Genomic DNA, 55922 nt, shown 5'->3' with positions numbered 1-55922 from the left:
GCTGCCGGGGACTCGGGCACCATCGAATACCCGAGCTCCCTCGGACACCCGGGCACCCCCGAGCCCTTCGGCGCCATATACCCAGGCGCCCCCGGATACCCAGGTACCCCCGGACAACCCCCAGGGCCGGCCCACTACCCGAACGCCCCCGGACACCCGAGCGCCGACGCATACCCCGGCTACCCCGCCGCACCCCCAGCCTCCCGGGGAAGCCGGCTGCGGATCGGGATTGCCGTCGCGGCGGCCGTCGTTGTTCTCGCGAGCATCGGGGTCGGGGTGTACGCGCTGACCGACAACGGCGGCTCGGGCGGCGGTTCGGCCACCTCGCAGGGGCCTGGCGGACCGGGCGCACCCGGCGGCCAGGGCGGGCCGTTCGGCGGGCCGGGCGGGTCTGGGGGATCCGGAGGCAGTGGTGGCTCCGGAGGATCCGGCGGGTCCGGCGGGTCCGGCGGGTCCGGCGGGTCCGGCGGGTCCGGCGGTCAGAGTCCGTCTCCCGAGCAGTCCGAGCCGCCGAAGATCAGGAGCGGGTCGGTGACCGACGCGGTCAGCGGGATCAGCATGCCGATCCCGGAGGGCTGGTACGGCCAGGAGATCACGGTCGGCGCGCAGCTCACGTCCGACGACTCCTACAAGTGCCCCGGCGACACCTCCTCGACCTGCACGAAGGGCGGAGCCTACTCCGCACCGGCCCTGGCCCTCGGCACCAAGGGCAGCACCGCCGAGGAGATCGCCAAAGCGGACATCTCCGCCAACGCCGAGGAGTCCTACGGCGGCAAGTCCTACGGCGGGATCACCTCGCACGACGTACTGGCCGCCAAGGCGGTGACCGTGGCCGGACAGAAGGGCTACCTCGTCCGCTGGAAGGCCGTCACCACCAAGGGCGCCGACGGCATCGTGGAGTCACTCGCGTTCCCCTCCCCCTCGAACGCGAAGCAGATGGTCGTCGTCCGGTTCGGCGTGGACGCCGACCAGAAGGAGTCCGTCCTGGACGACATCACCAAGGGCATCAAGGTGTCGACGGGCAGCGGCAACGGCCAGGACGTCTGACCAGGAGCACAAGGGAACGACCGCCCGGCCCGTCACCGGTCGGCCGGGTGGGGCGCCCCCGCCGCTCACAGGGGAACCCCACCCGGCCGGGGGGTGCGCGCCGCCCCCGTCCCCACGGGTCGGCGCGGTCGGGTCGCCGTCCTGTCATCCGACGGACGGCGGCCCGGGTCTCATCTCAGGCCCAGGGCCGGCAGCACGGCGGCCTCCACGAACCGGACCAGGTAGTCCGGGTCCGCCCACTCGCCCTCCAGGACGGGCCGCACCCGCAGGACGCCGAACATCTGCGCCGGGATGTATTCCAGCGCCGGATGATCGGCGGGCACCTCTCCCCTCTCGACGCCGCGCCGGATGATCTCCTTCAGCGCGGCGATCTCCGGTTCGATCAGCGCCTCGCGCAACGCCCGCTGCAGCTCCGCGTCCTGGGGGGCCGCGTGGGCGAGCGCCTGGAGGAGCTGGGTGTCCCGGCCCGACAACTCCCCCGCCGCCCGGGCGGCCTCGCGCAGGTCGTCCGCGAGCGAGCCGGTGTCGATGCAGCGCGTCCGCCGGTGGGAGCGCAGCGCCGCCGCGACGAACTGGGGCTTGGTCTTCCACTGACGGTAGAGCGTGGACTTGCTGCAGCGGGTGCTGGCGGCGATCCCCTCCATGGTGACGGAGTCGTAGCCGCACTCGCGGAGCTGCTCCAGCACGGCGTCGAAGAACTCCTGCTCACGCTCCGGCGTGATCTTGGAGCGGCGTGTGGCACCGACCGGCTCGGGTCGGTCGTCCGCAGCCTGCGACGTCATGGCCGTGCTCCTGGCTTCCCTCGGGCGGCCGGAAAATTCCGGCCGGCAGTGTGTTCTACGTCTATCGATACGCCAGTGTACCGGAACGCGACCGTATCGGTACACTGGCGTATCGGTACGCACTCGTACCGATAACAGCACCACCGTCACCGAAGGGGCCGGGGGATGAATGCCCGCACCGAGCCTGCGCCGGCGGAGTCCGACGCGACAGCGCGACCGCCGCACGTCATAGCCCGACCGCCGCTCGTCCGGGAGCTCCTGCTCGTCGCGGGGCTCTTCCTCGTCTACAAGCTCGGCCGGCAGCTGGCCACGGGCCACACCGGCGAGGCCTTCCACAACGCACAGCGCGTGTGGGACTTCGAGCGAGCGGTCCAGCTGCCCGGCGAGGGCGCGGTGCAGTCCCTGCTGCTGCACGGCGACGGTCTGGCGCATGTCGCGAACACCTACTACGCGGCCGTCCACTTCCCGGCCACCGTCGCCTTCCTGGTCTGGCTCTATCTGCGCCGCCCGGCCCACTACGTCTGGGCCCGCCGGGTCCTGGCCGCCGTCACCGCCGCCGCGCTGGCGCTGCACCTGCTCTTCCCGCTCGCCCCGCCCCGGATGCTGGCCGCGACCGGCCTGGTGGACACGGCCCGCGTGTACGGCCCTTCGGTCTACGGCGATCCCGCAACCGACTCCCTGTCGAACCAGTTCGCCGCGATGCCGTCGCTGCACCTCGGCTGGGCCCTGATGGTGGCGATCGGCCTGATCGTCGCGACCCGGTCGCGGTGGCGCCTGCTCTGGCTGCTGCATCCGCTGCTGACGCTGCTGGTGATCGTCGGCACCGCGAACCACTACTGGCTGGACGCGATCGTGGCGACGGCCCTGCTCGGTCTCGCGCTCGCGGTGGTCCAGGCACCGCACCGCACGGCGACCACGGCGGGCCGCGCGCAGGGCAAGCTCGTTCCGGCGCAGGCTCGATCCGAGGAGCAGGCACTCGCGGGAGCCGGCCGATGAACGCCGTCGCCGTCGCCGTCGCCCTGTCCCTCGTCTCCGCCGTCGCCTACGCGGCAGCGGCCGTCGCCCAGGAGCGGCTCGCCTCCCGCTCCCCCGGCTCGGGCGTGCTGCGGCTGCTCGGCAGCGGCGCCTGGTGGTCGTCGGTCGGACTGAACGCGGCGGCCGCGCTGCTGCACGTCGTGGCCCTGAGGTACGGGCCGCTGACCGTGGTCCAGCCGCTCGGCGCGCTCACCCTGGTCGCGGCGGTGCCCATGGGGGCACGGCTCGCGGGGCGGCGGGTGAGCACGGTCGAGTGGAAGGGCACCGCGCTGACACTGCTCGGCCTGGGCGCGATCCTGGTCACGGCGTCCGGACCGGCGCCCGACGATGTGCTGAGCGTTCCCGAGGCGCTGGCGGTGGCCGGTGCCACCGCCGCCCTCATCGGGGTGCTGTCCCGGCCGGGCGCCCGCCCCGGGCTGCGGCACGCGACCGCGTCCGGCATCGCGTCGGGAGTCGCCTCGGCCCTCACCCAGACCGTGACGGTGGCCGCGACGGACCGGTCGGGGCCGCTGCTGAGCGTCCAGGTCGTCGGGGTGGCGCTGCTCGTGGCGGCCTTCGCGGCCGGCGGGCTGCTGCTGTCGCAAGTGGCGTACCGGGGCGGTCTGGGCGCCCCGCTCGCGATGGTGACCCTGGCCAACCCGCTGGCCGCCGCGGTGATCGGGCTGTCGCTGCTGGGCGAACGCCTCCAGGGCGGCCCGGCAGGGGTGCTGCTCGCCCTCGTCGGGGCCGGCCTGGCGTCTTGGGGCGTGGTGCTGCTCAGCAGGGCGGCGCCCGTTGACCCCGGCGTTCCGGTGGACGACGGCCATCCGGTGGACGACGACCACCCGGTGGCCGCCGTCCTGGCCCTGGAACCCGGCTCGGCCACGGCGGAACCGGCGTTGGTGCCCCGGCCGCACGATCCGGGGCACCTCTTCCCGGCTACCCGGTGATGATCGCCGGGTCGCTCACCCCCGGCCGGCCGTTCTCGACGTGCCCCGCGAACCGCCGCAGGAACGCCGCGTCGCCCTCGACGGTGACGGTCAGGTCGTACCAGCGGCGGCCGCGGTCGAGGTCGACGGTCCGCCGTACCGTCGCGCCCGGGCGGACGGTGACGGTCGAGGGCTTGGCGCCGTAACGGTCGGAGAGCTTCAGCCGTGCCGTGCCGGAGCCCTTGTTGGTGAAGGTCAGTTCCACGTCGTCACCGGTGTGGCGTGCGGTGACCTCGCAGCCGGCCTTCTTGTTCGACCCCTTGAAGACCCGCACAAAGCCGTTCGGGCCGTGCACGGTCAGGTCGTAGGAGCCCGCCGAGTACGCCGAGTTCCAGGTGTCCGAGAGCGTCTTGCCGGCCTCGGTGGTGTACATCCAGGGGCCGTCGGCGCGGTTGCCGGACGTGATATGGAAGGCGGCGCCGGCCTTCCGCCCGGAGGCGAAGGCCAGGGTGAGCTTCCCGGCAGCGGCGTCGACCGAGGCGTCCACGTGCGGGGCGTACTTCAGCGGCCGGGTACGGCGCAGTCCGCGTTCCTGCCGGGGCATGCGCGGGTCGGCGGGCGGGGCCGGCTTGTAGTCGGGGTGGCGTTCGCGGTCCTGCGGCTCGTACTCGTCGGTGCCGGGCAGCGGGACCGGCCGCGCGTCCTTGCGGGAGAAGTCGAACGCGGCCGTCAGATCACCGCAGACGGCTCGGCGCCAGGGCGAGATGTTGGGCTCGCGTACCTCGAAGCGGCGTTCCATGAACCGCAGGATCGAGGTGTGGTCGAGGGTCTCGGAGCAGACGTAGCCGCCCTTGCTCCACGGCGAGACGACCAGCATCGGGACCCGGGGGCCGAGGCCGTAGGGGCCGGCCGTCTTCTTGCTGTCACCCGGGAAGAGGTCGAGGGAGACGTCGACGGTGGACAGGCCGCGGGAGGCGTCCTTGGGCGGCAGCGGCGGCACCACGTGGTCGAAGAAGCCGTCGTTCTCGTCGTAGGTGATGAACAGGGCGGTCTTCGACCAGACCTCCGGGTTGGAGGTGAGGGCGTCCAGGACCTGGGCGATGTACCAGGCGCCGTAGTTCGAGGGCCAGTTGGAGTGCTCGGAGAAGGCCTCGGGGGCGGCGATCCAGGAGATCTGGGGCAGCTTGCCCGCCTTGACGTCCGCCTTCAGCACGTCGAAGTAGCCGTCGCCGGCCTTGGCGTTCGTGCCGGTGCGGGCCTTGTCGTACCAGGGGTCGCCGGGCTTGGCGTCACGGTACTTGTTGAAGTACAGCAGCGAGTTGTCACCGTAGTTGCCTCGGTAGGCGTCCTCGATCCAGCCCCAGGAGCCCGCGGCGTCCAGGCCGTCGCCGATGTCCTGGTAGATCTTCCAGGAGACGCCGGCCTGCTCCAGGCGCTCGGGATAGGTCGTCCAGCCGTAGCCGAGCTCGGCGTTGTCGAGGACCGGGCCGCCGCCGGTGCCGTCGTTGCCCGTGTAGCCGGACCACATGTAGTAGCGGTTCGGGTCGGTGGAGCCGATGAACGAGCAGTGGTAGGCGTCGCAGACGGTGAACGAGTCGGCGAGGGCGAAGTGGAAGGGGATGTCCTCGCGGGTCAGGTACGCCATGGTCGTGGTGCCCTTGGCGGGCACCCACCGGTCGTACTTACCGCCGCGGTAGGCCTGCTGGCCGTCGGGCCAGGAGTGCGGCAGGCCCTCCAGGAACTGCATGCCGAGGTCGTCGGCGTCCGGGTGGAACGGCAGGAGCTCCTTGCCGTCCTTCTCCTGGTGCCAGACCGGCTTGCCGTTGTCGAGGGTGACCGGACGCGGGTCGCCGAAGCCGCGGACGCCTCTCAGAGTCCCGAAGTAGTGGTCGAAGGAACGGTTCTCCTGCATCAGGACGACGATGTGCTCGACGTCCTCGATCGACCCGGTGCGGTGGTTCGCCGGAAGCGCGGCGGCGCGCTGGATGCTGGCGGACAGCGCACTGAAGGCCGTGGTGGCACCCGCGAGTTGAAGAAAGCGGCGCCGGTTTACTTCGGACATGAAGGACAGACCTCTCATCCTGAGGTGCTGGATGGCCGGAACATGACGGAATCTGCGCGGAAGGAGTGTTTCAGGGACACCAAACGCCAAGGAAGGGGCGCGTGACACTCGTGTGAAAGTCGCCGGTACGGAAGGTGTGCTTGGGCGTTGGCAGGGGAGGGTGAGGGGCGTGACAGAGACGCAGACGGTTTCCCCGCCGACGAAACGGCCCGTCCGCCAGCTCCTCGCCGCCTCCGTGGGCAACGCCGTGGAGTGGTACGACTGGTACGCCTACACGTTCCTGGCGACCTTCATCGCCGACCAGGTGTTCCCCAAGAGCGCGGACAACTCGCTGGTGCCGCTGCTGTCGACGTTCGCCGTGTTCGCGGTGGGCTTCTTCATGCGGCCGGTCGGCGGGCTGCTGATGGGCGCGGTCGCGGACCGGCACGGGCGGCGGGCCGCGCTCACGGTCACCATCCTGCTGATGGGCGGCAGCAGCCTGCTGGTCGGACTCACCCCGACCTACGCCTCGGTGGGCGTGCTGGCTCCGGTGGTCCTCGTCCTGGCCCGGCTGTTGCAGGGCCTGTCCGTGGGCGGCGAGTTCGCGGCCTCGACGACCTTCCTGGTGGAGTCGGCGGGCCCGGGTCGGCGGGGGCTGTTCTCCAGCTTCCAGTACGTGTCGACGACCGTGGGGCAGCTCGTCGCCTCCGGCATCGCCGCGCTGCTGGTGGGCACGCTGAGCGTCGGGCAGATGGACAGCTGGGGCTGGCGGGTCCCGTTCGTGCTCGGGGCCGTGCTGAGCCTGGTCGGCTTCTGGATCCGGCGGGGCGCGCAGGAGACCCGCAGCGCCGAGCAGCGAGAGGCTCCTCGCCCGGGCCTGTTCGAGGCGCTGCGCCGGCACCCGCGCGAGTCGCTCCTGATCTGCGGCATCACGGCGGGCGGCACCATCGCGTATTACACGTGGACGTCATACCTCCCGACGTACGCCGAACTCAACGCGGGTCTCTCGAAGTCGGACGCGCTGCTCGCGGGCACGATCTCACTGGCCTTCTTCGCCCTGCTCCAGCCGCTCGGCGGACTGCTCTCGGACCGCTTCGGCCGCCGCCCCCTGCTGCTCTTCTTCGGCCTGGGCTTCGCACTGCTCTCGGTGCCGCTGCTGCACAGCCTGCGCGACTCGTTCGCCGTGCTGCTGCTCGTGCAGTGCGCGGGCATGGTGCTGCTGACCGGGTTCACCTCGATCAGCGCGGCCGTGAACGCGGAGATCTTCCCGCCCCGGGTCCGGGCGGCCGGCATCGGCTTCCCCTACTCGCTGACGGTGGCCCTCTTCGGCGGCACGGCTCCGTACGTCGGCACCCTGTTCAAGGAGCTGGGGCACTCGGGGCTGTTCCCGTGGTACGTCGCCGTGCTCTGCCTGCTGTCGTCGCTGGTGTACCTGCGACTGCCGGAGACGGCTCACGCGCCGCTGCGGCGGTGAGCGGGCGGCCCGGTCAGGACCCGGGCCGCCGGCCGGGCTCCTCCGCCCGCTCCTCCTCGCGCGTCCCCTCCCTGGCGCCCTCGAGAGGCCCTTCGTACTCTCCGTTGCCGGACCGGTCGGCGGCCGGCGGTCCGAGGGCCGCGGGCTCTCCCTCCGCGACCATCTCCTTGACGGCCGCCCGCTCCGGGTCGGCAGCGGCGTCGGTCGGTCTGCCCACCTCCGCCAGGGTCATCTGGGCGCGGTCGTCGACGAGCCGGGTCACCAGGTGCTGGGCGGCACCGAAGGCCGCGGCCCAGCCGAGGACCTGCGCCCTGCTGTCGAGATCGCTCAACCCGGGGACGAAGGCGCCCCTGATCAGCAGCAGTCCGAGGAAGGCCGTCAGCGCGCCCGTGGGGAACTTCAGCACCGCGGACGCGAGGGGCAGCATGTAGGGGGCATCGGTGCCCCGGATGCGGCGCAGTGAGGCGATGACGGTGAGCGCGGCGCCGGCGAGCCCGGCGATCTCGACAGTGAGGATGTCCCTCGGCTGGGCCAGACCGCTGGCGTCGGTGCCCGCCGGGACGTTGTGGTGTTCCGCGGTGGGACAGACGACGGTGATCCGGTCCGAAGCGCCGGAACCGGTCTGCGGCGTGAAGCACAGGCTCAGCGAGCCGGGCGAGAACCAGCCGTAGAGGGCGAGCCCCGTCACGCCGAGCAGCACGAGGAACGTCGCGGTCCACAGGATGTTGCGCAGACTGCGCACCCGGGCCAGTTCGTCGTCCAGGGCGTTGTACGCGGCGTCGAGCGCACGGGTCATGAGATCCCGGTCGCCTGGCTTCATGTCGCCCGAGATGATGGGCCGGATCCGCTGGCCCAGTCTGACCCGCCGGGGGTCGTCGATGTCCAGATGCCGCTTGACGAGGGCCATGACCTCGCTGGCGCGTCCGGCGGCTTCCTCGTCGGAAACCAGCTGCAGGAGCATCACCTCCGCGCTGCGTATGTTCGACCAGACGCCCTCACGCGCGGCCGATCCGGACCAGGCACGCCGCCATCCGAAATCCTCGTCGGCAGCCGTGCCGGCCTTTTTCAGATGGCCCCGCATTCCCTCGACGAGCGTCTTGCGGTCTTCGGAGCACGGCTTGACACGTTCGCGTTCCAGCTGGGCTTCGAGATAGGCGATCCGGGTTTTCGCCCGTGCGCGCCAAGCGGTCCGCGGTGGCCTTCCCGGAGCGGTTCCGGTCACTCGTAGACGGCGGGTACGTGCAGCCTGTCCCACGACTTCTTGCCCGGTATGCCGTCAGCGTCCCGGCCCCTGAATCCGAGTTTCCACTGCCAATTCGCGTACGACTTCCGGTCCGCTTCGCTCCACCGCAAGTCGGGCCCGTCGGCGTACACCCCGCAGTCCTCGTCCATGAGCCGGTAGCCCATGGCCTCGATGACCGGGCTGCTCACCGAGGACTGGAAGAAGTCGCGTCCCGGATAGCGTTCGAACTCGCCCTCCGTTTCCGGGGGAGCCACACGGACCCGATGTCCGGGGTAAATGAGATCCGGATTCGTGATCTGGGGGTTCCACTCCAGAATCTGGTCCAGCGTCACGCGGTGCATCCGCGCGATCTTACTGAGCGTGTCGCCACGTTTCACTATGTAGAACTCTACTGTCTTTTCCATGTGTCCACACTAAGCGAATCACCCGCCATGGAAAAGTCGAGAGTTCCGTTTCAATTTCACCTTTTGATTCGGAAACAGCTTGCGCCGAAATCGCCTCACAGGCGGACGACGACCAGGGCGATGCCGTCCTGCCTCCGTCGGAGACACCCATGTGGTGCAGCAGTCCGTCGGCGAGTTCTTCCACCGGGAGAGTGCCGGACCGGGCCGGAGCGTCGGTCAGCCGGGCCAGGCCGATGTCGATGTCCTCGCCTCGGCGTTCGATGAGGCCGTCGGTGTAGAGCACGAGGGTGTCCCCCGGGAGGTGGGACAGACCGGCCTGGGGGCGGGGCACGTGTTCCGGCCGGGCACCAGGGGCGGGTCGGCGGCCTGGTCCAGCAGCCGGCAGTTGCCGTCCGGACTGAGCAGTATCGGCGGTGGGCGGCCGGCGTTGCTGTAGATGATCAGCCGGCTGTGCGGGTCGATGAGGACCTTGGCCACGGTGGTGGCCAGCGCGCCGTCGACCGCCCTGGCGTACCGGCCCAGTGCCTCCAGGGCCTGTGCGGGGCTGGGAACGGCCCGGATGGCGGCGCTCAGAGCGCTGCACAGCATGCCCATGGCAGCGGCGGCCTCCAAGCCATGGCCGAGGACGTCGCCGATGGCTATGGAGTAGCGGTCGGGCGGCAGATCGACCACGTCGTACCAGTGGCCGCACACGTTGAGCGTTCCGTAGGCCGGCTGGTAGCGCACGGCGATGTCCCGGTGCCTGTCCATCAGCTCAGCGATGTCGTCGGCCCGCGCGACGATCCATTTCACAGCGCCGTCCGTCCCCAGGGCAGGGCTGGACATCCCGCACCACCATCGCTCCTCGACCTCGCCCGGCCGGCCCTCGACGGGAATGCCGAAGCGCCGCGGGGCCACTACGTCGGGCTCGCGGGAGTTCAGCACGCGCTGGAGTGAGGCGCCGAGGTCCCGCGCCACCTGCGGCGCGCCAGGACTGCCAGGGAACGCCTCCATGATGTACCGCCCGGCCAGTTCTTCGCGGCTCCTGCCGGTGACCTGGAGGTAGGCGCGGTTGGCGCGGCAGACCACCAAGTCGGCGTCCAGCACCAGGTGGGGGTTCGATGCAGCATAGAACAGCTATTCGAAATCAATCTCGGGTGACGTCACGCGTGACCAGCCATTTTTACAGGCGCGACCTGCACCTCCGAGATAAACCCGGCATCCTCCACCCCAACGCCATTCACCTACCGAACCCCGCCTCCTTCGATGAGTGTCGCACTCTCTTCCGGGCGGGAACTGGCGCTTTCGTACTCGAGTTGCACTTCGAGACAGGCAACCCGCGCTTTCGCACACGCGCGAAACCCGACTGCGGCGGCCCGTTGCGCAGGCCTGTCATTCGGCTGCGCATACGGGCCGACCGGCTTTCTTTTCTTGGTCATTCGCTCTCGTACTCACCGCCCTCTCCGCCCGATTCCCGGGGCGGGGCCACACGAATCCGATCGCCGGGGTGGATGAGGTCCGGATCCTCGATCTGCGGGTTCCACTTCAGAATCTGATCCAGACTCACATGGTGCATCCGCGCGATCTTGGTGAGATTGTCACCGCGTTTCACTACGTAGAACTTCGTCCTTGTCTTTTCCATGCATCCAGCCTAAGGCAATTCTCCGCGAGTACAAAGTGCAGAATTCTGTTTCGATTTCACTTTTTGATTCGGAAACTGCTTTCCCCCGCAGCGACTTCGCGATCACCGACAACGGCCACACCAGACGGGGAACGCCATGGCCTCGACAGCGAGTCCCGGTCAGACCGCCGGCGGCCCCGCTTCGATGCGGCGCAGTACCGGAGGCAGACGGTCCAGGTCGGCGCCGGTCTGGATCTGCCGCTCGTCCCACCAGGTGACGCCGGCGTCACGCAGCGGACCGATCACATTCCTGGCCTTGGCCGGGTCCGAGGGCGTCGCACCGCCGAGCACAACGTCGAAGGGGCGCTCGACGCCGGCCATGCGATACTTACGCACACACTCGACCAGTTCCCGCACTTCGGCGACGTCCGGCACATGACCATGCCGGGCCGACTCGAACAGCGGCACCGCGCCGTCCCACCGCGCCGCCCGCCGCATGGGCGCACGACGTGGCCAGAATCCGCCGATCCACACCGGCGGGCAGGGCCGCTGTACGGTGGCGGGCACCAGCGTCACATCCCGTGCTTCGTAGTGTCGGCCGTGGTGGTTCACCGGCTCTCCTGACCAGAAGCGCGTCAACAGCTCCAGGCCCTCGTCCAGCCTCTCGGCGAGCTGACGTGGCTCGGCGGTGTCGCCGAAGCTGCGGTATTCGTCCTCGATCGGACCGCCCAGGCCGGCGGCGAAGATCACTCTGCCGTCGCTGAGGTGGTCCAGGGTGGCCACCTGGCGGGCGAGTTGCTGCGGACGGTATCGGGGGACCGGCGTCAGCAGGGTGCCCATTCGGATGCGGGAGGTGGCCAGCGCGGCTGCTGTCAGCAGCATCCAGGGGTCAGCGAAGGGACGCCCCTGGTGTTGTCGGTGCAGTACGTGATCCCAGACGAAGAGCCCGTCCCAGCCGGCCTGTTCGGCGGCAGCGGCCACAGTCGCGACATTACGGGGGTCAGCGAAGTCACCGAAGTTGGGGATGTTGATGGAGAAGCGCATCCCAGCAGAATGCGCAGTGGGCCACGGAGGAGCAATCCATTTCGGAACCTCCCTCCAGTCGGGCGAACAAGCGGCAAAGCAGGCAAAGAAACTCACACACATGGGGATCAATCGCACTGAGGGACGAATCGGGAGAGTGGCTGTCCGACATCGGCCGGTCCCGATATCCCGCCACTCCGACAGCGAAGGACGTGCACATGCCCCGTGTACTGGTGACAGGATTCGAGCCGTTCGGCCCGGACACCTACAACCCCTCCTGGGCCGCGGCCCAGCTCCTCCAGGAGAACCCTCCGGACGGCATGGAGGTGACGGCCGTCCAACTCCCCTGTGTCTTCGGCAAATCGCTGCAGGTGCTGCGCGAGGCCGTACTGGAAGCGGAACCGGCACTTGTCGTGTCGCTCGGCCTCTCCCCCCGGAACGGCATCTCCATCGAGCGCGTCGCCATCAACGTCAACGACTGCCCCATCCCCGACAACGCCGGCCGCAGGCCCGTGGACGAGCCCATCGTCCCCGACGCCCCCGCGGCCTACTTCTCCACCCTCCCGATCAAACGGTGTGTCACGGAGGTCCAGAAGCAGACCGGACTGAACTCCCAGGTCTCCCAGACCGCCGGGACGTTCGTGTGCAACCACGTCTTCTACGGCCTGATGCATCTGCTGGCCACCGAGGGCAAGCAGCGGCGCGGCGGCTTCGTGCACATCCCGCACACCCCGGAGATGCCCGCCGCCGCCAACCACTTCGTCCCCTCACTGCCGGTGGAGGACACGGCCAAGGGCCTGCGCGTCGTGCTGTCGACCGCGCTGGCCCACGACACGGACGTCGCCGTCGCCGCCGGCGCGACCCACTGACCTCACCGCGGTTGACGAGCAGCCCCGCCCGAAGACGCGTCGGGCGGGGCTGCTCGCCGAGGTGAGCGGTCGAGAGGCCTACAGGCCGTCGATGGACCACCAGACCTTCTCGGCGTTGCTGTCCGGCTCGAGAACGACGACTTCCCCGAGGCCGTTGCCGTAGTACGGGGTCATGATCTGGCGGGCGGAGAGACTGTAGATCTTGTACGCGCCGTCGAAAGCCCGCGGAATGACCTGCCACTGGAACTCCAGGCCGGTTCCGCAGGTGCCCTCAGTGACCCGCGGCTTGTTGGCCCAGGGGGCACCCGGCTTGAGACACATGCCGGTCTTGGTGTTGCGGATGATGTAGACGGAGCCGGTGACGGGCTCGAACTCCCACTGGTCGGCTCCGAGGGTCTGGCCGCGGTCCCAGACGTAGTGCACCCACCCGTCCTGGAAACCGTCGCCCCAGTTGTGCGGCAGCAGACTGCCGCCGGTCTTGATGTTGACGATGTGGGTCGTGAGCAGGGGGCGCGCGTGCGCGGTGGTGGCGGTTACGGCTGAACCGAGCAGCGCACCGAGCATGCCGAGGACGAGGAACAGCCGGGTCAGGAGGCGTTGCATGGATTGTCCTTCCTGTGGTGCGGTCCGATGCCGGGCGGCCGCACATATACCGCCCGGACACGCGAGGAACGCTTCGTAGCGCAGCGCACTCGACCGAACACCGAAAGTTAGGATCGGACGGGTCCGGCCAATCCGGCGCGGCAGGTTTGAGCGCGCTTTCCCCCACCGCTCCACCGCGTTCCGCCGTCGGTACATCTCCGCGGCCACACACGCGCTCCTCGGCGTCACCCGGCCCTCCGGTCGTGACCGAAAGCGTCCCGCCGCACAGCCCCCGTTCACCCACCTCAAGAGTGAACCCATGGGCGTGATGTTGACGCCTCGCAACGCTCTTCCGTGGGACGGAAGTCGCGTTGTGCCCCCGTGACGCCCTCCCGGACGATGCGACCACCACCCAGAGACGGGAGCCGCATCCATGCCTCACACCACCGCCTTCGCCAGGAACCAGTGGTACGTCGCCGCCTACAGTCACGAGGTCGGGCGGGAGTTGCTCGGCCGGACGATCCTCGGTGAGACGCTCGTGCTGTACCGGACCGAGGAGGACGGCACGCCGGTCGTGCTGCACGACCGGTGCGTGCACCGCCGGTACCCGCTGTCCGAGGCCCCGACCCGCCTCGACGGCGACCGGATCGTGTGCGGCTACCACGGGTTCACCTACGACACGACCGGTACGTGCGTGTACGTGCCGGGGCAGAAACGGGTGCCGCGCACCGCCCGGCTCGCCTCGTACCCCGTCGTCGAGCAGGACTCGCTGATCTGGGTGTGGATCGGCGACCCGGCGCTCGCAGACCCGGGGGCCATTCCCCGGGCCAGGCACCTGGACTCCCCCGGCTGGGTCACCGTGCGCGGCATGGAGCCCATCGACTGCGACTACGGTCTGCTCGTCGACAACCTCCTCGACCTCTCCCACGAGACGTATCTGCACGGCGGTTACATCGGCACCCCCGAGGTCGCCGAGACACCGATCACCACGGAGGTCGACGAGGGCGCCGGGATCGTCCGGGTCAGCCGGCACATGGACGACGCCGAGTGCCCGCCGTTCTACGCCAAGTCCACCGGCATCGAGGGCCGGATCACCCGCTGGCAGGACATCGAGTACCACGCTCCCTGCCTGTATCTGCTGCACAGCCGCATAGCCCCCGTCGGGGTGGTGCCCGAGCCGGACGGCAGCGACCCGAACGGCTTCCACACGGAGATCACCTACGCGATCACTCCGTCCGGCGACGGCAAGGTGTACGACTTCTGGGCCGTCTCGCGCGACTGGGCGACGGACGACGCCGAGGTCACCGAGTTCCTGCGGGGCAACAACCACACGGTCGTGATGCAGGACGTCACCGCGCTCAACCTGCTGCAGAAGACGCTGGGCACCGAGCGCACCGGCTACCAGGAACTCAGCATCAACATCGACACCGGCGGCCTGGCCGCCCGCCGCATCCTCGCCCGGCTGGTCGAGCAGGGCGAGAAGCCCGTGGAGAAGGTCCAGTGACGAGTCCGACCGGCGAGATCTACCGCATCGACTGGCTGCCCGGCACCGACGTCCTGCACGGCACCTGCCACTGCGGCCGTGAGCACACCGCACAGGACCCGGTGGAGATGTGGGAGTGGATGCTCGCCCATCCGCAGGGGCACTCCACCGACGAGCCGCGAGGAAACAGCTCATGAGTCTGTACGAAGCCGAACTCGTCGTCGAGGGACGCGAGTTCGCCGCCGACGGGGTGCTGGCCCTCACCCTGCGCCACCCACTGGGCGAACCGCTCCCGGCGTGGGAGCCGGGCGCGCACATCGACGTCGTGCTCGGCCCGGAGCTGGAGCGGCAGTACTCGCTGTGCGGCGACCCCGCGGACCGGTCGGCCTGGCGGATCGCGGTGCTGCGCGAACCGGACGGGCGGGGCGGCTCGGCCCATGTGCACGAGCGGGTGGGGCCGGGCGACAAGGTCCGGGTGCGCGGCCCCCGCAACAACTTCGGCCTGGAGCCCGCCCCGCGTTACCGGTTCGTCGCGGGCGGGATCGGCATCACCCCGATCCTGCCGATGCTGGCGGCGGCCGAGGCGTCGGGCGCCGAGTGGACGCTGCTCTACGGCGGCCGCACCCGCCGGTCCATGGCGTTCGGCGAGGAACTCACCCGGTACGGCGACCGGGTGACGTTCGCGCCCGAGGACGAGACCGGGCTGCTGGACCTGCCCTCGGTGCTGGACGCGGTACCCGAGGGCACGCTGGTCTACTGCTGCGGTCCCGGGCCGCTGCTGGACGCGGTCGAGGAGCGCTGTCCGTCCGGAGTGCTGCGCGTGGAGCGGTTCCGGCCCAAGGAGCGGCCGGCCGGTGCGGACGGGGAGTTCGAGGTCGAGCTGGCGCGGAGTGGACTGACCCTCGCCGTGGCACCCGGCGTCACCGTGCTGGACACGGTGCGGTCGGCCGGTGTCGAGGTGCTCTTCTCCTGCACCGAGGGCACCTGCGGGACCTGTGAGACCGATGTCCTCGACGGCGCCCCGGAGCACCGTGACTCCGTGCTCACCCCTCAGGAGCGGGAGAGCGGCGAGACGATGATGATCTGCGTGTCCCGATGCCGGGGCCGGCGGCTGGTGCTGGACCTGTGATCCGCAGGTCGGCCTCGATGCGGGCGACGGTCGCCAGCAGGTGCGGCAGTAGATCGCGGCGCACCGAGTCGACGGAGTTGCGGCCCGCGTGCACCGCGATGTTGACGGCCGCGACCACGTCGCCTTCCCGGTCCCGCACCGGAGCGGCGACCGACCTCAGCCCCTCCTCCAGCTCCTGGTCGACGACGGCGTAGCCCTGCCTGCGGACGCGGCGCAGCTCCGCCCGCAGGGCCTCCGGCGTGGCGACGGTGCGCACGGTGAGTGGTTTCAACTCGGCCCGGACGAGCCGCCTTTCGACTTCCTCGTCCGGCAGATGGGCGAGGATCACCCGGCCCACGGACGTCACGTACGCCGGGAAACGGGTGCCGACCGTGATGGACGCGGTCATGATGCGGCGCGTGGGGACCCGGGCGACGTACACGATGTCGTCGCCGTCGAGGACGCACAGCGAGGACGACTCCCGTACCTGTGCGACGAGCAGCTCCAGATGCGGCTCCGCGATCTGGGGCAGTGTGTAGCTGGAGAGGTAGGAGTAACCGAGTTCCAGCACCCGCGGGGTGAGGCGGAAGCGGCGGCCGTCGGTGTGGACGTAGCCGAGGTCGGCGAGGGTGAGCAGGAAACGACGAGCGGCGGCGCGTGTCAGGTCGCAGGCACGCGCGACCTCGCTCAGGGTCAGGGCCTGATGCTCGGAGTCGAAGGCGCGGATCACGGCGAGGCCGCGCTCGAAGGACCGGACGAAGTGCGGTGCGCGGGCTTCAGCGGACATCCTGGGCCTCCGGCGGGGCGTACGACCGTGCGCTGTGCGCACGCTAGAAGTGCGGATCTCGTGATGTCAACGAGCCGTGCTTGCAAGGGCATTGACCATGAATCAGGCCCGGCTCTACGTTCTCGCTGAGCACAAACGTGCTGTCTGCGCACAGCCTGTCGGAGCACCAGAGCCGGTCCCACAGGAGGAGTCATGCGTCGTCGTCCCCTCATTCGTCTCGCGGCCGTGTCCGTTCTGTTCACCGCGGCGGCGTGCGGCTCGTCCGACGGCGGTGACTCCTCGGACGGGGGCACCTCGTCCGGCGGGGTGCGGACCGTCAAGGTCGGGCTCATCCCCATCGTCGATGTGGCACCGCTCTACCTCGGCCAGAAGCAGGGCTTCTTCGAGAAGCAGGGCCTGAAGCTGGAGTTCACCACGGCACAGGGCGGCGCGGCGATCGTGCCGGGGGTGGCGAGCGGTCAGTTCCAGTTCGGGTTCAGCAATGTGACCTCCCTGATGGTCGCTCAGACCAACGGCGTGCCCGTGGAAGCCGTCGCCAACGGCATCGCGTCGACCGGTATCGCGGGCAAGGACTTCAGCGCGTTGATGGTCAAGAAGGACAGCGCGATCAAGTCACCGAAGGAGCTCGAGGGCAAGAAGGTCGCCATCAACACTCTCAAGAACATCAACGAGACGGCCGTACGGGCCTCCGTGAGCAAGGCGGGCGGCGACCCGGACAAGGTCAGGTTCGTCGAGCTCGGCTTCGAGCAGATGCCCGCCGCTCTCGACAGCGGCGAGATCGACGCCGCCCAGGTGGTCGAGCCCGCTCAGGCCGCCGTCAAGAGCGGGGGCGGCCGGGTGATCGCCTCACCGCTGGTCGACGTCGCGCCGAAGCTCACGGTGGCGATGTACTTCACCTCCACGCGGTACGCGAAGCAGAACCCGGAGGTGGTGAAGAAGTTCCAGGACGCCACGGCCGAATCCCTGGCCTACGCCGACTCCCACCCGGACGAGGCACGCCGGATCGTGACGACGTACACGACGATCCCCGCGAACGTGCTGGCCCGGGTGACCCTGCCGAGATGGCCGGCGGAGGCCAACCGGTCCTCCATCGTGGACCTCATGAAGCTCGGCTACGAGGACGGCCTCTTCAAGTCGCCGCCGGACGTGGAAAAGCTGCTGCCGTGAGGGACGGAAACGGATGAGGAGCGTGAACGCGGCGCTGGGAGCGGCCGGGCTCGCGGCCTTCCTCTCCCTGGGCGAGGCGGTGCCACGGCTCGGCCTGGTCGAGGAGGCCTACTTCCCGACCACCGGCCGCATCGCCGGGGCCCTCGCGGAAGAGGTCGCCGACCCCGCCTTCTGGACGGCTCTCGGCGAGACGCTCACCGGCTGGGCGCTGGGCCTGGCGATCGCGTCCTGCGCGGGCGTCGTGATCGGCGTGGTCGTCTCGGTCGTGCCGCATCTGCGCCGGGTGACGGCCTCCACGATCGAGTTCCTGCGCCCGATCCCGTCCGTCGCGCTCATCCCCCTGGCGGTCCTGCTCTACGGCACCGAACTGCGCTCGGTGCTGCTGCTCGTCGTCTACGCGTCCTTCTGGCAGGTACTGATCCAGGTCCTGTACGGCGTGCAGGACGTGGACCCCGTCGCCGACGAGACGGCACGGTCGTACGGCCTCGGCACCTGGGCGCGGATCCGGCACGTGCTGTGGCCGACCGCGCTGCCGTACGTCATGACCGGTGTGCGCCTCGCGGCGGCCGTCGCGCTGATCCTCGCCGTCACCGCCGAACTCGTCATCGGCGCACCGGGGTTGGGCAAGCGCATCGGCGTGGCGCAGGCCTCTCAGGCAGTGCCGGAGATGTACGCGCTGATCGTGGTCACCGGGCTGCTGGGGCTGCTGATCAACGTGGGCGCGCGGACGGTGGAGCGGCGGGCGCTGGCCTGGCACCAGTCGGTGCGCGGGGAGGTGGCGGTGTGAGGCGGGTACTGTCGCGGCTGGTGTCCGTCGTCGCGCTGCCGACGGTGCTGGTCACGGTCTGGTGGGTGGCGTCGGCCGGCAGCACGGACGTGTACTGGCCTCCGCTGCGGACGATCCTGGAGACCTTCCCGGACGTCTGGACGACCGAGCGGCTGCGGGCGGACGTGCTGCCCAGCGTGCTGCGGCTGACCGGCGGATACCTGCTGGCGGCCGTCGTCGGGGTGCTGCTCGGCACGGTCATCGGCTCCTACCGGTGGGTGCGGGCGGTGTGCGAGCCGGTGCTGGAGTTCCTGCGGGCGGTGCCGCCGCCGGTGCTGGTGCCGGTCATCATGCTGTTCGCGGGCATCGGAGACACCATGAAGGTCACGGTGATCGCGAGCGGCTGCGTCTGGCCGGTCCTGCTGAACACGGTCGAGGGCGTGCGGGCGGTGGACCCGGTGATGACCGAGACGGCACGCTGCTACGGCATCACGGGCACCGCGCGCCTGAGGCATCTGGTCCTGCGCTCGGCGAGCCCGCAGATCTTCGCGGGCCTGCGCCAGGCCCTGTCGATCGGCATCATCCTCATGGTGATCAGTGAGATGTTCGCCGCGAGCAACGGGCTCGGCTTCACCATCGTGCAGTTCCAGCGCGGCTTCGCGATCCCGGACATGTGGACCGGCATCCTCGTGCTCGGTCTGCTCGGCTTCCTGCTGTCGGTGGTCTTCCGGCTGGTCGAGCGGCGAGTGCTCGGCTGGTACCACGGGCTGCGCGCCTCGACCCGGCGGTCTCCGTGAACCTCGAGAAAGGGCGGACCATGCTCGACGTACGGGGCCTGCGGAAGGTCTACGAAGGGTCGGGGCGGCGCGTGGAGGCGGTCCGCGACCTCACCTTCACCGTGGCCGCCGGGGAACTGGTCTGTCTCGTCGGCCCGTCGGGCTGCGGCAAGACGACTCTGCTGAAGTGCCTGGGCGGGCTGCTCACACCCACCGGCGGTGAGGTGCTCCTCGAGGGGCGGAAGCTAAGCGGCCCGCCGCCCGGGACGGCGTTCGTGTTCCAGGAGTACGGGCGCAGTCTGTTCCCCTGGATGCGGGTCGGTGAGAACGTCGAACTGCCGTTGAGGCAGAAGGACTTGGGCAAGGCACGGCGCCGGGAGCTGGTGCGGGACGCGCTGGGGTCCGTGGGGCTGGCGGACGCCGTGGAGGCGTACCCGTGGCAGCTGTCAGGCGGTATGCAGCAGCGGGTCGCCATCGCCCGGGCGCTGGCGTACGAGCCCCGTGTGCTGCTGATGGACGAGCCGTTCGCGGCGGTGGACGCGCAGACACGAGCGGATCTGGAGGATCTGGTACGGGGTCTGTGGCGGGAGCGCGGCATCACGATCCTGTTCGTCACCCACGACATCGACGAGGCCGTCTACCTGGGCGAGCGGGTCATCGTGCTGTCCGCCTCCCCCACCGTCGTGCGGGAGCAGCTCAAGGTCGATCTGCCCGCCGAGCGCGACCAGTTGCACACGCGCGTGGACCCACGCTTCGCCGAGCTGCGTACCCACGTGTACGAGCGGATACAGGCGGCGAAGCGCGGGGTTCCGCAGGACGCGGTCACGAAGTCGGATCCGTCTCCACCTCGCTGAGCAGAAGGTCAGGGCGCTGCCCACAGGCCCCGGACATGCCCGAGGTGCCGGGTCATCACCGCCCGTACGGCCTGCTCGTCGCGGGCGAGCAGCGCCTCCAGGATCTCCAGGTGCTCCTCCGCCGACGCCTCCAGCCGCCCCTGCCCGGCGAGCGCGGTCAGCCCGTACAGCCGGGAGCGGCGTCTGAGGTCCCGTACGACGTCGACGAGATGGTCGTTGCCGGCGAGGGCGAGCAGGCCGAGGTGGAAGCGCAGGTCGGCCTCGACGTAGGCGATGAGGTCGCCGGCCGCCGCGGAGGTGACGATCTCCTGGGCGACCGGGCGCAGGGCCTCCAGTGCCACGGGGTCGGCCGTGACCGCCAGGCCCGCCGTCGTGGGGATCTCGATCAGCGCCCGGATATGGGTGTACTCGTCGAGTTGCCGCTCGGAGACGGCGGTGACCCTGAAGCCCTTGTTGGGCACGGTGTCGACCAGGCCCTCCTTGGCGAGGTCGAGCATGGCCTCGCGCACGGGGGTCGCGGAGACGCCGAAGCGGGCGGCGAGGCCGGGGGCCGAGTAGACCTCGCCCGGGCGCAGTTCTCCGGCGATCAGGGCGGCCCGCAGCGCGTCCGCGACCCGCTCCCGGTGGCTGGGCTTCCTGCTGCCCAGCAGGGGCAGGGCGGGGGTGTGCCGCGGGGCAGCCATGAAAGGTCGCGGTTTCCTCTCGTGATCCGGGCCTAGAGGACGAATCCGGCCGGGAACGGGTCCTCGGGGTCCAGCAGGTACTGGGCGGTGCCGGTGATCCAGGCGCGTCCGGTGAAGCTGGGCAGGACGGCCGGGCGTCCTGCCACCTCGGTCGTGCCGAGCAGTCTGCCCGTGAACCGGGTGCCGATGAAGGACTCGTTCACGAACTCGGTGTGCAGCGGGAGTTCGCCGCGCGCGTGCAGTTGTGCCATCCGGGCGCTGGTGCCCGTGCCGCAGGGCGAGCGGTCGAACCAGCCGGGGTGGATGGCCATGGCGTGCCGGGAGTGGCGGGCGGTGGAGCCGGAGGCGGCCAGATAGACGTGGTGGAGCCCGTGGATGGACGGATCCTCGGGGTGGACGGGCGGTTCCTCGGCGTTGACTGCGGCCATGAGGGACAGGCCCGCCGCGAGGATCTCGTCCTTGCGTGACCGGTCGAAGGGCAGGCCGAACTGCTCCAGCGGCAGGATGGCGTAGAAGTTGCCGCCGAAGGCGAGGTCGTACGTCACCGTCCGCCCGTCGGCGAGGGTGGTCTTGCGGTCGAGGGCGACGGCGAAGGAGGGCACGTTCTGGAGGGTGACCGCCTTGGCGACACCGTCCTCGACGGCCACCTCGGCGACGACCGGGCCCGCCGGGGTGTCGAGCCGGATGGTGGTGACCGGCTCGACGACCTCGACCATGCCCGTCTCGACGAGCACGGTCGCCACACCGATCGTGCCGTGCCCGCACATCGGCAGATAGCCGGAGACCTCGATGTAGACGACGCCCCAGTCGCAGTCGGACCGGCTCGGCGGCTGGAGGATCGCGCCGCTCATGGCGGAGTGGCCGCGCGGCTCGTTCATCAGCAACTGCTTGATGTCGTCACGGCGTTCGCGGAAGTACAGCCGCCGCTCGTTCATGGTGGCGCCGGGCACGGTGCCGATACCGCCCGTGATCACACGGGTGGGCATGCCCTCGGTGTGCGAGTCGACGGCGTGCAGGACGAGTCTGCTGCGCATGGTCCCTATGCCAATCCGGCCGCTACGGCCTTCTCGGTGGCGGCCCGGACGGCGGCCTCCTGCTCGGGCAGCAGCGGCACGCGCGGCGGGCGGCAGGGGCCTCCATGGCGGCCGACGAGGTCCATGGAGAGCTTGATGGCCTGGACGAACTCCACCCGCGAGTCCCACCGCAGCAGCGGATGCAGCTGCCGGTACAGGTCCCGCGCGGTGTCGAGGTCGCCGTCGACGGCCGCGTGGTACAGCTCGACCGAGGCCTGGGGCAGCGCGTTCGGGTAGCCCGCGACCCAGCCCTTGGCACCCGCGACGGCCAGCTCCAGCAGGACGTCGTCCGCGCCGATCAACAGGTCCAGTTCGGGGGCGAGTTCGGCGATCCGGTAGGCCCGGCGGACATCTCCGGAGAACTCCTTCACGCCCCGGATGTGCCCCTCGCCGTGCAGCCGCGCGAGCAGCTCCGGCACCAGGTCGACCTTGGTGTCGATCGGGTTGTTGTACGCCACGACCGGCAGGCCGGACTTCGCGACCTCGGCGTAGTGGGCCACGACGGACCGCTCGTCGGCACGGTAGGCGTTCGGCGGCAGCAGCATCACCGCCCCGCACCCGGCCTCCCCGGCCTGTTCGGCCCAGCGCCGGGACTCGGCGGACCCGTACGCGGCGACACCGGGCATGACGCGCTGCCCGCCGATCGCGGAGACGGCCGTCTCGACGACCCGGGCGCGCTCCTCGGGGGTGAGCACCTGGTACTCGCCGAGGGAGCCGTTCGGCACGACGCCGTCGCAGCCGTTCTCGACGAGCCATGCGCAGTGCTCCGCGTAGCGGTCGTAGTTCACGGAGAGGTCGTCGTTCAGCGGGAGCGCGGTGGCGACGAGGACGCCGCGCCAGGGGCGGTGATCGGTCATGACTGTCCCTCCTGGGAGTGTTGCCGTGCGAGGACGCCGAGCGGTACGGGACGGGCGAACGGACGCTTGGCCGGGGTGGGTTCGCAGCCGGCGAGGCCGGCGACCGCGGTGCCGCACATCCGGCCCTGGCACCAGCCCATCCCGGCCCGGGTGAGCAGCTTCACGGTGCGTTGGTCGCCCGCCCCGAGTTCCAGCGCGTCGCGCACGGCACCGGCGGTGACCTCCTCGCAGCGGCAGACCACGGTGTCGTCGGTGACCTGCTCGGGCCAGTGCGCGGGCGGCGCGTAGGCGGCTTCGAGGGCGGCGGCGGATCTCCCGAGCCGCGTACGGGCCTTGAGGGCTGCCGGTGCCGGGGCGGGGGCGGTGCCGTGCAGATACGCGGCGGCGGAGCACCCGGCGATGTGTCCCTCGGCGAGGGCGAGGGCCGCGCCACCAATGCCGGTGGCCTCGCCGGCCGCCCACACGCCGGGCACGTCCGTGCGCTGCTCGGTGTCGACGGCCACGGTGCGCCCGTCGAGGCCGCAGCCGAGCCCCTCGGCCAGGTCGGTGTGCGGGAGCATGCCGTGGCCGACGGCGAGGGTGTCGCAGGGCAGGTGCCGCCCGGTGCCGGTCCTGACGCGTCCGTCGCTGTCGAGGGCTGTGACGGTGACGCCGGTCAGCCGGTCGTCGCCGTGGGCGCGGACGACGGTGTGCCGGGCGAGGAACGGCACGCGGTGGCGCAGCAGCCGGGCGGCATACCCGGCACCCTCCGGGAGCTTGCCGGCCAGAGCCCGGCCATGGCGGGCGAGGCGCTCGGGCCCGGTGGACTCGACGAGCGCGGCGACCTCCACCCCGGCCGCGGCGAGCCCGGTCGCCACGGGCAGCAGCAGCGGCCCGGTCCCGGTCACGACGACTCGGCGCCCCGGCACCACAAGGCCGCCCTTGAGCATGGCCTGGGCGCCCCCGGCGGTGACGACGCCCGGCAGGGTCCAGCCGGGGAAGGGCAGCACCTGCTCGTAGCCGCCGGTGGCCAGCAGCACGGCACCGGCGTGCACCTCTGCGGGCTCCTCCTGCTCCGGCCCGAGCAGCGCGTGCGCGACGAAGCCGCCGGACACCTTTTCGACGCACCACACATGATGATCGGTCAGCACCCGTACGGCACTGGCGGCGAGTCCGTCGCGCAGCCGCTCCCAGGTCCGCCACCGGTGGTGCAGCGCCTCGGGGCGCCCGGCGCCGAGCCCGGCGGCGGGCTGCCGGTAGAACTGCCCGCCCGGCTCCGTCGCCCCGTCGACGAGCGCGACCCGGGTGCCCCGCGCGGCCGCCGCGAGGGACGCGGCGAGACCGGCCGGTCCGGCCCCGATCACAACCAGGTCAGTCGGCATGCCGCACCCCCTCACAGCCCGTCCCCTCATGGCCCGTCCCCTCCTGCGTGCCGATCACGTCCCCCGGCCGTACCGGCACCAGACAGGCGCGTTGGTTGGGGCGGCCGTTGACGGTCACCAGGCAGTCGAAGCAGACGCCGATCCCGCAGAACACCCCGCGCGGACGGCCCTCGCCCCGGGTGGCGCGCCAGGAGGTGATGCCCGCCGTCCACAGCACGGCGGCGACCGTCTGCCCGGGCAGCACCTCGACCGGCCGCCCGTCGAACGTGACCGTGAAGGCGGGGCCGGGCCTGGCTCCCGCCAGCTCCAGCGGATTCACTCGGCCTCCTCGGTGAAGCGGTCGGGCCGGAACGGGCCGAGGTCCAGGTCGGGCGCCCGCCCGGTCAGCGCCTGGGCGATCAGGTGCCCGGTGCCGGTGGCGAGTCCGATGCCCGCGCCCTCGTGCCCGCAGGCGTGGAGCAGTCCGGGCGCCCGGGGATCGGGGCCGATCGCGGGCAGGTGGTCCGGCAGATACGGCCGGAAGCCCACGTACGTGCGCAGGGCCCGGACATCGGCGAGGAAGGGGAAGAGGCCCGTCGCTCCCGCCGCCAGCGCGCGCAGTGCCGGGAGCGACAACGACCGGTCGAAGCCGACCCGTTCGCGGCTGGCGCCGATCAGGACCGGTCCGGCGGGCGTGCCCTCCACCACGGGGGAGGTCTGCAGCGCCGCCGAGTCGCTCGCGACGTCGCCCACATAGTCGGCGGCGTACACCTTGTGCCGGATGCGGGGCGGCAGCGGCTCGGTGACCAGGACGAAGCCGCGCCGGGGCAGCACGGGCAGGGACACGCCCGCGCGGGCCGCGATCTCGCCGCCCCAGGTACCGGCCGCGTTGACGACGGCCGGGGCGTGGATGTCGCCCCGGTCGGTCCGCACCCCGCGCACCGCGCCGCCGGGGTCGCGCAGCACCGCGGTGACCTCCCGGCCGGTGAGCAGCCGGGCGTTCGAGGCGCGCAGCAGATGCGCGGCCGCGAGGGCGGGCATCACCTGGGCGTCCTGCGGGTAGTGCATGCCGCCCGCGAGCCCGGGAGCGAGGTACGGCTCCAGGTCGGGAAGCCGGTCGGGCGGCACGGGAACGGCCTCGACCCCGGCCGCGCGCTGCCCGGCGGCGAGTTCCTCGAGACCGGCCAGCGCCCCGTCGGTTCCGGCGACGACGACACCGCCCTTGGCCTCGTACTCGACCGCCTTCCCCAGTCCCTCCCGGGCCAGTCCGGCCCACAGCCGGGCGGACAGCAGGGCGAGGTCGAGTTCGGGTCCGGGCTCCTTGTCGGAGACGAGGAGGTTCCCCTCCCCCGCGCCGGTCGTGCCGCCGGCCACCGCGCCCCGGTCCACCACGACGGCGTCGAGGCCGGCGCGGGCCGTGTACAAGGCACATGCGGCGCCGACCACTCCGGCTCCGACCACCACGACATCGCAGGTCAGCGACTCGCTCACGCCAGTACTATGTCACACACCACATCGCCTGGGAATGGGGCGAACGCCGGTCGAGCGAGACCGGAGACGCTCAGTCGGCCGCCGGTACGACCCTCAGGTGGGAGGCCGCACGACGCGTCCCGCGCTCCCTTGACGGCGTGCGGCGGGCCTCGCGCAGCACGAACGTGAGCCGGGTGCAGCCCAGTTCCTCGAGCGTCCTGGACGTCTCGACCACGACCCGGCACTCGGTGGCACCCCGGCGGGGGTCCGGGTGGAGCAGCGGGCGTACGGCACCGTCGTGCTCCACGGCGTCCTCGCCGACCGAGCGGATCCAGTGCGGCAGGCCCTGCCGGTAGGCGGCCTCCATGATCGGGTCCTGGGCGATGTCACGGCGGACGGCCTGGAGCCCGTGGTCGGGGCCGTGGCTCTCCACGGTGCGCGCGAAGTGCGCGAGCATCGGCAGGCACCAGCTCGACTCGTGCTCGCCGAGCACCGTGGGGGCGTCGGGGTGGAACAGCACGAACCTGAGGAAGTTGTCGCCCGGCATGGCCGTCGGGTGCGGACCCACGCCGGCGAAAAGTGACCGGAACGCGCTATTGGTCAGCGCGACGTCCCAGCAGTGGTCGACGACGAGCGAGGGGGAGGAGACGGCCTCCAGAAGCCCGGCGTAGTCCTCCAGATAGGCCTGGGCCTCTGGAGTCTCGGCGACGGGCCGCGGTGCCGGCCGCTGCCCTCCTGCCTGAAATGCCATCGGGAGGTCACCCCTCTTGCCTGTGCGGCCTTGACGCGGCGCCCCGATCCTGCTGCCCGGAGCTGAGGCGTGTCAACTATCGTGGCATTTCGTGCCTGTTGACGGCTGAAATTGGCCACAGTTGTGGCGAGACCTGGATGTGAGTTCGAAGCACCGGCTACGCTCCGGGAAGTTCACGCCGGGGAAAGTCACGGCATCCACTTGTGAGAAGCCTGTGAGAGACGTAGGAGATCTGTCGGTGACGGGTGGCTTCGTCGAAAGTCCGGGCGCCACGTCGACGGCCGTGCTACCGGCCGTCGTCTCCCGTGTCACCGCGCTCGCCGACCGGCTCGGCGTGCCGCACGCCGAGGTCTTCGGCATCGGCCGGCTGTCCGTCGCCTCCGGGGTCCCGGAGCCGGTGGTGAAGGCCCTGCTCTGCGGCAGGCCCGCGGGCGAGCCCGATGTACAGGCCCGGTTCCTGCAGCGCCTGGACCTGCTGCGCCGGACCCGGCTCAAGCCCACCGGCCGCAAGTACACCCAGCAGGAGATCGCCGACGGCGCCGGCATGTCCCGGCAGCAGGCCGGCGCCCTCATCAACGGCGACCGGCGGCCGACCATGGAGCACTGCGACGCCCTCCAGCGGTTCTTCCGGGTGCACGCCGGTTTCCTCACGGCGGAGGACCCCGAGGCGCTCGTGAGCGCCCTCCAGCACATCGAGCAGGAGCTGCTGCAGAAGCTCGCCGACCGTGAGCGGGAGGCGGCCGCGGCGGCCGACGACCCGCTGGAGCGGCTGTTGCAGGACCACGGCGTGCGCGGCATCGCCTGGCGGGCCGCGCAGCTGCCCACCGACCAGCACCGTGACAAGGTCGCGGAGTGGCTGGACATGCTCCTGGAGAGCGTCAAGCGGCCCGATTCGTGACCGTGGGGAGAACTGTGAGCATCGGTAAGGAAATGCGCCGCCTGTGCGGCGAGCTGGTCGCGGAGCTGACCCTCCCCGCGCCGGCACGGCCCGACGAGCTGTACGCCGCGCTGTGCGACGCCATGAGCAGACGCCGCGGCCGGCCCGTGCACTTCCGTACGGCCGCCTTCCCGATCGGGACCGCCAGCGGGCTGTGGCTCGACATGGCCGAGCAGGACCTCGTCGTGATCGAGGAACGCACCGCGCCGGACCACCAGTTGGTGATCCTGGGCCACGAGCTGTGGCACATGAACGCCGGGCACTGCTCCCACCACGTCGAGGGCGCCGCTGTCGCGGCCCGGCTGCTCGACGACACCGCCGATCTCCAGGCGACGGTCCTGAAGGTCGCGGCCCGCACCCGCTTCGACCAGGACGACGAGAAGGAGGCCGAGAGCTTCGGTCTGCTGCTGGCCAGCAAGTGCCGTGCGTGGCTGGCCGGTTCGTCATCGCGGGGGCCGGTGCAGCGGGACCATCTGGCGGGGCGGATCGAGGCGTCGCTGGGGTACCGGGGTCCGCAGGGCTGACGGGCCGCCCGGGTTCTTCCGCCGAGCGGGCGAACCGGGGGGCTGCGGGACCGGATTGTCAGTGGTGGACGGCAAGCTGGAGGTGCGCCCCTTCTGTGCGGGGCGTGCGCGCCGAGCGGGCGCGGGACCGATGACGCCGACACGGGGAGAAGCCGACCGATGCAGACCGCCGTACTGACCGACCGTGAGCGCACCGCCGTCCAGGCCTATCTGCGACTGCTGCACACCGTCCGGGCCGCGTTCGATCTGGAGACCGGCAGCTGTCCCGCGATGGTGCCGCCCGCCGTTCTCGCCGAGGCGGAGGCGGCGCTCGAACGGGCCGGGCTGACCGGTAACGAAGAGGAGTTTTTCGGGTTGCTGCGGAGCTGGTGTCCTGAGTAGCGCCTGTGAGGGGGCGGAGTCGAGCTCGGGAGTGCGGGTGGTCTTCCGGGTGCGGGCCGTTCGGAGTTGTTCGCGCAGTTCCCCGCGCCCCTGAGAGGCGCGCGACGCCTCAGGGATGCGGTACCGCGACGGCCGTTGCGACCAAGCCGCGGGACGTCGTCCAGCGGCCCTCGAAACGGTCGAGGCGGCGGTCGCCGACCAGTGGCCCGGGGACGAGGAGCGCCGCGCTGAAGCCGCCGTCCACGGAGAGCTCGATGTCCGCCTCCATGAAGTCCAGCCACTTCCCGGTGAGGGGGAACCACGCCTTGTAGACGGACTCCTTGGCGCTGAACAGCAGCCGGTCCCAGTGGATGTCGGGGCGCTGTGCGGCCAGCCGGCGCAGGTGCTCCGCCTCGGACGGCAGGGACACCGAGGGCAGGACCCCCTCGGGCAGCGGCCCGTGGACCTCGGCGTCGATGCCGAGGGAGGCCAGGTCGGCGGCGCGGACCAGGGCGGCGGCACAGTAGCCGTCGCAGTGCGTCATGCTGCCGGCCAGCCCGGCCGGCCAGCCCGGGGCGCCGCGCTCCCCGGGCAGGATCGGCTGCGGCGGCACACCGAGCTTCTCCATGGCGCGCCGGGCGCAGGAGCGTACGACGGCGAACTCCCGCCGGCGCTTGGCGACCGCCCGGGTCATGAGCGCCGCCTCCTCGGGGTACAGCGGGGTGTCCGCGCCGTCCTGGCCGTAGGCCTCCACGGTGACCACGCTCGCGGGCAGCAGTTCCTCGATCACCTCTCCTCGCCCTCCCTCGGCAGGATGCGCCGCAGCCGCCCCGGCGGCTCGGACCGCTTGCGCCACTCGCGGGGATAGCCCACCGACACCTCCTCGAAGCGCACGCCCTCGTGCCAGGTGGTGCGGGGGATGTGCAGATGGCCGTAGACCATCGTGTGGACGCGGAACCTGCGGTGCCAGTCGGCGGTCAGCTCGGTGCCGCACCACATGGCGAACTCGGGGTGCCACAGGACGTCCATCGGATGCCGGTCCAGCGGATAGTGGTTGACGGGGATCACCGGCAGGTCCTCCGGCAGCTCGGCGAGTCTGCGCTCGGTCTCGGCGACCCGGTCCCGGCACCAGGCCTCCCGGCTCGGGTACGGGTCGGGGTGCAGCAGGTACTCGTCGGAGCACACGATCCCCGTGCCGTGGGCGTACTCCAGGCCCTGTTCCTTGGTCGTGCACCCGGCCGGCAGGAACGAGTAGTCGTAGAGCAGGAACAGCGGGGCGACGGCCACCGGGCCGCCGGGGCCGTCCCAGACGGGGTAGGGGTCCTCGGGTGTCGTCACGCCGAGTTCCCGGCACAGCTCGACCAGGTACTCGTATCGGGCGACGCCGCGCAGGGTGACGGAGTCGCTCGGATGGGTCCACAGCTCGTGGTTCCCTGGCACCCAGACGACCTTGCGGAAGCGGCCCGCGAGCGTCTTGAGGGTCCAGCGGATGTCGGCCGCGGTCTCCGCGACATCGCCGGCCACGAGCAGCCAGTCGTCGTCCGTCACGGGCGCCATGCGCTCGACCAGGGCGCGGTTCTCCGGGTAGCCGATGTGCAGATCGCTGATGGCCAGCAGTTGTCCGGCGCCGCCGGCCGACGATGTCACCCTCATCCCCCTCCGCACACACGAACGCCACCAAGAGATCACATCTCGGCGCCCGGGGACAAGACCGGCCGGATGGCCACGACGGGAGGAATCCTTCACACGCGCGTTGCACGAGAGGGCCCGCCGAAGCCGTATGATCGGCCCCAACACCACCGCTGGGAACTCCCTTTCACAGGGGCGGTTTGGTGTACCCACATTCATCCTGCCCGGGCACGGGCTGCTCAGCCCTGCCCGCGAACCGTGAAAGGCGGCCTGCATGGTCTCTCGCGTACGCGTCTGGCTCAACCGCACGTACGCGGAGAACGTGTTCTTCATGGATCAGCTGCGGAGAAATCCCAGCGACCGGGCCGTCGAGATCCATGCCACCCACGGCGACCCCGACTCCCCCGTGCTGGCCGCGGCCGACACCGCCGAGCTGGAGCCCGAGGGCCTGTCCCCGGCCGGGTACGTCGAGTACGCGCTGGTCCAGTGCGCCCGGCGCGGCATCGATGTGTTCGTGCCCCGGCTGCACCAGTCGGCGGTCGTGGCGCACCGCGCCGAGTTCGAGGCGGCGGGTACGGCGGTGCTGGCGCCCCCGCCCGAGGCGGTGGCCGTCTTCCACGACAAGGTGATCGCCTACGAGGCGGTCCAGGCGATCGGCGTGCCGGTCCCGCCGTGGTTCCGGGTCCGTTCGGCGGACGAACTGGTCGCCGCTGTCGAGGAGTTGGAGGCCGGCGGACACAAGGCGTGCTTCAAGCCGGCGTCCGGGGCGGGCGGGGTGGGCTTCCGCGTGATCACCCGTTCCCCCTTCTCGCTGTCACAGCTGGACGGGTTCCCCAGCCCCTACGTGCCGCTCGATCTGGTGCTGGAGGCGCTGCGGGGGGCCGAGGAGCCGGTGGACTGGCTGGTGATGCCGCGCCTGGAGCAGCCCGAGGTGTCGGTGGACTGCCTGACCGGTCCCGACAACCGGGTCCGGATGGCCGTGGGCCGCACCAAGAACGGCCGCCGCCGGGGCTTCACGCTGCACGAGCAGTGGCTGGACCCGGCCCGGCGACTCGCCGAGGGCTTCGGTCTGCACTACCTGTCCAACATCCAGTTCCGGATGTTCGGCGACCGTCCGGTCCTCATGGACGTCAACACCCGCCCGGCCGGCGGCCTGCACCAGCTGTCCCTGTGCGGCGTCAACGCCCCGTGGGCGGCTGTGCGGCTGGCGCTCGGCGAGGACCCGGGCGAGGTGGTTCCGCCGTTCCTGGGCCAGGACTACTCGGTGGTGTCGGGGCCGCGCCCGCTGCGTCCGGTGTCGCTGCCGCAGCAGCGGGCGGAGGCGGCCGGGCCGCTGCCGCCGGTGCCGGTCGACTCAGTCGGGGCGGCCCCGCAGACCGCGGTGGGGGCCCTGCCGCTCTAGTCCCCGCTAGACGCTGTACCCCCACGCCTGTGCCAGCTCCTTCAGGCGTGGGGGCAGTTCCACGGCCGGGTCGGCGGTGCGGGCCGTCTGGATGCGGCCGGACTTGATGGTGCTGGACCAGTCGCCGAGCTGGGGGCGGAAGGTGCCGTGGTCCTTGCTGCCGTAGTCGAGCATGCCGGACTCCCAGGAGACGCCGAGGTGGTCGCAGATACCGCGGGTGACCTTCTCCGGTTCGGCGGTCAGCTCCTCGTACGTGATCACGTGCGGGTCGAGGTTCCGCCGGGCCTCCTCCAGCTTCTCGCTGTACTCGAGGACCTCGGCGCGGACGGCCTCGTGATCGGGGTCGGCGCGGCGGCTGGTGAGGGAGGCGACGACCGCGCCGGGGTGGCGGAGCAGCAGGATGTAGCGGGCGTTGGGCCAACATCGGCGCAGGCGGGGCCAGATGAGGGTGTTGGGCGGGGTCTTGTCGACGATCACGTCCTTGCCGCTGCGGGTGAGCTCCAGGTGCAGCACCCGGTCCCACAGCACGTGTTCCAGCTCGTCCTTGTCGAGCTGGAGCGCCTGCATGGCGTCCGCGGTGAAGTCGCGGGACAGGCTGACGTGCACGGTGCGCAGGTGCATCTCGTGCGGGGCGCGGACGCGGCTGTGACTGTTGAGCAGGACGCGCAGCAGGGTCGAACCGGAGCGCACCGACGACAGCACGAAGACGGGCGAGTCCACCAGCCGGGGAGCGGTCGGGGCGGTGTAGGTGTCGGCGGCCGGGCGGGGGGCGGGGATCGCCTCGAGGTTCCGGCGCGGGGGACTGACCGCCTCTATCACCAGCCTTCCGCGACGCTTCAGTCCCTTGCCGATGGTGGACATACGCGGGTCTCGCACGGTGACACCTTTCTTTCGCTGTGCGTTCCGATCCCAGGGGGGCCGGGCGAACCGCAGGTGTCGTACAGGCGAACCGGCCTGCTCACGGGGGTCCACATACCGTCCGTGAGCAGGCCTTTCACCGCTTTCTTAAACTTTCGTCAGAACCGGCCCGCGCCGCGGTACAGCTCCAGTTCCCCTTCCAGTTCCACGGCAAGCACCGTGGCGTACGGGTCGAGGTCCGCCGGGGCGGGGGGCTCGATCCAGAGGATGCCCGGTGTCTCGTGCAGGCCGCCGGTGACGCGGTGGGGCAGTTCCGTGCCGCTGCCCAGGACCGAGACCCGGCGCACCTCGCTGAGCAGACCGCGGACGTTGATCTCCGCGCGTGGGGCGTCGAACAGGGTCAGGTAGAGGGTGCGCCGGTCCTTCGAGAGGGTGCTCGGGCCGTAGTGGTGGCCCGGCGGCAGCCCCCGGACGGTGCCGTACACCGCTTCCGCGTGCCTGGCGATCCAGGCGCCGAGTCCTTCCAGCCGCTCCGCCTGCTCGGCCGGGATGGTGCCGTCCTCGCGCGGGCCCACGCTGAGGAGCAGATTGCCTCCGCCGCCGATGGTCTCGGTGAAGTAGCGGATCAGCTGGTCGACCGACTTGTGGTTGTGGTCGTGGTGCTGGTGGCCCCAGGAGTCGTTGATCGTGAGGCAGAGCTCCCAGGGGCCCTCCGGCGGGATGACGGGGGCGCCCTGTTCCGGGGTGGCGTAGTCGCCCTCGCTCAGCATGCGGGCGTTGAACACGACGTCCGGGACCTCGGAGCGGATGAGGGCGGCGAGTTCGGGGATGCGCCACTGCTCCTCGCTGCGGTCCCACTCGCCGTCGAACCACAGCAGGTCGGGCTGGTAGCGGGAGACCAGCTCCCGCAGCTGGCCGTCCCGGTAGGCCAGGAAGCGTTCCCAGGCGTCCAGGTCCTCGAACTCGGCCGCGACCTCGGAGTAGCGGTTGTCCTCCAGCTCCGGCGGGCGGCCGGGCTTGCGGGTGGAGGCGTAGTCGGGGTGGCTCCAGTCCGAGTGCGAGTAGTAGAGGCCGACCTTGAGACCCTGCTCGCGCAGGGCGTCCGCGTAGCCGGCGATCAGATCGCGGCCCACGTTCAGGTCGCCGTGGGCCGTGTCCCACAGGGCGACGCCGTCGTGGTGGCGGCTGGTCAGCACGGCGTACCGGGCGCCGGCCCGCGCGAAGAGCCCGGCCCAGTCGCGCGGGTCGTAGCGGGAGGCCGTGAAGCGGTCGAACTGGGACATGTACCGGTCGTAGGGGACGATGTCGTCGTAGAACGACCAGGACTCCTGCACGCCGTCGACGGCGTAGATGCCCCAGTGGACGAAGATCCCGAGCTTGGCGTCGGTGAACCAGGGGTGCATGGCCATGGGTCAGCCCCTGCGCAGACGCAGCGTGAGGATCTGGAAGGGCCGCAGGGTGACGGAGACACCGCCGTCGGCGAGGTCCGCGTCCTCGGTCGGCCGCTCCAGCAGGTCGGTGATCTGGGCGCCGGCGAGCGGGAAGCCGGTGCGCAGAACGCCCTGGGCGCGGCCGCCTCGGGACTCGTAGAGCCGTACGACGACATCGCCCGAGGTGTCGTCGGCGAGCTTGACCGCCTCCACGGTCACGCCCTCGCCCTCGACGGAGACGACCGGTGCGGGGGCGCCCGCCGCTTCGGTCACCCGGAGCGGGAGGTTGAGGGCGTAGCCCTCGGCGACGGCGTCCTCGACGCTCGCGCCGGGCAGCAGCGCGTAGGTGAAGCGGTGGCGGCCCTGGTCGGCCTCGGGGTCCGGGATACGCGGTGCGCGGACCAGGCTGAGGCGGACGGTGGTCGTGGTGCCGCCGTCCTCGCGGACCGTGCGGGAGACGTCGTGACCGTACGTCGAGTCGTTGATGACCGCGACGCCGTAGCCGGGTTCGCCGAGGTGCACCCAGCGGTGGCCGGAGACCTCGAAGCGGGCCGCCTCCCAGCTGGTGTTGGTGTGGGTCGGGCGCTGGATGTGGCCGAACTGGATCTCGGCGGAGGAGTGCGGGGCGCGGATGTCGACCGGGAAGGCCGCCTTGAGGATCTTCTCGGTCTCGTGCCAGTCGATGTCCGTCTCGATGTCGATCCGGGGGCTGCCGGCGCGGACGGTGATCGTCTGGGTGATCGTGGAGCCCTTGCCGAAGGACCGCTCGACGCGGACCGCGCCGACCAGCGGGTGCTGCTCGACGACCGTTACGGACGAGGCGTCGAGGAGATCGGTGTAGCGGTTCTTGTAGTGCTTGTCGATGTCCCAGGCGTCCCAGTAGTTGGGCAGGTCGGTGTGCAGGCGCAGCAGGTTGCCCGGGTCGGCCAGGACCTCACGCCCGGCGCGCAGGTCGCGCACGGACGACAGGGTGCCGTCCGCGGCGATCTCCACACGGACCAGCCCGTTGTCGAGGACCCGGCCGCTCACCGTCACGGGCTGCGCGGGCTGGGCGCCGGCCAGGGGCGCGGAGCCGCTCGCCGGCACCTGCACGTACACCGGTGCGCCGTCGGCGGTGCGGACCACCTCGGCACGGTCGTAGGGGCTGGTGTTGAAGGCACGGGGCTCGCCGGCGCCGAGCGCGGCCACCGCCTCGGCCGTCAGCGCGTGCAGTTCCTGCGCCACGCGGGCGTACTCGGCCTCGGCCTCGCGGTGCACCCAGGCGATGGAGGAGCCGGGCAGGATGTCGTGGAACTGGTGCAGCAGCACCGTCTTCCAGAGCCGGTCCAGCTTCTCGTACGGGTATGCGTAGCCCGGCGCGTGCAGCGCGGCCGTCGTCGCCCACAGCTCGGCCTCGCGCAGGAGGTGCTCGGAGCGGCGGTTGCCCTGCTTGGTGCGGGCCTGGGAGGTGTAGGTGGCGCGGTGCAGCTCCAGGTAGAGCTCGCCGACCCAGACGGGCGCGTCGGGGTACTCCTCGCGGGCCTTGGCGAAGAACTCGTCGGGGTGTTCGACGACGACCTTGGCGGAACCCTCCAGGTCCGCGAGCCGGCGGGCGCGTTCCATGATCTCGCGGGTGGGGCCGCCACCTCCGTCGCCCCAGCCGAAGGGGGCCAGGGAGCGTGAGGCGCCGCCCTTCTCCTGGTAGTTGCGGACCGCGCGGGACATCTCCTCGCCGCTGAAACGGGCGTTGTAGGTGTCGACCGGCGGGAAGTGGGTGAAGATGCGGGTGCCGTCGATGCCCTCCCACCAGAAGGTGTGGTGGGGGAACCTGTTGGTCTGGTTCCAGGAGATCTTCTGGGTGAGGAACCACTCGTTGCCGGCGAGCTTGGCGATCTGCGGGTAGGCCGCGTTGTAGCCGAAGGAGTCCGGCAGCCACACGCCCTTGGTCTCGATGCCGAAGTGCTCGATGAAGAACCGCTTGCCGTGGATGAACTGGCGGGCGACGGCCTCGCCGCCGGGCAGGTTGCCGTCGGACTCGACCCACATCCCGCCGACCGGCGCCCACTGGCCGTTCTTCACGGACTGCTGGATGCGGGCCCAGACCTTGGGGTAGTTGTCGCGGACCCATTCGTACTGCTGGGCCTGGGAGCAGGCGAAGATGAAGTCGTCGTACTCGTCGGCCAGGGACGTGACGTTCGAGAAGGTGCGGGACGTCTTGCGCTTGGTCTCCCGGATCGGCCAGAGCCAGGCGGAGTCGATGTGGGCGTGCCCGACGCCGGAGACGGTGTGCGCGCTGGCGTGCGCGGGGCGGGCGAGGACCGGCTGGAGCGCCTCGCGGACAGCGGGTGCGGAGCCGGAGACGTCGTCCAGGTCGAGCAGGTCCATCGCCCGGTCGAGCGCGTGGGCGATCTCGTGCCGGCGCGGGTCGTGCTCGCCCAGCTCCAGCATCAGCTCACGCAGCACCTGGACGTCGAGGTCGAGGTGCCAGACCTCCTCGTCGAGGATCGCGATGTCGGCGCTGCGGAAGGTGTAGAGCGGCTTGTCGCCCGCGGTCAGCTTGTCGCCGAGCGGGGTGATCTTCGAGAAGTTGTCCGCAAGGATGTCGGGGTTGGAGGCGGCCTCGACCAGGTAGTCGACCGTCTCCCCGCCCCTCGCCGGGTTGGCGATCGCCACGTACTGGTTGAGCGGGTTGACGGCCTTCAGCGGGGTGCCGTCCGTGAGGTGCACGAGGGCCTCGGCCTGGTTGCCGGGCCAGTCGCCCACGAAACCGAGGTCGATGACGGCCTCGACGCGCTTGCCTGCCCACTCGGCGGGCACCTGCCCGCGCATGCGGAACCAGGTGGTGCCCCAGGGCGGGCCCCACGGGGTGCCCATCGCGAACGGCTCGTAGGAGGCGGCGGCGGCCTCCTCGAACGGGACCGGCTCCCCCGGCGCCTGCCAGGCCGCCACCTCGAAGGGGACGGTGGCCGCGTAGACCGCGGTCTTGATGCGCTGGTCGTGAAGGCGCTGCACGCGCTCCTCGATGCGGCGGCTTTCGTCGTGCATGAAGTGTCTCCAGGAAGCGGGAAGAGCGGGAGGGAAAGCGCTTACCGAACGGCTCTCACCTAAGGTACGCGAGCCCCGGGTGGACCTCGGTGTAGCCCTCGACCAGCCGGCGGGCCACATTGACGGAGTCGACGAGCGGGTGCAGCGCGAAGGCCTTCACGGCCGTCGCCCGCGAGCCGGAGTCGGCGGCGGACAGCACCTCGCGCTCGACGGCCTTGACCGCGCAGACCAGCCCGGTGGCGTGGTCGGGCAGCGGCTCGACGGCGACGGGGTGGGCGCCGTTGGCGTCGACGAGGCAGGGGACCTCGATGACGGCGTCGGTGTCCAGGACCGACAGGCTGCGCCGGTTGCGGACGTTGAGGATCAGGGTCGTGCGCTCGTCCCGGGCGATGGCCCGCATCAGGGCGAGGGCCACCTTCTCGTAGCCGCCGGACAGATCGTCCTCGTCGCGTTCGCCGGCGCCCGCCGTCTCGCGGTTCTCGGCCATGTAGGTGGCCTCGCGTTCGGCGCGGGTGTCGTCCCAGACCTTCCACGCGGGGGCGTCCGGGTTCTGCATCTCGGCGTAGAAGCGGGCCTGCTGGTCGTGCAGGAAGGCGCCGCGGGTCTTCTCGGCCTGCTGGTAGGCCCGTACGGCCTCACGGTTGAAGTAGTAGTAGTGCAGGTACTCGTTGGGGATCGCACCCAGCGACTGGAGCCAGTCGACGCCGAAGAGCTTGCCCTCCTCGAAGGAGCCGAGCAGGTCCGGGTCGCCGAGCAGGCGCGGCAGTTCGTCGCGGCCGGCGACGTGGAGGCCGCGTACCCAGCCGAGGTGGTTGAGACCGACGTAGTCGATCCAGGCCTCCTTCGGGTTCGCGCCGAGCACGCGGGCGATGCGGCGGCCGAGGCCGACCGGGGAGTCGCAGATGCCGATGACGCGGTCGCCGAGGTGGCGGGACATCGCCTCGGTGACCAGGCCCGCCGGGTTGGTGAAGTTGATGACCCAGGCCTCGGGCGCGAGCCGGGCCACCCGCCGCGCGATGTCGACGGCGACCGGGACCGTGCGCAGGCCGTAGGCGATGCCGCCCGCGCCGACCGTCTCCTGGCCGAGGACGCCCTCGGCCAGGGCCACCCGTTCGTCGTTCGCGCGGCCCTGAAGTCCGCCGACGCGGATCGCGGAGAACACGAAGTCGGCGCCACGCAGCGCCTCGTCCAGGTCGGTGGTGGCGCTCACCTCGGGGGCGTCGGGGACACCGGCCGCCTGCTCGGCCAGGACCCGGGTCACCGCCGACAGCCGCCCGGCGTCCAGATCGTGCAGGACGACGTGCGTCACCCGGCCCTCGGCGTGGTCCTGGAGGAGCGCCCCGTACACCAGTGGCACGCGGAATCCTCCGCCGCCAAGAATCGTCAGCTTCACCCTTGCACCTTTCCCGCCACGACGACCTCGACGCCCGCCTCCTGCAAGGAGGCCCGCGTCGCCGTGTCGACCGGCGCGTTCGTCACCACCACGTCCAGGTCCTCGGGACCGCAGACCTTCGCCATCCCGTGTCCGGGGAACTTCGCCGTGTCGGCGAGCAGGGCGACCTTCCCACTGGCCTTGATCATGGCGCGCTTGACCGGCACCTCCACCACCGTGGTGTCCATGACCTGCCCGCCGGGCCGCACACCGCTGGTGCCGAGGAAGAGCCAGTCGGCGTGCAGCTGGCGCAGGTTGTCCTCGGTGAGGAAGCCGACCAGGGAGCGGTACTCGCGGCGGACCATGCCGCCGAGCAGGACCAGCTCGATGCCCTCGTCGTCGGCGAGTTCCTCGTAGACCACCAGGTTGCTGGTGATCACGGTGAGCCGGCGGCCGTGCAGTTGCCGGGCCAGGCGGTAGGCCGTCGTCCCGATGTCCAGCAGGACCGACTGGCCGTCCTCGATCATCGCCGCCGCGCGCTCCGCTATGGCGTCCTTCTCGGAGACGCGCACCTCGGCGACCTCGGCGAAGGGCTGGTCGCCCTCCTCCACCACGGCGCCTCCGTGCACACGGGTGAGAAGACCGTCTTCTTCCAGTTTGACCAGGTCACGCCTGATAGTGGCGGGGCTCACACCCAGCCGCTCGGAGAGGTCGGTCACAGCCGCGGGGCCTCCGGAGCGAAGGGCCCGCAGGATGAGTTGGTGTCGTCGTTCTGCCAGCACGGCCGGAACACTACTCGTCATCTTCAATCATTTCCATGCTCAGTTCTGCTCGGGTATTGACCAATCTCTTTGAGCAGCGCACGATTCCGGTCACGGAAATGAAGAGTTTTGACGATCTCCGTCGAACTCGAGCGAGAGGACACATCCGTGGACGATGACCGGCCCGATGTGCTGCTGACCGGGCTGCTCTTCTACGACCTCGTCCTCACGGGGCTCGGCAAGCCGCCGACGCCCGGCGAGGAGATCTGGACCGAGGGCATGGGCTGCGGCCCGGGCGGCATCGCGAACCTCGCGGTGGCGGCCTCCCGCTTCGGCCTGAAGACCTCGCTTGCCACCGTGTTCGGCGACGACTTCTACGGCGAGCACTGCCGGGACGTCCTGTGCGACCAGGAGGGCGTCGACCTCTCGCTCTCCCGGACGGCGGACGGCTGGCCGACCCCGGTCACCGTCTCCGTCGCCTTCGGCCACGACCGTGCCCTGCTCACCCATGGCCAGGAGCCGCCGTACTCGCAGGACGCGCTGATGGGCGACCCGCCCGACGCGCGGACCGCCCTGGTGCACATCGAGGCCGAGCCGCGCGAGTGGCTCGCCAAGGCAGCGGCCAACGGCACCCAGATCTTCGCCGACGTCGGCTGGGACCCCACGCAGGAGTGGCCGACGGCCCTCCTGGACCAGCTCGCGCTGTGCCACGCCTTCCTCCCGAACGAGACGGAGGCCATGGCCTACACCCGCACCGACAGCGCGGTGGCCGCGCTCGGCACGCTGTCCGAGCTGGTGCCGGTCGCGGTGGTCACCCGGGGCGGGGACGGCGCCCTCGCCGTCGACCAGATCACCGGCGAGTACGCGGACGTGCCCGCCCTCGACGTCGACGTGCTCGACGCGACGGGTGCCGGGGACGTCTTCGGCGCCGCGTTCGTCACCGCCTCGCTCGGCGGCTGGCCGCTGGCGGAGCGGCTGCGGTTCGCGGTCCTCGCGGCCGGGCTGTCCGTCGGGCACCACGGCGGGGCGCTGGCCGCCCCCGGCTGGTACGGCGTGCACCGCTGGTGGCACTCCCTGACCGATCCCGAACTGAAGCGGTCGTACGGCTTCCTGGCCGAACGGCTCCCGGTGAACCCCGGGCCGGCGGTCGCGTACGCCCCCCTCACCCCGCCGGCCCCTCACACGTCCGTCGGCCCACGCGCCTCCGAACGGCGGCACTGATCCCCGCACCCCTCTCCACGTCGAACAGCAACAACAGGAGTGACCCGTGGACCTTTCCCGCAGACGCTTCCTCCAGGCCGCCGCGTTCACCGCGGCCGCCTCCGGTCTGACCGTGGCATGCGGCAACGGCTCGGATTCGGCCGGCGGCAAGAACGGCAAGAACCTCACCTTGTGGTACTGGGGAGGCGCGCTCAGCGACAAGGTGGTCGCCGAGGCGAAGACGCACTTCAGCAAGGAGGTGAAGCTGACCGTCGCCTCCATCGGCGGCGACTTCAAGTCGAAGCTCACCACCACCCTCGCGGCGGGCACCTCCGTGCCCGACATCACCGGCGTCAAGGGCGAGGACATGGCGTCCTTCCTGCCCAACGCGAACCGCTTCCTCGACCTGAACGACCTGGGCTTCAAGGACCTCTCGTCGCAGTACCTGGACTGGAAGACCAAGCTCGCCCGGACCGAGGACGGCAAGCAGATCGGCTTCCCGATCGACATCGGGCCCACCGCGCTGTTCTACCGGGCGGACCTGTTCGACAAGGCCGGGCTGCCCACCGACCCCGACAAGGTCGCCGCTCAGGCGGGGACCTGGGAGGACTACTTCGCGCTCGGCACCGAGCTGAAGAAGAAGCTGCCGGGCATCTACCTGGTCAACAACATCAGCTCGGTGTTCGACATGGTGGTCGGGCAGGGCACCGAGCGGTTCATCGACAAGGACAACCGCTTCATCGGCGACCAGGACCACATCCGCAAGGCGTGGACCACCGCGGTCCGCCCCTACACCCTCGGTCTCGACGCCAAGATCAACGACAACACCTGGAACGCCGCCGTCGGCAAGAGCCTCGGCACCGAACTCGGTGCGGCCTGGCACGCGCTGGATATCGAGCAGGCGGCCCCGAAGACCAAGGGCAAGTGGCGGGTCTGCGCGATGCCCGGCGGGCCGGCCAACCAGGGCGGTTCCTACCTGGCCCTGCCCAAGCAGTGCCGGAACCCCGAAGAGGCGTTCAAGATCATCAGCTGGATCCTCAGCCCGGAGAACGACGCCCGCGGCTTCGCCGACGCCGCGATCTTCCCGGCCGCGCCGGCGGCGTACGCCATGCCTGCCATGACGGGCGGCGACCCCTTCTTCGGCGGGCAGAAGGTCATCGAGGTGTTCGGCCCGGCCGCCAAGGCCATACCGGCCAGCTACGAGGCACCCGCGGACGCCGCCGTCATGGCTCCCTTCAAGACCGAGCTGACCAGCATCGAGGCCAAGGGCAAGAAGCCCGACGCCGCCTGGCAGGACGCGGTCAGCCAGGCCAAGCAGATCGCCCGCCGCCAGGGGGTGAGCTGAGCAATGGCCTCACCTCCGGTCACCGGCCCCGCCGCGGTGCCCCGGCGCCACGGCGGGCCGGGCCCGGCCCGCTTCCGCCCCCGGCGCACCCCGCCGACGGGCGCCGTACGGCCGAGACGTCGCGGTGTGCTGTCCTACTGGCGGCAGTACCTGGCGATCTCGCCCTTCTTCCTGATCTTCGGCGTCTTCTCGTTCGTCCCGGTCTTCTACTCGCTGTACCTGGCCTTCCAGCGCTGGGACGGCCTGGGCACCATCCAGTTCGTCGGCCTTCAGCAGTTCCGCTTCCTCTGGGACGACCCGGTCTTCTGGATGTCGATCCGCAACACCCTGGTGATCTGGGTCCTGTCCACCGTCCCCACCCTGTTCGGCGCCCTGGTGCTCGCGACGCTGCTGCACTCGGTGCGGCGCTTCAAGGGCTTCTACCGCATCGCCCTCTACATCCCGAACGTCACCTCGATCGTCGCCGTGTCGATCTTCTTCGGCGCGGTGTTCAGCAACAACTTCGGCCTGGTCAACGCCATTCTGGGCACGGTCGGCATCTCACCCGTGCCGTGGCTGAGCAATCCGTGGCTGATCAAGCTGGTCATCGCGCTGCTGATGACCTGGATGTGGACCGGCTACAACATGATCATCTACCTGGCCGGCCTCCAGGCCATCCCCACGCAGATCTACGAGGCGGCCAGGCTGGACGGCGCCGGTCCGATCCGTACGTTCTTCCAGATCACCATGCCGATCATGCGGCCCATCATCCTGTTCACGGTCGTCATCTCGACCATCAACGGCCTGCAGAGCTTCAGCGAGCCCCAGGTCCTGTTCGGCAGCAACGCCGCCAACCCGAACCTCGGCGGCCCGGGCCAGGCGGGCCTGACCACGCTGCTGTACTTCTACCAGTCGGCCTTCGTCAACAACGACTACGGCTACGGCGCGGCCATCGTGTGGGCCTTCTTCGTACTGATCATGGTGCTGGTCGTCATCAACTGGCGCGTCGTCCAGCGCGGGAGGAAGTCATGACCGCAGTGGTCAAGAGGCGGTCCCCGCGTCCCAAGGGGCTGACCGCGCACATACTCCTCGGCCTGGCCGTGCTGATCTCGGTCTTCCCGTTCATCTGGACGATCGTCATGGCGACGAACACCACCGAGGACATCTACAAGAGCCCGCCGAAACTGACCTTCGGATCCCATCTGCTGGAGAACGTCCGGCACGTGCTCGACACCATCGACTTCTTCGGGTCGATGCTGAACACGGTCCTCGTCGCCTCCGTGACCACTGTCCTGGTGCTGTTCGTCGACTCCCTGGCGGCGTTCGCCTTCGCCAAGTTCGACTTCCCCGGGCGCAGGGTGCTGTTCGCCATGCTGGTGGGGTTCATGATGCTGCCGCTCCAGCTGGCCGTCCTGCCGCAGTTCATCCTGATATCCGACATCGGCTGGGTCGGCACCCTCAAGGCACTGGTCCTGCCCGCTCTCGCCAACGCCTTCGGCATCTTCTGGCTGCGCCAGTACATAGAGAACGGCGTACCGGACGAACTCCTCGACGCCGCGCGCATCGACGGCGCCGGCTTCTTCCGCCAGTACTGGAACATCGTGCTGCCGATGATCAAGCCCGCGCTGTCCTTCCTCGCGATCTACGCCTTCGTCGGCGCCTGGAACGACTACATCTGGCCCCTCGTCGTGCTCACCGACCCCAGCCACCTCACCCTCCAGGTGACGCTCGCCCAGCTCCACGTCGGCCACACGACCGACTACAGCATGGTCATGGCCGGTGTGCTCATGGCGTCGCTCCCGCTGGTCGTGGTGTTCACCATCTTCGCCCGCGGGTTCATCTCGGGTGCGACCGAGGGAGCGGTACAGGGAAGCTGAGGGGCCGCGCCCCAAAGGGCCGCGCCCGAAGGGGCGCGGGGCTGTGTCGATGTGCGGCTCCGCCGCGTGGGCGCGATCAGCCACGGCGGTCGCGCGGCCGAGAACCGGCAGTCGGTACCGAGCTCTCAGGACACCAGAGAGGCACCCAGTGACGGAAGTCAACGCCAAGGTCCTCGTCGTCGGCATGGACGGCCTGCGCTACGACCGGCTGACCCGCTCGCCGGCCGGCGCCCCCGTGCTGCACGGCCTGATGGCCAACGGCGCCCACGGCACCAGCCTGCTTCCCTACGGCGAGGCCGACGGCCAGGCCGCGGACGGACCGTCGACCAGCATGGCCTACACCGACTCCGGGCCGGGCTGGTCGAGCGTGCTGACCGGCGTGTGGCCCGACCGGCACGGGGTCACCGGCAACGACTTCAAGGGCGCCGACTACTCCCGCTACCCCGACTTCCTGACCCGCGCCACCGCCGTCCGGCCCGGCCTGCGCACGGCGGCCGCGGTGTCCTGGCCGGCCCTGGTCCGCCGCGGCACCCTCGGCCGGGCCATCGGCCGGCGGGTGCGCCACAACGGCGAATCCTGGGGCTACGAAACCGCGGACCGCCGCGTCGCCCGCGCCGTCATCCGCTGGCTCACCAAGTCCGACCCGGACGTCCTGTTCGTGTACTTCGGCGCCACCGACGAGGCCGGCCACGCGACGGGCCCCCTCTCCCCCGCCTACGACCGAGCCCTCCTCACCCAGGACGCCCACCTCGGGCGGCTGCTGGAGGCCATCGACGCACGGGCATCGGATCCGGGGCGCGCCGACGAGCGCTGGACCGTGCTGATCACCACGGACCACGGCCACCTCGACTCCGGTGGCCACGGTGGCGACTCGCATGCCGAGCGGGAGGTCTTCGTCATCCTCGCCGAGCCGGGCGGGCCCGCCGGGCCCGGAGGCACCCGGCTCGACACGCCCCGCCTCATCGACATCGCCCCCACCGTCCTGGACCGGCTCGGCATCCCCGTCGACCCCGCCTGGGGCCTGCCGGGCCGCGTCCTGCCCCGCCCCACCGCACCGACTCCGGAACGGCCATGACCGACGCATCTCTCGATCCCCTGCTCGCCCTGCGCCCCTGGGAGGCACCCGAGGTCACCTCCTGGGGGCGTCTTCCGATGAACGCCGTCGACCGCCGGACCGGGGCCGTCTCCCTGGACGGCGACTGGCGCTTCCAACTGCTGCCCGCGCCGGACGCCCCGCTCGGGGAGGTCTGGTCGTCGTCGTACGTACCCGGCGTGTGGACCATGCAGGGCACCGACGACCTTCCGCGGTACCTGAACATCCGCATGCCGTTCGCCGAGTTCCCGCCCGAGGTGCCCGCGGCCAACCCGACCGGCGTGTACGAGCGGACGGTGGACGTGCCGGCCGAGTGGACCGGGCGGCGGATCGTGCTCCAGGTGGGGGCCGCCGAGAGTGTGCTGCTGGTGCATGTGGACGGGCGGCCCGTCGGGATCTCCAAGGACTCGCATCTCGCCGCCGAGTTCGATCTGACGCCGGTCGTGCGCCCCGGGGAGCGGGCCACCCTGCGGCTGACGGTCGTGAAGTGGTCGGACGCCTCGCACATCGAGGACCAGGACCACTGGTGGCACGGCGGGATCACCCGCTCGGTGCTGCTGTACGCGCGGGACCCGCTGCATCTCGCGGACGTGGCCGTGCGGGCCCGGCGGGACGGTGACCTGCGGGTGGACTGCCGGGTGCGGAACACCGGCGGGGCGCTGCCCGAGGGCTGGTACGTCAGCGGGGAGCTGGACGGGCACCTGCTCACGCAGGACACGGAGTTCGACCGGGCCAACACCGAGGACGAGCGCGTCTCCGACTTCCTCGGCGAGGCCCGGCTGCGCGCCGCCGTACCGGACGTGCGCACCTGGAACGCCGAGACGCCCGAACTGTACGGCCTGACCGTACGGCTGCACCGCGCCGACGGCACGGTCGCCGACACCTCGCACCACCGGATCGGCTTCCGCGACGTCGAGATCGCCGGCCGGGACCTGCTGGTCAACGGCGAGCGCGTGTTCATCCGGGGCGTCAACCGCCACGACTTCCATCCGCTGACCGGCCGGACGGTGTCGTACGACGACATGCGCGCCGACCTCGTCCTGCTGAAGCGGTTCGGCTTCAACGCGATCCGTACGGCGCACTATCCGAACGACCCGTCCCTGTACGACCTGGCCGACGAGCTCGGGTTCTACGTCGTCGACGAGGCCGACATCGAGTCCCACGACCACGCGCACGAGATCGCCGACGACCCGCGCTATCTGGGCGCCTTCGTCGACCGGGTCGCGCGGATGGTGCTGCGGGACAAGAACCACCCGTCGGTCATCATCTGGTCGCTGGGCAACGAGTCCGACTACGGGGCGAACCACGACGCGGCGGCGGGCTGGGTGCGCCGGCACGACCCGGCCCGGCGGCCGGTGCAGTACGAGGGCGCCGCCAAGCTCGGCTGGGCCGATCCGGACCTGGCCTCCGACATCGCCTGCCCGATGTACGCGCCCCTCCAGGAGTGCCTGGCGCACGCCATGTCCGGCACCCAGACCAAGCCGCTCATCCAGTGCGAGTACTCGCACGCCATGGGCAACAGCAACGGCACGCTGGCCGACCATTGGGAGGCCATCGAGGCCACCCCGGGTCTTCAGGGCGGGTTCATCTGGGAGTTCTGGGACCACGGCATCCTCCAGCGTGTGAACGACGGCAGACCGGCCGGGCGTGGGGGCGCCGGGCTCTATGACAGCGGTGTCGCCGCGCCCGGGCATCGCTGGGCGTACGGCGGCGACTTCGGGGAGACGGACCACGACGGCGCCTTCATCGCCGACGGGGTGGTCTTCCCCGACCGCACCCCCAAGCCCGTGATGTTCGAGCACCGGGAGATCGCCGCGCCGGTGCGGATCGAGAGCTTCCGGCACGAGGGCGTGGTCCTGAGCAACCACCAGCACTTCCGGGGCCTGGACTGGCTGTCCGGCACGTGGGAGCTCTCCCTCGCCGACGGCGGCACCCTGACCGCCCCCGCCGAGCTGCCCGGTCTGCGGCCGGGTGAGACGGCCGCCGTGCCGCTGCCGTTCGAGCTGCCGGAGGACGGCGGCGAGGCGTGGCTGACGCTGCGGGTCACGACGGCCGGGGACGAGCCGTGGGCGCCGCGCGGCACGGTCGTGTGCCTGCCGCAGGTACGGCTGCGGGCGGCGGAGCCGGTGGCGCACACCCGGGTCACGAGCCGCCCGGTGGAGGTCGGCGACGACGGGCTGCTGGTCCATCCGCTGCTGACGGCCGCGCCCACGCTGTCCCTGTGGCGTGCGCCCACCGACAACGACGAACTGGGCGGCATGGCGGGCCGCTGGCGTGACTGGGGGCTGGACGCGCTCACCCGCGAGGTCGTCGCCGTACGGCGTGAGCGGGGGCGCGTCACCGTGGTCACGGACTATCCCGCGCAGGCCGGGACCGTCCGGCACGAGCAGGTGTTCACGGCGGTGGAGGGCGGGCTCCTGGTGGAGGAGTGCGCCGAGCTTCCCGAGCCGCTGGACGACGTGGCCCGGGTCGGGTCGGTCTTCGAGACGGTCGCGGGGCTGAATCTGCTGGAGTGGTTCGGGCAGGGCCCCTGGGAGTCGTATCCGGACCGGGGAGCGGGGGCACCCGTCGGCCATCACGGTCTGCCCGTGGACGAGCTGTTCACGCCGTATCTGCGCCCTCAGGAGAGCGGCGGGCGGCACGGCGTGCGGCGGTTCACGCTGTCGGCGCCGGACGCCACCGGGCTGGCGGTGCGGCTGGACCGGCCCCGCCAGGTGTCCGTGACCCGCCATCGCGCGGCCGACCTGGCCTCGGCGGCGCATCACGACGAACTGGTGCCGCGTGCCGGGTGCGTGGTGCACATCGACGCGGCGCACCGGGGTCTTGGCACGGCGTCGTGCGGGCCCGACACCTTCGCTTCCTATCTCGTCGCGGCCGGAGTCCATCGCTGGAGCTGGACGCTGCGCGTTCTCTGAGTTCCTCTCCCCATCTCCCTTCTCTCTGTCACCTCATGGAGCACCCGTGTGCACTTCGCATGACCACGACCTGGGCGAGGCGCCCCAGGCCGGTGCCGGAAGACGCAGTTTCCTCCGCGCCACCGCGCTGCTCGGCGCGACCGCCGCCGCCGTGACCGCGCTGCCGGCCGTCACCGCGGAGGCGGCGCCGTCTGGTTGGCGCCCCGACCCGCGCAGCCGCCGCTTCACGCTCGCCGTGATGCCGGACACCCAGTACCTGTTCGACGGGCCGAGCATCGACAAGGCTCCGGTCGAGGCGTCGCTGCGCTATCTGCTGGAGCACGGCAAGGAGGAGAACCTCGTCTTCCTGTCGCATCTCGGGGACCTCACGCAGAACGGCGCGAAGGAGGAGTTCGCGGCGATCGGCGAGGCGTTCCGGCTGCTGGACCGGCGGGGCGTCGGCTACAGCGTCCTGGCCGGCAACCACGACGTGAAGTCCTCGACGACCGACCAGCGTGGTGCGACGCCGTACCTGGACGCCTTCGGTCCGCGGCGGTTCAAGGGAAAGCCGACGTTCGGCGGCGCCTCCCCGGACGGCTACAACACCTTCCACCTGTTCACGGCGGGCGGCCGGGAGTGGATGGTGCTGGCCCTGGACTGGCGGCTGTCGCCGCAGGGCTACGCGTGGGCGAAGGAGATTCTGGCGAAGCACCCGAAGACGCCGGTGATCCTCACAACGCACGAACTGGTCGTCGAGCACGACTCCCTGTCGGAGTACGGGCAGCAGCTGTGGGACCAGCTCGTCGAGGAGCACGACCAGATCTTCCTCACCCTCAACGGGCACTACTGGCCCGCCGCCCGTGCGACGCGGAAGAACGCGGCCGGGCACGACGTCCATCTGCATCTGACGAACTACCAGAACCGCTATTTCGGCGGCGCGGCGATGATCCGCCTCTACCGCTTCGACCTGGACCGGAACGTGATCGATGTGGAGACGGTCTCCCCGTGGATCCTGGGCCGGGCCAAGAAGGGGCTCAACGAGCTGGAGCGGCAGGAGATGGAGCTGAGCGGCGACGCCGACCGGTTCTCCGTCGAGATCGACTTCCAGAAACGATTCTCCGGCTTCGCGCCCGTGCCCGCCCGGCCTGCCAGGCCCGTCTCGAAGCTGCTGGTCCCGGGCACTGTGGCGTACTGGCGATTCGAGAAGCCCGTGGACGGAGCGGTCCGCGACCTGTCCGGGCGCGGCAACGACCTCTCGCTCGTCACCGTGGGTGGCGGCGCGCTGGGCTGGTCGGCGGACCACCACCCCGACCAGCCGGGCCACGGCAGCCTGGAGTTCCAGGGCTTCAAGTCGCCGCTGAAGGGCGCCTATCTGCGCACGGTCGACGGCGCCCCGCTCAACTCGGCCACCTTCGGGGACGGCTACACCGTCGAGGCGTTCTACCGGCTGCCCGCCGACTGGGACCCGGCCCACAACGCCTGGTCGGGCCTGGTCTCGCGCACCGGCACGGGCGGCGCCGCCGGCAAGACCGCCGACGACCCTGACGAGCCCCTGGCCACCCTGTCCCTGTCCAACGACCGTGAGCCGCAGTGGGCGATGCGCCCGCTCAACCAGCAGGGCATCGCCACCAACTGGGGCCAGGAGACGCCGCTGGAGACCTGGTGGCACCTCGCGGTCGTCAACGACGGCAGACACAGCACGCTGTACGTCGAGGGCTGCCCGGTGCTGCGCAACCCCAAGGCCGCCTCCGTCGGCATCACCTCCGTCGGTCTGCCGTGGCTGCTGGGCGGCTACGAGTACGGCGGCAAGATCGACCAGATCTTCCACGGCCGGCTCGGCGACGTCCGGATCGTCGCCCGGGCGCTGCCCGTCACCTCGTTCATGAACCACTGAGATCCCGAAGGGCTTGTCGATCATGTCCGAGCAGCAACTGCCCGCCTGGGCCGATCCGTCCGTCTCCCCCGCCGCCCTCGATCCGCAGGGCGTCTCCCGCCGCGGGCTCCTGCGCCGCGCGGGCCTGTTCGGCGCCGCGTTCGCCCTGGGCTCGGCGGCGACCACGCAGACCCCCGCCCTGGCCGCCGGTGACAGACGGCTGGGCGGCGAGGACCCCCGCCTCGCCTACCTCGTCGGCGACCATCACATCCACACCGTCTACAGCCACGACGCCAAGTACACGTTCTCCCAGCTCGCCGCGGCGGGCGCGAAGTACGGCCTGGACTGGATGGTGTTCACCGAGCACTCCAACTTCGGGCACGCCGACTACGGGGCCGCGCTGGAGCACAAGGAGATCCTGAAGGCGCGTGCCGAGAACCCTCGGCAGCTGATCTTCCAGGGCCTGGAGTGGTACATCCCGGCCGCCGAGCACTGCACGGTGTTCACCACGCCCGGCCGGCACGAGGTCGACCTGCTCACCCGCTTCGAGCGCGCCTACGACGGCAAGCTGCTCGGCTATGACAAGGGCGGCCCCGCCGACGCGGACACCGCCCGCAACGAAGCCCACGCCGTCAAGGCGCTCAAGTGGCTGTCCCAGCAGCGCCGTTCAGGCTATGTCGACGACGTCCTGGTCCTCGCCAACCACCCCCTGCGCCTGGGCATCGACTCCCCGCACGAGATGCGCGCCTGGCGGGACGCGGCCCCCGAGATCATGATCGGCATGGAGGGCGCTCCCGGCGCCCAGGGGGCCGCCATCCCCGGCTGGCGGGGTGCCACCTCCATCCGCGGCGAGTACGAGAACAAGCCCTCCGCGCAGTCCTGGCCCGGCTACCCGGCGGAGGCCTATCTGACGTACGGCGGCTTCGACTGGGCGACCGCGACCGTCGGCGGCCTGTGGGACTCGATGCTCGCCGAGGGCCGGCTGTTCTCGATCACCACCAACTCGGACGCCCACCGGATCGTCTTCGACACCTGGAAGAACGGCGACTGGCCGGCCGGGCAGAACTTCGACAGCACCGGCAAGCTGCCCGACCCGGTGAACACCGACACCCCGCAGCCCGGCAGCGACTTCTGGCCCGGCCAGTTCAGCCGCACCCACGTGGGCGTGACCCGCTACGGCTACCGCGCGGTCATGGCGGGCCTGCGCGCGGGCCGGGTATGGCTGGACCACGGGCATCTGCTCGACGGGCTCGACGTACGGCTGACGCGGGACCGCGACCGGGGCCGGGGCGTGACGCTCGGCGGCAGGCTGCGCGTCCGCAAGGGCGAGAGGCTCACGCTGCACATCACCGTGACGACCGCCTCGCGGCCCAACCCCCAGGGCATCCTGCCCGAGTTGGCGCACGTGGACGTCATCCGCGGCGCGGTGCACGGCCCGGTCACCGACCGCGACACCTGGAAGGCACCGGACACCCGCGTCGTCCGCTCGCAGGACGTCTCCGGCCGCGAGGGCACCTACACCCTGCGCGTCCCGCTGACCGCGGGCGAGGAGTCCTTCTACGTCCGGCTGCGCGGCAGCGACGGCAACCGGGGCGGCACCGGCTACCTCGGAGCCTCGGTCGACCCGCACGGTCCGGTCCCGCACGCGCCCGGGGACGGTGACCCGTGGGCGGACACGTGGTTCTATTCCAACCCCGTGTTCGTCGACGTGGAGGGTTCCTGACCTCAGGCGCCCCGGACGTCGCCTCCGCGCGGCCATGTCGGCGCGGTGGCGACGGCCGTCCACGCGTACCAGCAGGTCACGGACGATCCGGCGGAGGTACGGTGGGCCGCGTGACCGGTGAAGAGTCGCTGCGGCCCCAGTCCCTCATGCTGACGTTCCTGGGCGACCAGGTGCTCGGGCGCGACGTGTGCGTGTACTCGGGCAGCGTCATCGACGTGTTCGCCCGCGCCGGTATCGGCGAGCAGGCGACCCGCTCGACGCTGTCCCGCATGGTGGGCCGTGACCTGCTGCGCCGCCAGCGCGAGGGCCGCCGGATGTACTTCGGGCTGACCGAGCGCTCGGAGGCGGTGCTGCGCGACGGCGAGCGGCGCATCTGGCAGACCGGCGCCGTCAACCGGCACTGGGACGGCACCTGGACCCTGCTCGGCTTCTCCCTGCCCGAGTCCTGGCAGCGCCAGCGCCACGACCTGCGCTCCCAGCTGACCTGGAGCGGCTTCGGACCGCTGTTCAACGGCCTGTGGATCGCCCCGGGCGAGGTCGACGTGTCGGCACTGGTCGCCGAGCTCGGCCTGTCCGCCCATGTGAAGGTCTTCCGGGCCCACGCGGACACCGGCATGGACATCGGCCTGATGATCGAGGAGACCTGGGAGCTGTCCGACCTGGCCGGGCGCTACGAGGCGTTCGTACGGCGCTGGCAGCCGTGGGAGGACGACCTCCCGGACGCCGACGACGCCCTCGTGCTGCGCCTTCGCCTGCAGACCGAGTGGCTGCGCATCGTCCGGCGCGACCCGCGACTCCCCGTCAGACACCTCCCGGACGACTGGCCGGCGGACCAGGCCGAGAAGACGTTCCGGTCGGTGCACGACCGGTTCTCACCGCTCGCGCGCGACACCTCGGAGCGCCTGCTCGACATGGTGCCGGCGCGGCCTCAGGCGTAGAACCGCGACAGGCTCTGCAGTACCGCCGCCGGCTTGCTGCCGCCCTCGATCTCGATGGCGCCCTCGACGGTGATCTGGACGCCGCCGGGCACCTCCTCGACCTCGGCGAGCTTCGCCGTCAGCCGGATGCGGGAGCCCACCTTCACGGGGGAGGGGAAACGCACCTTGTTGAGGCCGTAGTTGACCTTCGTCGTCACGCCCTGGACGTCCAGCAGTTCGGTGAACAGCGGGATGAAGAGGGAGAGCGTGAGGTAGCCGTGCGCGATGGGGGCGCCGAAGGGGCCCTCCTTGGCCTTCTCGGGGTCGACGTGGATCCACTGGTGGTCCCCGGTCGCGTCGGCGAAGGTGTCGATCCGCTCCTGGGTGACCTCGATCCACTCGCTGGTGCCGAGGTCGCTGCCCGCGAGCTTCTTCAGTTCGTCGAGACCGTTGACGGTGATGCTCATTCAGCTGTCCTTCGCTAGGAGTTGGTGCCGTAGCGCTTGCGCACGCGGGACTTGAGGAGCTTTCCGGAGGCGGTGCGCGGCAGTTCGTCCGCGACCACGACCGACTTCGGGATCTTGTACTTGGCGAGGCGTCCCGCGAGCGACGCGAGCACCTCGTCGGGGTCGAGCGCGGCGCCCTCGCGGGGGACGACGACCGCGCGCGGCACCTCGCCCCACTTGTCGTCCGCAACGCCGATGACCGCGCACTCGGCGATGTCCGGGTGGGCGAGGAGCTGGTCCTCGATCTCGGCGGGGTAGATGTTCTCGCCGCCGGAGATGATCATGTCCTTGATGCGGTCGACGATGTGGACGTAGCCGTCCTCGTCGACCTGGGCCGCGTCGCCGCTGCGGAACCAGCCGTCCACGAAGGACGCGGCCGTCTCCTCGGGCAGCCCCCAGTAGCCGGGCATGACATGCGGTCCGCGCACCACGACCTCCCCGACCTCGCCCACGTCGACCGGCGCGAGGTCCGGCCGTACGACGCGTACGTCGCTGAAGAAGTGCGGCACGCCCGCCGAACCCGCCTTGCTGACGGCGTGCTCGGCGTCGAGGAACAGCGTGCCGGGCGCGGCCTCGGTCATGCCGTAGCCCTGGAGGAAGGTCAGGCCGCGCTCCTGGTAGGCCGCGATCAGCGGAGTGGGGACCGGGGAGCCGCCGCAGGTCAGGATGCGCAGCGAGGAGAGGTCGGCCCCCGGCCAGCGCGGGTGCCTGGCCACCTGGTCGAACATCGTGGGCACGCCGAACATGAAGGTGATCCGGTGCCGCTCGATCAGATCGAAGGTGGCGTTCGGGTCGAAGGCCTCGACCAGGACGCAGGCACCGCCCTTCAGCAGGACCGGGAGCGTCAGCATGTTCAGGCCGGCGGTGTGGAACAACGGGGCGGAGACGAGGGCGCGTTCGTCGGCGATCAGGTCGGTGTCCACGAGGACGTTGACCGCGTTCCAGGTGAGATTGCCATGGGTGAGCATGGCGCCCTTGGGGCGGCCGGTCGTGCCCGAGGTGTACATGATGATGCAGGTGTCGTCCGGAGTGACCGGTGTGTCGATGGGCTCTTCGGAGGCCGAGGCCAGCGCCTCCTCGTACTCGGCGCCCACCTCGGCGTACGTACGCACATCCGTGCTGCCCGGGAGTCCCGCGACCAGACCGGCGTGCGAGGGGCCGTAGACCAGGGCCTTGGCGCCGGAGTCGGCGAGCTGGTAGGCGATCTCGGGGCCGGCCAGGCGCGTGTTGAGCGGGACGAAGACCGCGCCGAGCGTGCCGGCCGCGAACAGGGTCTCCAGATAGGAGGGGTGGTTCGGGCCGAGGTAGGCGATCCGGTCGCCGCGCCGGATGCCCCGCTCGCGCAGGGCGTGGGCGAGGCGGGTGGTGCGCTCGTACAGGGCCGCGTAGGTGCGGGTGGTGTCACCGTGGATCAGGGCGGTGCGGTGCGGGGTCTTGCGGGCCCGGCGTGCGGGCCATGACCCCAGTCCCTCGTTGCGCATGTCACGCCCCTTACGGTTTCGTCAGCCCGAGCAGACGGGCGGCGTTCTCCTTGAGGATCTTCGGCCGGACCTCTTCCTTGATCGTCAGCTTGTCGAAGTCGGCGAGCCAGCGGTCGGGGGTGAGGACGGGGAAGTCGGAGCCGAAGAGGACCTTGTCCTTCAGCAGCGTGTTCGCGTACTGCACGAGTTGCGGCGGGAAGTACTTCGGCGACCAGCCGGACAGGTCGATGTGCACGCCCGGCTTGTGCGTGGCGACGGCCAGGGCCTCGTCCTGCCAGGGGAACGACGGGTGCGCCAGGATGATCTTCAGATGCGGGAAGTCGGCGGCGACGTCGTCCACGTGGAGGGGGTTGGAGTACTTGAGGCGGATGCCGCCTCCACCGGGGACTCCGGCGCCGATGCCGGTCTGGCCGGTGTGGAACAGGGCGATGGTGCCGGTCTCCTCGATGACCTCGTAGAGGTCGTAGGCCACCGAGCGGTCGTTGGGGAAGAAGCCCTGGATGCTGGGGTGGAACTTGAAGCCCTTCACCCCGTACTCCTCGACCAGGCGGCGGGCCTGCTTGACGCCCGCCTTTCCCCGGAAGGGGTCGATCGAGGCGAAGGGGATGAGGACGTCGGCGTTGGCGGCGGCGGCCTCGGCGACCTCCTCGTTGGGGACGGGCGGGGTGCCGGTGGCGGACTCGGCGTCGACCGTGAAGATCACGGCGGCCATCCTCCGCTCGCGGTAGTACGCGGCGGTCTCCTCCAGGGTCGGCTTCCGCTTGCCCTCGACCTTGAAGTAGGCCGAGGAGGCGTCGTGCAGGTCGTCGTCCAGGGAGGAGTGGCCCTTGGAGGACACCTCCGCGTGGGTGTGGACGTCGATCGCGACGAGGTCGTCTGCGTTCATCGAGGGGGCCATCACGCCTCCGGGAACTTCGGCGCCGGGATGCCGACCGACTGGGGTTCGGCACCGACGGAGGTGGGCCAGGCGTCGGCCAGGGCGCCGGGGGTCCAGCCGCCGTCGGCGTAGGCCGCCCTGATCTCCTGCGGATGCGACCAGAGTGCCACCTTGTCGCCGCCGATGCCGATGGCCTGGCCGGTCACGCCCCGGGCGGCCTCGGAGGCGAGGAAGGGGACCACGGCCGCGCAGTCCTCCGGGGTGCCGAAGCCCTCGCCCTTGCGCAGGAAGTCCGGCAGCGGCTCGCCGCCGCGCATGGCCTCGATGTACGGGGCGAAGGCCGGGATCGTCTCGGTCATGGCGGTCGCGGCGACCGGCACGATCGCGTTGACGGTGATGTTCGCGCGGCCCAGCTCCATGGACCAGGTGCGGGCCATGGCGGCGATGCCGGCCTTGGCGGCGGCGTAGTTCGTCTGGCCGAAGTTGCCGCGCTGCCCGGCCGGGGAGCCGACCAGGATCAGCGAGCCGCCCTCGCCCTGCTCGCGCATCCTTACGGCGGCGGCGCGGGCGCAGGTGAAGGTGCCCTTGAGGTGGGTGGTGATCACCGCGTCGAAGTCCTCGTCGGTCATCTTCCACAGCACCTTGTCGCGCAGGATGCCCGCGTTGGTGACGAGGACGTCCAGCCGGCCGAACTCCTCGACCGCGCGGTTCACCAACCGCTCCGCGGCCTCGGAGGTGCCGACCGGGACGACCTCGGCGACGGCCCGGCCGCCCGCTTCCGCGATGGACTTCACGGCCGCCTCGGCCACGGCCTCGTCGACGTCGTTGACCACCACGGACGCGCCGTGGGCGGCCAGGGCATGCGCGTAGGCGAGGCCGAGGCCCCGGCCGCTGCCGGTGACGACGGCGACCTTGCCGGAGAGATCGATGCTGGGCACGGGTGGGTCCCTTCACGAGCTGATGCGGGGTGGTGCGACTTCTCGACGCGGGGGGCGCGTCTTCGAGATCGAAGCTAAGAGCAATAATTGTTGACGTCAATAGTTGTTGATGACCCACGGGTGCGAGATGCTGGAATCCCAGGAAGCACCGAGCACAGGGAGCCCGCCATCGCACGCCAGAACGTCACCCCGAAGCCCATCGACGCGCACGAGCCGTGGATGCGCGGGCTGCACGCCGACACGGGCTACCTGCTGTACCGCCTGGGCCTGCGCTCGGGGCAGCTCTTCAACGCCTGCCTCCAGGAGTCGGGCGTGCGTCTGCGCCACTACGCGGTGCTGCGCTTCCTCGCCACCACCGAGGGCGCTCTCCAGCGCGAGCTGAGCACCCGGCTCGGCTACGACCCGAGCGCGATCGTCGGCCTGGTCGACGACCTGGAGAAGCTGGGTTTCGCCGAGCGCCGCCCCTCCCCCGACGACCGCCGCAGCCGGATCGTCGTGCTGACCGAGAGCGGCCGCGCGTTCCTGCGCGACACCGACGAGGCCGGACTGAGAGTGACCAACGAACTGCTGGGCCCGCTGGAGGAAGCCGAGCGGGAGGCGCTGCACGCGCTGCTGCTGCGGATCGCGGAGGACGGCCTGAACTGATGTTGTGCAAATGATTGACTGCTGCACGATGGATGCATAACTTCACGGGCTATCCGAGACCCGTCCCCAGGGAGCTCCCCGTGCAGCCATCCCCCTCAGCCGCTCAACCCGCCCCGGATTCGAAGCAGTTGCGCCGCGTGGCCGTCTCCGGCCT

General features: G+C 70.9%; 53 protein-coding genes and 1 pseudogene (2 of these 54 cut by a window edge). 27 read left to right on the top strand and 27 right to left on the bottom strand.

All coding sequences use genetic code 11. The features are described from left to right. Positions 1-1047, top strand: partial view of a DUF2510 domain-containing protein gene (locus ACIBK5_RS06040; protein ID WP_399016685.1) — the 3' portion only. The gene continues 249 nt to the left of window position 1, outside the view; the window shows 1047 of its 1296 coding nt (coding positions 250-1296); its start codon lies beyond the left edge, outside the window; it ends in the stop codon at positions 1045-1047. 170 nt (positions 1048-1217) lie between these two features. Here ACIBK5_RS06040 and ACIBK5_RS06035 read toward each other — a convergent pair whose 3' ends face one another. Next, positions 1218-1829, bottom strand: a complete 612-nt coding sequence (locus tag ACIBK5_RS06035) for a TetR/AcrR family transcriptional regulator C-terminal ligand-binding domain-containing protein (protein ID WP_391098665.1) — start codon at positions 1827-1829, stop codon at positions 1218-1220. Between the two features lie 165 nt (positions 1830-1994). Here ACIBK5_RS06035 and ACIBK5_RS06030 point away from each other — a divergent pair, with 165 nt between their 5' ends. Together ACIBK5_RS06030 and ACIBK5_RS06025 are read left to right on the top strand one after the other, a co-directional pair. After that, positions 1995-2825: a phosphatase PAP2 family protein gene (locus ACIBK5_RS06030; RefSeq protein WP_399016683.1), complete on the top strand. Its 831-nt coding sequence runs from the start codon at positions 1995-1997 to the stop codon at positions 2823-2825. Then, entirely contained in the window at positions 2822-3793 is a 972-nt protein-coding gene (locus ACIBK5_RS06025; RefSeq protein WP_399016681.1) for a hypothetical protein, read from the top strand. Before ACIBK5_RS06030 ends, ACIBK5_RS06025 begins: the two co-directional genes overlap by 4 nt. Here the strand turns inward: ACIBK5_RS06025 and ACIBK5_RS06020 are convergent. After that, positions 3783-5834, bottom strand: coding sequence for a phosphocholine-specific phospholipase C (locus ACIBK5_RS06020; RefSeq protein WP_399016679.1), 2052 nt, complete (start codon positions 5832-5834; stop codon positions 3783-3785). The two genes, ACIBK5_RS06025 and ACIBK5_RS06020, sit on opposite strands and share 11 nt — an antisense overlap. Before the next feature lie 169 nt (positions 5835-6003). Here ACIBK5_RS06020 and ACIBK5_RS06015 point away from each other — a divergent pair, with 169 nt between their 5' ends. After that, complete coding sequence (locus ACIBK5_RS06015) at positions 6004-7287, top strand: MFS transporter (RefSeq protein ID WP_399016678.1); 1284 nt, start codon at positions 6004-6006, stop codon at positions 7285-7287. A gap of 13 nt (positions 7288-7300) precedes the next feature. Here ACIBK5_RS06015 and ACIBK5_RS06010 read toward each other — a convergent pair whose 3' ends face one another. The 5 genes and pseudogenes from ACIBK5_RS06010 to ACIBK5_RS05990 all read right to left on the bottom strand — a co-directional run bounded on the left by ACIBK5_RS06010 (position 7301) and on the right by ACIBK5_RS05990 (position 11578). After that, the gene (locus ACIBK5_RS06010) at positions 7301-8509 is read right to left on the bottom strand and encodes a hypothetical protein (RefSeq protein WP_399016676.1); all 1209 of its coding nucleotides are present in this window, start codon (positions 8507-8509) and stop codon (positions 7301-7303) included. Further along, positions 8506-8934: a peptidoglycan-binding protein gene (locus ACIBK5_RS06005; protein WP_399016674.1), complete on the bottom strand. Its 429-nt coding sequence runs from the start codon at positions 8932-8934 to the stop codon at positions 8506-8508. The genes ACIBK5_RS06010 and ACIBK5_RS06005 overlap by 4 nt, the downstream gene beginning before the upstream one ends. A 95-nt stretch (positions 8935-9029) precedes the next feature. Beyond that, positions 9030-10050 (bottom strand): annotated as a pseudogene (locus ACIBK5_RS06000) (SpoIIE family protein phosphatase). 298 nt (positions 10051-10348) lie between these two features. Then, positions 10349-10555 (bottom strand): LysM peptidoglycan-binding domain-containing protein, encoded by a 207-nt coding sequence (locus tag ACIBK5_RS05995; RefSeq protein ID WP_399016673.1) that lies wholly within the window; start codon positions 10553-10555, stop codon positions 10349-10351. A gap of 159 nt (positions 10556-10714) precedes the next feature. Continuing rightward, entirely contained in the window at positions 10715-11578 is an 864-nt protein-coding gene (locus tag ACIBK5_RS05990; RefSeq protein ID WP_399016671.1) for an LLM class flavin-dependent oxidoreductase, read from the bottom strand. 197 nt (positions 11579-11775) lie between these two features. Between ACIBK5_RS05990 and pcp the strand changes: the two genes are divergently transcribed. Beyond that, positions 11776-12426, top strand: coding sequence for a pyroglutamyl-peptidase I (gene pcp / locus ACIBK5_RS05985; protein ID WP_399016669.1), 651 nt, complete (start codon positions 11776-11778; stop codon positions 12424-12426). A gap of 78 nt (positions 12427-12504) precedes the next feature. On the opposite strand, the gene ACIBK5_RS05980 is transcribed toward pcp, so the two are convergent. Further along, positions 12505-13029 carry an RICIN domain-containing protein gene (locus ACIBK5_RS05980; protein ID WP_399016668.1) on the bottom strand — a complete coding sequence of 175 codons (525 nt, stop codon included), beginning with the start codon at positions 13027-13029 and terminating at the stop codon, positions 12505-12507. A gap of 412 nt (positions 13030-13441) precedes the next feature. Here ACIBK5_RS05980 and ACIBK5_RS05975 point away from each other — a divergent pair, with 412 nt between their 5' ends. From ACIBK5_RS05975 to ACIBK5_RS05965, 3 genes are read left to right on the top strand one after another with little or no spacing between them, the layout of a single operon-like run. Continuing rightward, complete coding sequence (locus tag ACIBK5_RS05975; RefSeq protein WP_399016666.1) at positions 13442-14512, top strand: Rieske 2Fe-2S domain-containing protein; 1071 nt, start codon at positions 13442-13444, stop codon at positions 14510-14512. Beyond that, positions 14509-14688: a hypothetical protein gene (locus ACIBK5_RS05970; RefSeq protein ID WP_399016664.1), complete on the top strand. Its 180-nt coding sequence runs from the start codon at positions 14509-14511 to the stop codon at positions 14686-14688. Before ACIBK5_RS05975 ends, ACIBK5_RS05970 begins: the two co-directional genes overlap by 4 nt. Further along, on the top strand, positions 14685-15620 hold the full coding sequence (locus tag ACIBK5_RS05965) for a PDR/VanB family oxidoreductase (RefSeq protein WP_399016662.1): 936 nt from the start codon (positions 14685-14687) through the stop codon (positions 15618-15620). Before ACIBK5_RS05970 ends, ACIBK5_RS05965 begins: the two co-directional genes overlap by 4 nt. Here the strand turns inward: ACIBK5_RS05965 and ACIBK5_RS05960 are convergent. Further along, positions 15535-16386, bottom strand: a complete 852-nt coding sequence (locus ACIBK5_RS05960; RefSeq protein ID WP_399016661.1) for an IclR family transcriptional regulator C-terminal domain-containing protein — start codon at positions 16384-16386, stop codon at positions 15535-15537. The two genes, ACIBK5_RS05965 and ACIBK5_RS05960, sit on opposite strands and share 86 nt — an antisense overlap. Before the next feature lie 192 nt (positions 16387-16578). On the opposite strand from ACIBK5_RS05960, the gene ACIBK5_RS05955 reads away from it, so the two are divergent. From ACIBK5_RS05955 to ACIBK5_RS05940, 4 genes are read left to right on the top strand one after another with little or no spacing between them, the layout of a single operon-like run. After that, a complete protein-coding gene (locus ACIBK5_RS05955) occupies positions 16579-17553 on the top strand; it encodes an ABC transporter substrate-binding protein (RefSeq protein ID WP_399016659.1) in 975 nt (324 codons plus the stop codon). Positions 17554-17566: 13 nt separating this feature from the next. Further along, positions 17567-18340, top strand: a complete 774-nt coding sequence (locus ACIBK5_RS05950) for an ABC transporter permease (RefSeq protein WP_399016657.1) — start codon at positions 17567-17569, stop codon at positions 18338-18340. Then, the gene (locus ACIBK5_RS05945; protein WP_399016655.1) at positions 18337-19116 is read left to right on the top strand and encodes an ABC transporter permease; all 780 of its coding nucleotides are present in this window, start codon (positions 18337-18339) and stop codon (positions 19114-19116) included. Before ACIBK5_RS05950 ends, ACIBK5_RS05945 begins: the two co-directional genes overlap by 4 nt. 20 nt (positions 19117-19136) lie before the next feature. Continuing rightward, a complete protein-coding gene (locus ACIBK5_RS05940) occupies positions 19137-19949 on the top strand; it encodes an ABC transporter ATP-binding protein (protein ID WP_399016653.1) in 813 nt (270 codons plus the stop codon). An 8-nt stretch (positions 19950-19957) separates the two neighbouring features. Here the strand turns inward: ACIBK5_RS05940 and ACIBK5_RS05935 are convergent, their stop codons facing one another. The 7 genes from ACIBK5_RS05935 to ACIBK5_RS05905 form a co-directional block, all read right to left on the bottom strand. After that, positions 19958-20632, bottom strand: a complete 675-nt coding sequence (locus ACIBK5_RS05935; RefSeq protein WP_399016651.1) for a GntR family transcriptional regulator — start codon at positions 20630-20632, stop codon at positions 19958-19960. 32 nt (positions 20633-20664) lie between these two features. Then, positions 20665-21666 (bottom strand): proline racemase family protein, encoded by a 1002-nt coding sequence (locus tag ACIBK5_RS05930; protein WP_399016649.1) that lies wholly within the window; start codon positions 21664-21666, stop codon positions 20665-20667. A gap of 5 nt (positions 21667-21671) precedes the next feature. Further along, positions 21672-22562, bottom strand: a complete 891-nt coding sequence (locus ACIBK5_RS05925) for a dihydrodipicolinate synthase family protein (RefSeq protein ID WP_399016647.1) — start codon at positions 22560-22562, stop codon at positions 21672-21674. Then, on the bottom strand, positions 22559-23923 hold the full coding sequence (locus ACIBK5_RS05920; protein WP_399016645.1) for an FAD-dependent oxidoreductase: 1365 nt from the start codon (positions 23921-23923) through the stop codon (positions 22559-22561). Before ACIBK5_RS05920 ends, ACIBK5_RS05925 begins: the two co-directional genes overlap by 4 nt. Next, positions 23913-24242 carry a (2Fe-2S)-binding protein gene (locus ACIBK5_RS05915; protein ID WP_399016643.1) on the bottom strand — a complete coding sequence of 110 codons (330 nt, stop codon included), beginning with the start codon at positions 24240-24242 and terminating at the stop codon, positions 23913-23915. Before ACIBK5_RS05915 ends, ACIBK5_RS05920 begins: the two co-directional genes overlap by 11 nt. Next, on the bottom strand, positions 24239-25393 hold the full coding sequence (locus ACIBK5_RS05910) for an NAD(P)/FAD-dependent oxidoreductase (RefSeq protein ID WP_399016642.1): 1155 nt from the start codon (positions 25391-25393) through the stop codon (positions 24239-24241). Before ACIBK5_RS05910 ends, ACIBK5_RS05915 begins: the two co-directional genes overlap by 4 nt. A gap of 70 nt (positions 25394-25463) precedes the next feature. Further along, entirely contained in the window at positions 25464-26123 is a 660-nt protein-coding gene (locus ACIBK5_RS05905; protein ID WP_399016641.1) for a hypothetical protein, read from the bottom strand. A 238-nt stretch (positions 26124-26361) separates the two neighbouring features. Between ACIBK5_RS05905 and ACIBK5_RS05900 the strand changes: the two genes are divergently transcribed. From ACIBK5_RS05900 to ACIBK5_RS05890, 3 genes are all read left to right on the top strand, one after another. After that, positions 26362-27021 (top strand): helix-turn-helix domain-containing protein, encoded by a 660-nt coding sequence (locus ACIBK5_RS05900; protein ID WP_399016639.1) that lies wholly within the window; start codon positions 26362-26364, stop codon positions 27019-27021. Positions 27022-27053: 32 nt separating this feature from the next. Beyond that, positions 27054-27584 (top strand): toxin-antitoxin system, toxin component, encoded by a 531-nt coding sequence (locus ACIBK5_RS05895; protein ID WP_399017287.1) that lies wholly within the window; start codon positions 27054-27056, stop codon positions 27582-27584. A gap of 159 nt (positions 27585-27743) precedes the next feature. Continuing rightward, a complete protein-coding gene (locus tag ACIBK5_RS05890; protein WP_399016637.1) occupies positions 27744-27965 on the top strand; it encodes a hypothetical protein in 222 nt (73 codons plus the stop codon). Positions 27966-28074: 109 nt separating this feature from the next. Here ACIBK5_RS05890 and ACIBK5_RS05885 read toward each other — a convergent pair whose 3' ends face one another. Both ACIBK5_RS05885 and ACIBK5_RS05880 read right to left on the bottom strand, forming a co-directional pair. Then, the gene (locus ACIBK5_RS05885; protein WP_399016635.1) at positions 28075-28734 is read right to left on the bottom strand and encodes a 4'-phosphopantetheinyl transferase; all 660 of its coding nucleotides are present in this window, start codon (positions 28732-28734) and stop codon (positions 28075-28077) included. Further along, positions 28731-29591: a metallophosphoesterase family protein gene (locus ACIBK5_RS05880; RefSeq protein WP_399016633.1), complete on the bottom strand. Its 861-nt coding sequence runs from the start codon at positions 29589-29591 to the stop codon at positions 28731-28733. The genes ACIBK5_RS05885 and ACIBK5_RS05880 overlap by 4 nt, the downstream gene beginning before the upstream one ends. Positions 29592-29847: 256 nt before the next feature. Here ACIBK5_RS05880 and ACIBK5_RS05875 point away from each other — a divergent pair, with 256 nt between their 5' ends. Next, positions 29848-30975, top strand: a complete 1128-nt coding sequence (locus tag ACIBK5_RS05875) for an ATP-grasp domain-containing protein (protein WP_399016631.1) — start codon at positions 29848-29850, stop codon at positions 30973-30975. A gap of 6 nt (positions 30976-30981) precedes the next feature. Here the strand turns inward: ACIBK5_RS05875 and ACIBK5_RS05870 are convergent, their stop codons facing one another. The 5 genes from ACIBK5_RS05870 to ACIBK5_RS05850 form a co-directional block, all read right to left on the bottom strand. Continuing rightward, the gene (locus tag ACIBK5_RS05870) at positions 30982-31851 is read right to left on the bottom strand and encodes a sulfotransferase family protein (RefSeq protein ID WP_399016630.1); all 870 of its coding nucleotides are present in this window, start codon (positions 31849-31851) and stop codon (positions 30982-30984) included. 140 nt (positions 31852-31991) lie between these two features. Next, on the bottom strand, positions 31992-33242 hold the full coding sequence (locus ACIBK5_RS05865; protein ID WP_399016628.1) for an alpha-L-fucosidase: 1251 nt from the start codon (positions 33240-33242) through the stop codon (positions 31992-31994). 3 nt (positions 33243-33245) lie between these two features. Next, positions 33246-36287, bottom strand: coding sequence for an alpha-mannosidase (locus ACIBK5_RS05860; RefSeq protein WP_399016626.1), 3042 nt, complete (start codon positions 36285-36287; stop codon positions 33246-33248). A gap of 55 nt (positions 36288-36342) precedes the next feature. Then, entirely contained in the window at positions 36343-37680 is a 1338-nt protein-coding gene (locus ACIBK5_RS05855; RefSeq protein ID WP_399016624.1) for a 6-phospho-beta-glucosidase, read from the bottom strand. After that, positions 37677-38441, bottom strand: coding sequence for a DeoR/GlpR family DNA-binding transcription regulator (locus tag ACIBK5_RS05850; protein ID WP_399017285.1), 765 nt, complete (start codon positions 38439-38441; stop codon positions 37677-37679). Before ACIBK5_RS05850 ends, ACIBK5_RS05855 begins: the two co-directional genes overlap by 4 nt. Positions 38442-38588: 147 nt before the next feature. On the opposite strand from ACIBK5_RS05850, the gene ACIBK5_RS05845 reads away from it, so the two are divergent. The 9 genes from ACIBK5_RS05845 (at position 38589) to ACIBK5_RS05805 (ending at position 51342) form a co-directional block, all read left to right on the top strand. Then, a complete protein-coding gene (locus tag ACIBK5_RS05845) occupies positions 38589-39641 on the top strand; it encodes a carbohydrate kinase family protein (RefSeq protein WP_399016622.1) in 1053 nt (350 codons plus the stop codon). Between the two features lie 46 nt (positions 39642-39687). After that, complete coding sequence (locus ACIBK5_RS05840; protein ID WP_399016620.1) at positions 39688-40965, top strand: ABC transporter substrate-binding protein; 1278 nt, start codon at positions 39688-39690, stop codon at positions 40963-40965. Between the two features lie 126 nt (positions 40966-41091). Then, positions 41092-41976: a carbohydrate ABC transporter permease gene (locus ACIBK5_RS05835; protein WP_399017283.1), complete on the top strand. Its 885-nt coding sequence runs from the start codon at positions 41092-41094 to the stop codon at positions 41974-41976. Next, positions 41973-42821, top strand: a complete 849-nt coding sequence (locus ACIBK5_RS05830) for a carbohydrate ABC transporter permease (RefSeq protein ID WP_399016618.1) — start codon at positions 41973-41975, stop codon at positions 42819-42821. The genes ACIBK5_RS05835 and ACIBK5_RS05830 overlap by 4 nt, the downstream gene beginning before the upstream one ends. 184 nt (positions 42822-43005) lie before the next feature. Beyond that, positions 43006-43896, top strand: coding sequence for an alkaline phosphatase family protein (locus ACIBK5_RS05825; protein WP_399017281.1), 891 nt, complete (start codon positions 43006-43008; stop codon positions 43894-43896). Beyond that, positions 43893-46829 (top strand): glycoside hydrolase family 2 TIM barrel-domain containing protein, encoded by a 2937-nt coding sequence (locus ACIBK5_RS05820; protein ID WP_399016616.1) that lies wholly within the window; start codon positions 43893-43895, stop codon positions 46827-46829. Before ACIBK5_RS05825 ends, ACIBK5_RS05820 begins: the two co-directional genes overlap by 4 nt. A gap of 46 nt (positions 46830-46875) precedes the next feature. Then, entirely contained in the window at positions 46876-48702 is a 1827-nt protein-coding gene (locus tag ACIBK5_RS05815; protein WP_399016614.1) for a LamG-like jellyroll fold domain-containing protein, read from the top strand. 22 nt (positions 48703-48724) lie between these two features. Further along, positions 48725-50404, top strand: coding sequence for a PHP domain-containing protein (locus ACIBK5_RS05810; RefSeq protein ID WP_399016612.1), 1680 nt, complete (start codon positions 48725-48727; stop codon positions 50402-50404). Between the two features lie 110 nt (positions 50405-50514). Continuing rightward, positions 50515-51342 (top strand): PaaX family transcriptional regulator C-terminal domain-containing protein, encoded by an 828-nt coding sequence (locus ACIBK5_RS05805; protein ID WP_399016610.1) that lies wholly within the window; start codon positions 50515-50517, stop codon positions 51340-51342. Here ACIBK5_RS05805 and ACIBK5_RS05800 read toward each other — a convergent pair. From ACIBK5_RS05800 to ACIBK5_RS05785, 4 genes are read right to left on the bottom strand one after another with little or no spacing between them, the layout of a single operon-like run. Then, positions 51333-51788, bottom strand: coding sequence for a MaoC family dehydratase (locus ACIBK5_RS05800; RefSeq protein WP_399016608.1), 456 nt, complete (start codon positions 51786-51788; stop codon positions 51333-51335). The two genes, ACIBK5_RS05805 and ACIBK5_RS05800, sit on opposite strands and share 10 nt — an antisense overlap. A gap of 14 nt (positions 51789-51802) precedes the next feature. Beyond that, on the bottom strand, positions 51803-53308 hold the full coding sequence (locus ACIBK5_RS05795; protein WP_399016606.1) for a long-chain fatty acid--CoA ligase: 1506 nt from the start codon (positions 53306-53308) through the stop codon (positions 51803-51805). Between the two features lie 10 nt (positions 53309-53318). Beyond that, positions 53319-54194 carry an amidohydrolase family protein gene (locus ACIBK5_RS05790; RefSeq protein WP_189726102.1) on the bottom strand — a complete coding sequence of 292 codons (876 nt, stop codon included), beginning with the start codon at positions 54192-54194 and terminating at the stop codon, positions 53319-53321. A gap of 11 nt (positions 54195-54205) precedes the next feature. Next, positions 54206-55123 (bottom strand): SDR family NAD(P)-dependent oxidoreductase, encoded by a 918-nt coding sequence (locus tag ACIBK5_RS05785; RefSeq protein ID WP_399016604.1) that lies wholly within the window; start codon positions 55121-55123, stop codon positions 54206-54208. 219 nt (positions 55124-55342) lie between these two features. On the opposite strand from ACIBK5_RS05785, the gene ACIBK5_RS05780 reads away from it, so the two are divergent. After that, positions 55343-55768 (top strand): MarR family winged helix-turn-helix transcriptional regulator, encoded by a 426-nt coding sequence (locus ACIBK5_RS05780; protein WP_399017280.1) that lies wholly within the window; start codon positions 55343-55345, stop codon positions 55766-55768. A gap of 80 nt (positions 55769-55848) precedes the next feature. Continuing rightward, on the top strand, positions 55849-55922 hold the start of the coding sequence (locus ACIBK5_RS05775) for an MFS transporter (protein ID WP_399016602.1). The gene runs 1273 nt beyond the window's last position; only the first 74 of its 1347 coding nucleotides appear in the window; the start codon lies at positions 55849-55851; the stop codon falls past the right edge of the window.

It is taken from the genome of Streptomyces sp. NPDC050546, assembly GCF_044457425.1.
Classification (GTDB): Bacteria; Actinomycetota; Actinomycetes; order Streptomycetales; family Streptomycetaceae; genus Streptomyces.
This window is presented reverse-complemented; position numbering and strand designations above follow the sequence as displayed.

Coding starts and splice junctions, on each gene's coding strand:
- ACIBK5_RS05940 (WP_399016653.1), top strand. CDS start 19,137: ATGCTCGACGTACGGGGCCTGCGGAAGGTCTACGAAGGGTCGGGGCGG.
- ACIBK5_RS05950 (WP_399016657.1), top strand. CDS start 17,567: ATGAGGAGCGTGAACGCGGCGCTGGGAGCGGCCGGGCTCGCGGCCTTC.
- ACIBK5_RS05890 (WP_399016637.1), top strand. CDS start 27,744: ATGCAGACCGCCGTACTGACCGACCGTGAGCGCACCGCCGTCCAGGCC.
- ACIBK5_RS05975 (WP_399016666.1), top strand. CDS start 13,442: ATGCCTCACACCACCGCCTTCGCCAGGAACCAGTGGTACGTCGCCGCC.
- pcp (WP_399016669.1), top strand. CDS start 11,776: ATGCCCCGTGTACTGGTGACAGGATTCGAGCCGTTCGGCCCGGACACC.
- ACIBK5_RS05990 (WP_399016671.1), bottom strand. CDS start 11,578: ATGCGCTTCTCCATCAACATCCCCAACTTCGGTGACTTCGCTGACCCC.
- ACIBK5_RS05810 (WP_399016612.1), top strand. CDS start 48,725: ATGTCCGAGCAGCAACTGCCCGCCTGGGCCGATCCGTCCGTCTCCCCC.
- ACIBK5_RS05905 (WP_399016641.1), bottom strand. CDS start 26,123: ATGGCATTTCAGGCAGGAGGGCAGCGGCCGGCACCGCGGCCCGTCGCC.
- ACIBK5_RS05790 (WP_189726102.1), bottom strand. CDS start 54,194: ATGAACGCAGACGACCTCGTCGCGATCGACGTCCACACCCACGCGGAG.
- ACIBK5_RS05995 (WP_399016673.1), bottom strand. CDS start 10,555: ATGGAAAAGACAAGGACGAAGTTCTACGTAGTGAAACGCGGTGACAAT.
- ACIBK5_RS05965 (WP_399016662.1), top strand. CDS start 14,685: ATGAGTCTGTACGAAGCCGAACTCGTCGTCGAGGGACGCGAGTTCGCC.
- ACIBK5_RS05860 (WP_399016626.1), bottom strand. CDS start 36,287: ATGCACGACGAAAGCCGCCGCATCGAGGAGCGCGTGCAGCGCCTTCAC.
- ACIBK5_RS05865 (WP_399016628.1), bottom strand. CDS start 33,242: ATGGCCATGCACCCCTGGTTCACCGACGCCAAGCTCGGGATCTTCGTC.
- ACIBK5_RS05930 (WP_399016649.1), bottom strand. CDS start 21,666: ATGCGCAGCAGACTCGTCCTGCACGCCGTCGACTCGCACACCGAGGGC.
- ACIBK5_RS05920 (WP_399016645.1), bottom strand. CDS start 23,923: ATGCCGACTGACCTGGTTGTGATCGGGGCCGGACCGGCCGGTCTCGCC.
- ACIBK5_RS06025 (WP_399016681.1), top strand. CDS start 2,822: ATGAACGCCGTCGCCGTCGCCGTCGCCCTGTCCCTCGTCTCCGCCGTC.
- ACIBK5_RS05780 (WP_399017280.1), top strand. CDS start 55,343: ATGCGCGGGCTGCACGCCGACACGGGCTACCTGCTGTACCGCCTGGGC.
- ACIBK5_RS05925 (WP_399016647.1), bottom strand. CDS start 22,562: ATGACCGATCACCGCCCCTGGCGCGGCGTCCTCGTCGCCACCGCGCTC.
- ACIBK5_RS05825 (WP_399017281.1), top strand. CDS start 43,006: ATGGACGGCCTGCGCTACGACCGGCTGACCCGCTCGCCGGCCGGCGCC.
- ACIBK5_RS05955 (WP_399016659.1), top strand. CDS start 16,579: ATGCGTCGTCGTCCCCTCATTCGTCTCGCGGCCGTGTCCGTTCTGTTC.
- ACIBK5_RS05820 (WP_399016616.1), top strand. CDS start 43,893: ATGACCGACGCATCTCTCGATCCCCTGCTCGCCCTGCGCCCCTGGGAG.
- ACIBK5_RS05895 (WP_399017287.1), top strand. CDS start 27,054: ATGCGCCGCCTGTGCGGCGAGCTGGTCGCGGAGCTGACCCTCCCCGCG.
- ACIBK5_RS05935 (WP_399016651.1), bottom strand. CDS start 20,632: ATGGCTGCCCCGCGGCACACCCCCGCCCTGCCCCTGCTGGGCAGCAGG.
- ACIBK5_RS05980 (WP_399016668.1), bottom strand. CDS start 13,029: ATGCAACGCCTCCTGACCCGGCTGTTCCTCGTCCTCGGCATGCTCGGT.
- ACIBK5_RS06035 (WP_391098665.1), bottom strand. CDS start 1,829: ATGACGTCGCAGGCTGCGGACGACCGACCCGAGCCGGTCGGTGCCACA.
- ACIBK5_RS06005 (WP_399016674.1), bottom strand. CDS start 8,934: ATGGAAAAGACAGTAGAGTTCTACATAGTGAAACGTGGCGACACGCTC.
- ACIBK5_RS05960 (WP_399016661.1), bottom strand. CDS start 16,386: ATGTCCGCTGAAGCCCGCGCACCGCACTTCGTCCGGTCCTTCGAGCGC.
- ACIBK5_RS05830 (WP_399016618.1), top strand. CDS start 41,973: ATGACCGCAGTGGTCAAGAGGCGGTCCCCGCGTCCCAAGGGGCTGACC.
- ACIBK5_RS06020 (WP_399016679.1), bottom strand. CDS start 5,834: ATGTCCGAAGTAAACCGGCGCCGCTTTCTTCAACTCGCGGGTGCCACC.
- ACIBK5_RS06030 (WP_399016683.1), top strand. CDS start 1,995: ATGAATGCCCGCACCGAGCCTGCGCCGGCGGAGTCCGACGCGACAGCG.
- ACIBK5_RS05800 (WP_399016608.1), bottom strand. CDS start 51,788: ATGAGCATCACCGTCAACGGTCTCGACGAACTGAAGAAGCTCGCGGGC.
- ACIBK5_RS05795 (WP_399016606.1), bottom strand. CDS start 53,308: ATGCGCAACGAGGGACTGGGGTCATGGCCCGCACGCCGGGCCCGCAAG.
- ACIBK5_RS05875 (WP_399016631.1), top strand. CDS start 29,848: ATGGTCTCTCGCGTACGCGTCTGGCTCAACCGCACGTACGCGGAGAAC.